Consider the following 54760-nt stretch of genomic DNA (forward strand, 5'->3'; position numbering starts at 1 on the left):
TGCCGGTGACCCCGCTCCGGCGCCGCCCGGGCGCCCGCCCGGGCGTCGGCGAGCGCAAGGGTGTTGCCCGCCCAGGCCAGCAGCGACGGCGATCCGACCCGGCGGGCGAGCGCCGTCGCCTCGGCCAGCCGCTGCCGGCCGCCCGCGTGGTCGCCGAGCAGGTCGGTGACGCTGCCGAGGCGCACCGAGAGGTGGCACTGGGCGTGCGGCCACCCGCCCTGCACGGCCAGGAGCAGCGCGTCGCCGTAGCGGCGCGCGGCCCGGGTGAGGTCGCCCGCGACCTCGTCGAGGTAGCCGAGGACCTCCAGGGCGCGCATCCGGCCGGCCGCGTCGGGCAGGGACTCGAACACCGCGAGGGCCGCCGCCGCCCGGGCCTGGGCCTCGTCCGGACGCCCGGCCGCCAGCCGGACCCGGGCGTGGACCAGGTCGTCGAGCGCGGTGCCCCACGGGTCGCCGACCGCCTCGACCGCGGGCCGGGCGGCGTCGAGCAGGGCGGTGGCCCGGTCGGGCTCGCCGCGCTCGGCGTGCCGGTCGGCCAGGACGAGCACGGCGAGCCCGTCGACCGAGCTCTCCACCCGTCCGCCGGCGCCGGCGAGCGCGTCGAGCAGGGTGCGGACCTCGGCGAGCGCGGCGGGCTCGTCCCGGTCGTGCGCGGCGAGCGCCGCGGCCCACAGCCGGGCGGTCAGCGAGCCGGGGCGGTCGTCGAGGAGGTCGAGCAGCAGCCGGCGGCCGCGGCCCCGGTCGCCGGCGAGCCACCAGCCCCAGGCACAGCGCACCGCGAGGTCGAGCGCGGCCCGGCGGTGCCCGTGCCGCGCCAGCCAGCGGATCATGTCCGGCGGCTGCAGCACCCCCGGCCCCGCCGCCTCCGGCCGGGTCGACGACCGCTCGTCGGCCAGGATCCGGGCCTGCACCGCCCGCAGCTCCGGCGAGGGCTCCAGCCCGGCGGCCTCGGCCAGGACCCGGCGGGCCTGCTCGTAGCTGGCCAGGGCCTCCGCCCGGCGGCCGTCCCGGTCGAGCGCCTCGACCAGGACCGCGCGGGCGTGCTGGCGCAGCGGGTCCTCGGCGACGAGGGCCGCGGCGAGGTCGGCGGCCCCGGGAGCGTCGCCCGCGTCGAGGACCGCGCGGGCGTGCAGCTCCCGGGCCGTGACCAGCAGCTCCGCCAGGCGGGCGGCGGCCGGGGCGACCACCGCGCAGTCGGCCGTCCCCTCGTACGGCGCGCCGCGGACGAGGGCGAGTCCTTCCTCCAGCGCGGCCGCCGCCTCCTTCGGCGCAGCGCCGGCGAGCAGGCCACGGGCCCGGTCGAGGGCCTCCCGGAGCAGGTCGTCGTCGCCCTCCCCGGGGCCGGTCCGGAGCAGGTAGTGCCCGCCCTCGCGCACGATCCGGTCCGGTCCCACGAGCCGGCGCAGGTGCGAGATCCGGGCCTGCAGGGCGTTCGGGGTCCACCCGCCCGAGGCTCCCCACCCGGCCTCGGCGAGCACCTCCACCGGCACCGTGCGGTTCCGGCAGGCCAGCAGGGCGGCCAGGATCGCCCGGTCGCGGCGCCCGGTGAGCGTGATCGCGCGGCCCTCCCCGTCGCGCACCGCGAGCGGGCCGAGGACGAGGAACCGCGGGGTCACCGGACGGCCGCCGGCGCCGGGACCCCCATCGCGTTCGGGTACGGGACCGCCCCCGCCTCGACGACGGCCGCGGCCAGGGGTGTGAGCGCCGCGAGCAGCTCCTCGAGGGCCGCGTCGTCGAGCGCTGCGAGCGCGGGGGCGGCCGCGTCGTCCGTGCAGTGCTCGATCATCGCCCGGGCGTCGCGCCCCCGTGGGGTGATCGCACCGCCGGCGTCGAGCCAGCCCCGGGCCCGCAAGGCCTCCCCGGCGCCGGCCCACTCCGCTGGGCTCCAGCCCCGGTATTCGCGCTGGTCGGGGACGAGCGTCCCGAGCGCGGCGAGCAGCACGTGGGCCGCCGCGCCGTCGACGCCCGCCGCCACCAGCGCCGCCACGTGCCCGTCCCCCCGGTACTCGCGCAGCACGGTCGCAGCGTGCCACAGCCGGGCCAGATCGTCGGCGGGTTCGGGGAGCGCCGCATGAGCGGCCGCGAGGGCCCGCCCGCCGAACGACGGGGGCAGGGCCGCGCCGAGCATCGCGAGGGCTGGCCCGGGGTCCCAGTCCGCCGGCCGGACCCGCCCGAGCGCCGCCGCGGCCCCGGCCGTCCGCGCGGCGACGACCGCGGAGGGTTCCGCGACCTCCCACACCTCGGGCACGGCCCGTGCCACCATCCCCGGCGCGAAGCCGTGGAAGAGCGCCGTGACGACCGCCGCCGGCACCGGCCCCAGCGCCGCGGCGCGGGAGGCGAAGTAGCGGCGCCAGAACCCGCGCAGGCCCAGTCCGCCGAGCCGGTCGGCCGGCTCCGGGGCGAAGTAGACGACGGCGTGCACCGCCTCGATCACCCGCCACAGCTCGCGCTCCCGCGCCGCCCGGTCCATGAGCCACAGGTAGATCGGCCGGCCCGCCGCGGCAAGGGGCGGCGCCCGCGGACGTCAGCGTCGCGTCAGCCTGACGCCGGCCTGACGGCGCCGCGGCCGACCGTTGCCGGTCCCGGGGTCGCGGCCCTGACATGACCGGGTCGGTTCCTCCCGTCCGAACGGAGTTCCCGCCGTGCCCGTCCGGCCTCCCGCCGATCGCCCGGCCCGTCCGGTTCCCGTCGCGCCGACCGCCCACCGGATCACCGCGGCCACCTGCCCGGACGTCGTGGCGGTCGTCGACGCCTGCGATGCCCCATCCCTGGCCGCACGCTTCCTCGTCGCCGTCCCGCCGCCGCGGGCCGAGGTGCCGGCGCGGCTCGCCCGTCGGCACCTCCTGCCGGACTGCGTGGAGTACGTCGTCCCGCCGCGGGATGCCCGGTGAGCACCACCCGGCTCGGCTTCCTCGGCCTCGGGGGGATGGGCCGGCCGATGGCGGTGCGGCTCGCGCGGGCCGGGCACGATCTCGTCGTCTGGAACCGGACGGCCGCCCGCGCGGAGGCCGTGGTGGCCGCGGGTGCACGCCTGGCCGCGACGCCGGCCGAGGTCCTCGCCGACGCGGAGGTCGTCCTGGTGATGCTGGCCGACGAGGCCGCCGTCGACGCGGTCCTGGAGCGGGGCACGCCCGTGTTCGCCCACCTCGTCACGGGCCGCACGATCGTCCACACCGGAACGGTGTCCGCGTCCTGGTCGCAGGGGCTGGAGGCCGACGTCCGGGCCGCCGGCGGGCGGTACGTCGAGGCACCGGTCTCGGGCTCCCGCACCCCGGCCGAGGAGGGCGCGCTCGTCGGGATGCTCGCGGGCGACCCCGACGACGTCGCGCGGGTCCGGCCGCTCCTGGCCCCGCTGTGCGCCCGCATCGTGGAGTGCGGTCCGGTGCCCTCGGCGCTGCGGATGAAGTTCGCCGTGAACACCGTGCTGATCACGCTGGTCACCGGGCTGGCGGAGGCCTGGCGGCTCGCCGCCGCGCACGGCTTGGACCCGCGGCTCTTCATCGAGGTGCTCGACGCGGGCCCGATGGCGTCCCCCGTCTCGCGGGTCAAGCTCGGCAAGCTCCTGGTCGGGGACTTCGCCGCCCAGGCCGCGATCGACGACGTCCTCAAGAACTGCCGGCTGGTCCGCGGGTCGGCCCGCGAGGCGGGTTCCCCGGCCCCGCTGATGGACGCCTGCCTGCAGCTCTTCACCACCGCCGCGGACCTCGGCCTCGGCGGCGAGGACATGATCGCCGTCCTGCACGCCCTGGACGGGCGGGGCGAAGTGACAGGGCCGAGATCGACAGGGCCGAGATCGACAGGGCCGAGATCGACAGGGCCGAGATCGACAGGGCCGAGATCGACAGGGCCGTCAGCGACAGGACCATGAGCGACAGGGCCGAATTGACAGGGCCGACCGCGGCGATCAACCTGTGCTCGGCTGATCGCCGCGGCCGGGCGCGTCGCCGGTCCCGGCCGGCAAGCATGGTGCCGACGACGCGGTGCGGGTCGGGGTGGTGGCCCGGTGGAGCCGTCCGGTCCGAGCGGTCGGACGGCCCACCGTCACCCCGGGATCATCACGCGGCCGTGGCCTCCTGCGCGGCGGTCGCCGCCGGCTTCGCCACGAGCTTCCCGGCCAGCACGCTGCTCACGTACCCGAAGGCGCCGCCGACCAGGAACGAGATCAGCATGACCGTGAACGGGCCGGTCGGCAGCGAGAAGTCCGTGCCGGAGGCCCCGGTGAGCAGGCCGAACATCACGGTCGTGGCGAAGCCGAACACCGAGCCCGGCACGAAACCCAGCGCCGGCACCAGCGCCCCCAGGATGAACACGGCGGTGAGCCCGCCGACGATCACGCCGACCACGATCGGGCTCGTGGCGAGCCCGAGCAGGATCAGGGTCACCGTGCCGCACACGATGCCCCACACGTTGGCCGGCACCGACTTCGTCAGCGCGGCCCTGTCCCCACCGGCGGCGAAGTAGCTCGCCGCGCCGATGAACGTCGCCGGGACCATCAGTCCCAGCCCTCCCAGCGGACCCACGTACAGGTACGTGATCACCGCACCGATCACACCGATCACCAGAGCAAGGGCGACGGGCAGCCTCATACTGGAATCTCCTCGTACAGCTCGACGAGCACGACGACACACCACCGGACGGCGGGCGACGGTCCGAACGGACGAGTGAAGAGTGATCGCGGGTCCGTGCCGCGGCAATGGAGCCGGTCGACGCGTGACCGCATGTTTTCCGGTGGCAACCGTTCCGAAATGTCCACACCGGATCGAGGGAGGCGGGCGGCCCGGTGCCGTAGCGCAGAGTTTTCCCGGTGGTTACCGGCGGCTGTCAGCCGCGGGCCTCGCGGAGGTCCCCCCGCTCCAGCAGCCACGTCACCCCGAACCCGGCGAGCAGCCCCCAGAAGGCGCCGCCGATGTTCAGCACGGTCACGTCGGAGACGGTCACGACGAACGTCACCAGCGCGCCGAACGTGCACCGCGACCCGAACGCCGTGACGAACGCGGACTGCAGCACGCGCAGCATCGCGAGTCCGCCGAGGGTGGCCACGAAGGCCGGCGGCGCGGCCAGCATGAGCCGGGTGAACAGTGGCGCGAACAGGCCGAACACCATCGCCAGCAGGCCGCACGAGATCCCGGCGACGTAGTGCCGGTGCCGCTCGCCGGATGCGGTGAGCAGGGCGTTCGTGGGTCCGGTGAGGCAGGTCGACACCGCTCCGACGCCGGCGGTCAGCAGCGACCAGGCGCCGCACGCGATCGTGACGACGTTGACGGGCGGCTCGTGCCCGGCCGTCCGCAGCACGGCCACGCCCTGGCCGTTCTGCACCACCAGCACCGTGATCGCGAGCGGCAGGACGAGCTCGACCATCGCCTGCCAGGACCACTGCGGGGCCACGAGGACCGGCGCGGCCAGCCAGCCCGAGGCGCCCCCGCGCGGGTGGAAGCGGCCGGACACCGCCACCGCGACGACGCCGACGGCGAGTGCCCCGAGGATCGGCGGCACCTTCCGGCCCGCCGCGCCCCAGGCAGTGAGCAGGAGGAACACCGCGACCATGGGCGCGGCGACGAGGACGTCACCGGCCACCGACCTCACCAGCCCGGTCCCGAAGCTCAGGAAGACCCCGGCCACCATCGCCATCACGATCGGCATCGGCACGGCGGCCATCGCCCGGCGCACCCATCCGGACAGCCCGAGCAGCAGCATCAGCAGCCCGGTCGCGAAGTACGCGCCCACCACCTGCGGGAAGGTCAGGTGCGCGAGCGCCGGCCCGACCAGCACGGTGCCGGGGATCGTCCAGAAGAACGCGAGCGGCTGCCGGTAGAGCCAGCACGCGAGCGCGGTGAGGATCCCGTTGAGGAAGAACACCCCGAACAGCCACGAGGCCAGCTCGCGCTCGGAGAGCCCGCCCTGCACGCCCACCGCGAGGATGACCGCGACGGGCCCGGTCGCGGCGAAGACCAGCCCGATCAGCCCGTTCGCCACGTACTGCGGCCCCAGGTCCGCGAGCAGCCGGCGCGGCCCGGTGAGCGGGCGCGGCGGCCGCTCGACGCGCGGCGGGACGGCTGCGGTCGCTGGGGCCTGGACGTCGGGCGTGGCCACGGGGGCGCCTCCGTGCGGGTCGTACGGGTCGTGCTCCCCGGCGGGGCCGGCACCGCGACGGTACGTGGCCGGCCCCGCCGGAGCAGGTCGGCAGTAGACGAACTTCAGCGAGCGGTACGCGGCCAGGCCCCTCCGGGCCGAGCTCGCGGCCGATGCCGCTGTCCTTGATGCCACCGAACGGGGCGGCGGGGTCTGGCAGGTAGCGGTTGATCCCGACGGTGCCGGTGCGCACCTGCCTCGCGAGTTGGCGCAGGTGATGTCGAGGACACCGGCGGCCCGCCGGGTCGCCGGGTCGACGATCGGCAGGCCGTAGCAGGCGAACCGGCGGAAGGCCTCGAGGTAGTGCTCGGGCCCGTGCACCGCGATCCCGCCGCGGACCTCGCAGGCCGTGGCGATGGAGTTCGTGCCGGTGGCGGCCTCGGTGAAGCTCCGCCCCTCGACGACGCCGATCTCCTCCAACCGCGGCCGCACGGCCGGCCGGCCGAACCGGATGTCGACCAGCCGCGCCTCGTGGTCGGCGAGGATCAAGGTGTAGGGCGACCCGTCGAGCGCGGCCGCGAGGTCGCCGAGGACGGGCCCGGCGGCCCGGCGCAGCCTGCTGGCCGGGTCCACCGGGGCCACGTCCTCGGGATCGACGCGGCTGTCCGGCGCCAGCCCGCTCTCCCGGGCCCGGAACCAGGACGAGGCGATCTCGGGTCGCACGGATTCAGCCCACCGCCGGGTCGGGCAGGGCGTCGGGGTTCGCGGGCGCCGGGGCCGGCGCCGCCTGCCGGGCCGCCTTCGGCACCACGAGGGTGAGCAGCGCGCCCACGACGGCCAGCACGGTGAGCACGTAGAAGATCGAGTTCAGCGCCAGGCCGGAGGCGATCAGCAGGCCGCCGATCAGCGGGCCGCCGATGCCGCCGAGGCGGCCGAACCCGGCGCACCACGCCACGCCGGCGCCGCGCACGGACGTCCGGTAGTAGGTGGCCACGAACCCGTAGATCAGGATCTGCGTGCCGCTCGTGCCCAGGCCGACGACCGCGATGAACGCCAGGAGCAGGCCCACCGGGAAGTTGACGGTCAGCAGCGCGATCGCCACGGCACCCAGCAGGAAGGACCCGGCGACGACCGGCTTCGGGCCCATGCGGTCGGCGACCCGCGACGCGATCACCGCGCCGACCACCGCGCCGCCGTTGAGCACGAGCAGGAAGGCCAGCGAGCCCTTCGTGGAGTAGCCGGCGCGCCCCATGAGCTCCGGCAGCCAGGTGTTGAGCGCGTAGACCAGGAGCAGGCCGACGGCGCTGAGCAGGCCCAGCAGGATCGTGGGCACCAGGTAGGAGCGGCTGAGCAGGCCGGCGAAGCCCGCCCGCTCGCGCTCGGCGGGCGCGTCCGGCGTCGCGGCGGGCTTCTCCTCGAGCACCACGCCGGTCCGCTCGGCCACCGCGCGAGCCTCGTCGACGCGCCCGCGGGCGAGCAGCCAGGCGGGCGACTCCGGCATCTTGACCAGCGCCAGCGGCAGCAGCGTGACCAGGGGCAGCGCGCCGATCAGGAACATCCCGCGCCAGCCCACGGACTCGAGCAGCAGGATCGCCAGCAGCGCGGCGAGCAGGCTGCCGAGCGGCACACCGGAGTAGGTGATGGCGTTGCAGAGGTTCTTGCGGCCCTTCGGTGCGAACTCCGCGACCAGGGCGCCGGTGGTGGCCACCAGGGCGCCCACGCCGATGCCGGTGCCGAACCGGAGCAGGCCGAACAGGGTGGTGGTCGTGGTGATCGCGGTCAGGCCCATGCCGACGGAGAACCAGGCGTAGGCGGTGAGCATGACCTTGCGGCGGCCGATGATGTCGCCGACCGAGCCGGCCAGCAGCGCGCCGACCAGCACGCCGATCAGCGCGTAGCTGCCGAGCGCGCCGCCCATGGCGGGCGTGACGGCGCCGATCTGGCTCGGGTCGCGCAGGAACTGCGGCAGCACCGTGCCGTAGACGACGAGGTCGTAGCCGTCGAAGACGAGGCCGACGGTCGCGAGCGCGACGATCCAGGTGACGGTCCTGCGGCGGAGCACGTCCCGGGGGACGTCCCGCTTCTCCCTGACCGAGGTCATCGTTGTCTCCCGAGGGAAGAGGGCGTGCGGGGGCACCGGCGCCGGTCGACGCCGGTGTCGTACGACGTGCTGAAGTGCAGAGCGCGATGTGCAGGAGTGCAGAGCGCGGCGTACCGGAGTGCAGAGCGCGGCGTGCCGGAGTGCAGAGCGCGGAGTGCAGGGCGCCGTGCAGGGCGCGCCGTGCAGGGCGCGAAGTGCGCGGCGATGGCGCGGCGCGGTTGCGCCGGGCGGCCGGGGGCCGGTCCCCGGGAGTCGTCACCGGGGCCGGCCGCCGTGAGCCGCCGTTCGACCGTTGCGGATGGTCAGCCGAGGTGGACGTCCGACGGGTGGCCGGCGAGCGGCGTGACCGTCATCGTCATGTAGGGGAAGAGCGGCAGGCCCCAGAGGATCTGGTGAAGCTGCTCGTTGTCCTCGACCTCGAAGATCGAGAGGTTGGCGTACTCCCCGACGCAACGCCAGATGTTGCGCCAGTGCCCGGACCGCTGCCACTCCTGCGAGTAGGCCTTCTCCCGGGCGAGGAGGTCGGCGCGTGCCGCCGGGTCCATGTCCGGCGGCAGCGCCACGTCCATGCGGACGGCGAAGAGCTGGCTCATGCCTGCGGGTCCAGGGCGAAGTCGTAGGTGACCTCGTTGCCCTCACCCGACGCGGCCGGGGTCGGACGCAGGATCAGCTCCGGCTTTACGGCCTGGGCGACGTCGTCGTCGACGTAGGCGCCGCCGTCGAAGTACAGCTGGGTGGTGACGAGCTGCTTACCCGGCGCCGACACCTTGAGGTGCAGGTGGGCCGGGCGCCACGGGTGCCAGCCGGCGGCCTCGATGAGCTTGCCGCAGGAGCCGTCGGTCGGGATCTGGTAGGGCGCGGGCTGGATGGTGTGGAAGGCGAAGTGCCCGTCGGCGCCGGTGCGGATCTGCCCGCGCAGGTTCCACTCCGGGATGCCCGGGGCGAACTGCGAGTAGTAGCCGGCGTCGTCGGCGTGCCAGAGCTCGACCAGCGCGCCGTCGATCGGCGCTCCGTCGAGGTCGGTCACCGTGCCCTGGAACAGCAGCGGGGTGCCCGCCTCGTCCTCGCGCATCGGCAGCGTGGCCTCGCTCGCGGACTCCGGCGCACCGGGGATGTAGTACGGGCCCTCGATGGTGCCCACGGCGCCCTTGCGGTCGGCGTTGGCGACCTCCTCGACGACGTGCTCGACCCAGACGTCGAGGAACAGCGGCCACTCGCCGTTCTCGCCCACGCTGATCAGCCACGCCTTCAGGGCGTCGTACTCGGCGTAGGTCACCTGGTGCTTGCGGACGACCTCGTGCAGCGCGGCGATGGCGTCGGTCGCGATCGCCGAGACCCGGGCGTGGTCAACCGGCCCGGAGGCGCGCTCCTTGGCGGCGAACGCGGCGGTGGCGTTGCGCCCCGACCCTGCAGCCGTCGGGTTGGGCTCGGTGGGGTTGGGCTCGGTGGTGGTCATGGGTGTGTCTCCTGACGCGTCGGTGCGGTTCGGAAGGGTCAGTCCGTGCGGTAGTGCGCGAGCTTGTCGGGGTCGATCTCGATCCCGAGGCCCGGTCCCGGACGCACGGCCAGCTCCCCGCCGCGGATCTCCAGCGGCTCGGTGAGCAGGTCGTCGCTCATGTCCAGGAAGTTCGACAGCTCGCCGGCGCGCCGGGAGCTGTGCCGGTGCGCGGCACCGAAGGCGACGGTGCACGCGGTCCCGACCTGGCCGTCGATCTGGTTGCCCATCACGACCTCGACGCCCATCCCCTCGCACTGGTGGAGGATGCGCTGCGAGGTGTGGAACCCGGTGCGGGCGGTCTTGATGCTGATCATCGTCGCGGAACCGCCGAGCAGCTCGCGGGTGACCTCGCCGGGGGTCGTGGCGCTCTCGTCGGCCACGGTCGGGATGGTCGTCTGCGCGGTGAGCCAGCGCCGGCCCATCACGTCGTCCGCCGGGCAGAGCTCCTCGGACAGCGTGAGGTCCAGGTCGTCCATGGCGCGCAGGGCGCGGGCGGCCTCCGACGGCGTCCAGCCGCGGTTGCCGTCGACGTAGAGCTCCACGTCCGGGCCGAGGGCCGCGCGCAGCGCCCGGCAGGCGCCGACGTCGAGGGAGACCGGCCGGCGGCCCACCTTCACCTTGAACACGGTGATGCCGTAGGTGTCCCGGACGCGCTCGGCGTCGGCGACCATCGCCTCGTCCGAGGCGAAGCCGACCATGTGCGACACCCGCATCCGGTCGGTGAACCCGCCCAGCATCTGGGTCACCGGCAGGTCGAGGGTCCTGCCCAGGGCGTCCCACACCGCCATGTCCAGGGCGGCCTTGGCGGTGGGGTTGCCGACGGTGCGGTCCAGCCGCGCGTGCATGACCTCGCGCTCGAGCAGCGAGAGCCCCACGACCTCCGGGGCGAAGATCCGGTCGATCACGGCGACGATCGACTGCTGCGTCTCCCCGTAGGTGAACGGGCGCGGGGGCGCCTCCGCCACGCCGACGACGCCGTCGTCCGTGTGCACGCGGACCAGCACGTGCTCGGCGGTGTGCACCTCGCCGGAGGCGAAGCGCAGCGGCTTGCGGTACGGGATCGCGAAGGGGATCGCCTCGATGTGCGCGATCTTCATCGGGCCTCTCCGGGGTGGGCGGGGACGCGGTCGGGGTACGGGACGGCCGGGGGCTCGGGCGGCACGAAGCCGTTGGCCTCCAGGACCTCCACCAGCCGCGCGAGGGCGGGATTCACCTCGTCCGCCCGCCAGGCGAGCGCGAGGTCGACATGGGGCGCTTCGGAAGCAGGGCCGTCGGCAGTGCGGTCAGCGCCGTCGGTGCCGGGGCCGCCGGGGGCGATCGGCACGTACCGCACGCCGTCGACGCGCAGGGCGAGCGCGGACTCGGGCAGCAGCGCGACGCCGAGCCCGGCAGCCACGAGGGTGAGCATGACCGAGGTCTCGGCGACCTCGTGGCTGCGCCGGGGCAGGAAGCCGGCGCCGAGGCAGGCCTGCGTCACGGCGGCGTCGACCACCGAGTCCCGGGCGCCGTAGACGACGAAGTCCTCGTCGCGCAGCTCGTGCAGCCGGACGGGCTCGTCGCCGGCCAGGCGGTGCCGGGCCGGCACCACGAGCGTCAGCCGCTCCCGGGCGACGGGCCGGGACGCCAGGCCCGGGCGGCGCAGCGGCGGGCGCAGCACGGCGAGGTCGATGCGGTCCTCCGCGAGCGCCTCCTCCTGCGCGGGCGTGAGCAGGTCGGGAACGTAACGGAGGATCAGGCCGGGCAGCTCCCGGGCGGCGATCCGGGCCAGCTGCGGCAGCTGCTTGTAGGCCGCGAGGCCGGTGCAGCCGACCCGGAGCAGGCCGCTGTGCCCGTCGCCGATGCGCTGCACGCGCTCCCGGGCCGCCTCGACCGAGTCGAGGATCCGCAGCGCGTCCCGCAGGAAGGCCTCGCCGGCGGGGGTGAGGTCGACGCGGCGGGTCGTGCGGTTGAACAGGGTGGCGCCGACCTGGGCCTCGAGCTGGCGGATGGCCTGCGAGAGCGGCGACTGCGCCATGTGCAGGCGCTCGGCGGCCTGGCCGAAGTGCCGCGTCTCGGCGACCGTGACGAAGTAGCGCAGCTGGCGGATCTCCATGCCGCTCTCCCTCCGTCGGGTCCCCACCGGGCTCTCCGGTGTCGGGCCTCCACGGTAGGACCGGCGACCAGCACACACAAAGACCTAGTACAGCTTCATTGAGACATCAGATGTCTGAAAAAGTGCTGGGTCAGAACTAGGCAGAGTGCTGACGCGAAGCGATCGGCCTCCCGGAGACAGTCGGTGCCGGTTCCGAACTCGACTCACCGCCGACTCGACCGGGAGGCCCTCCCATGACCGCCACCGCCGACGTGTCCCACTCCCGGGTGCGCACGGTCGTCGACAGCAGCGTCGTCGAAGACCCCGCCGCCGGGGTCTACCGCGCCAACCGCCGCATCTTCACCGACGAGGAGATCTTCGAGCTGGAGATGCGGCACATCTTCGAAGGCAACTGGGTCTACCTGGCCCACGAGAGCCAGGTCCCGAACCCCGGCGACTACTTCACGACCTACATCGGCCGCCAGCCCGTGGTCATCACCCGCGGCAAGAACGGCGAGCTGCACTGCCTGATCAACGCGTGCGCACACCGCGGCGCGATGCTGTGCCGCCGCAAGACCGACAACCGGATGACCCTGACCTGCCCGTTCCACGGCTGGACCTTCCGCAACGACGGCAAGCTCCTCAAGGTCAAGGACCCCGACGGCGCCGGCTACCCGGACACGTTCGACGTCGACGGCTCGCACGACCTCACCCGCGTCGCCCGCTTCGACTCCTACCGCGGCTTCCTGTTCGGCAGCCTCAACGCGGACGTCGTGCCGCTCGACGAGCACCTCGGCGACACCGTGAAGGTGATCGACATGCTCGTCGACCAGTCCCCCGAGGGGTGCGAGGTGCTGCGCGGCAGCTCCACGTACACCTTCGACGGCAACTGGAAGGTCCAGGCGGAGAACGGCGCCGACGGCTACCACGTCTCGGCCACCCACTGGAACTACGCCGCCACCACCTCGCGGCGCGGCACGGGCGAGTCGAAGAACTCCACCAAGGCGCTCGACGCCGGCGGCTGGGGCAAGTCCGGCGGCGGCTACTGGTCCTACCCCCACGGCCACCTCTGCCTGTGGACCTGGGCGGCGAACCCGCAGGACCGCCCGCTGTGGGACCGGATGGACGAGCTCAAGGAGCAGTTCGGCGACGCCAAGGGCGAGTTCATGGTCAAGGGCAGCCGCAACCTGTGTCTCTACCCGAACGTCTACCTGATGGACCAGTTCTCCACGCAGATCCGGCACTTCCGGCCGATCGCGCCGGACAAGACCGAGGTCACCATCTGGTGCATCGCGCCCAAGGGCGAGAGCGCCGAGGCCCGCGCGCACCGGATCCGCCAGTACGAGGACTTCTTCAACGCCTCGGGCATGGCCACCCCCGACGACCTGGAGGAGTTCCGCTCCTGCCAGCTCACCTTCCGGGCCACCGCCGCGCCGTGGAACGACATGAGCCGTGGTGCGGAGCACTGGCTCACCGGCCCGGACGAGGTCGCGAGGTCGCTGGGCATGGACGGCGTGATCTCCGCCGGCATGCGCAACGAGGACGAGGGCCTCTACCCGGTCCAGCACGGCTACTGGCGGCAGACCATGCTCGCCGCCCTCGCGAAGGAGGAGGAGCAGGCATGACCACGGTGGAGCCCCGCGTGATCACCCAGAACACGATCGAGCAGTTCCTCTACCGCGAGGCGCGCTACCTCGACGACCGCGAGTTCGAGAAGTGGCTCGAGTGCTACGCCGACGACGTCGTCTACTGGATGCCCTCCTGGGGCGACGACGACAGGCTCACCGAGGACCCGCAGCGCGACATCTCGCTCGTCTACTACGACAACAAGGGCGGCCTCGAGGACCGGGTCTTCCGGATCCGCACCGAGCGCTCCAGCGCCACCTCGCTGCCCGAGCCGCGGACCAGCCACAACATCAGCAACGTCGAGGTGATCGAGCGCCGCGGCGACCTGGTGGACGTGCGCTTCAACTGGCACACCATGTACTTCCGGTACAAGACCGTGGACCCGTACTACGGCACGTCGTTCTACACGATCGACTTCTCCGGCGAGTCCCCGCTCATCCGCCGCAAGACCGTGGTGCTGAAGAACGACTACATCCACCACGTGGTCGACGTCTACCACTTCTAGGAGGGGAGCCATGGCCGCCACCCACAGCGTGGCGCTCTCCTTCGAGGACGGCGTCACCAAGTTCATCACCTGCGCCGAGGACCAGACCGTCGCCGACGCGTCGTACCGGTCCCGGATCAACATCCCGATGGACTGCCGCGACGGCGTCTGCGGCACCTGCAAGGCGCTCTGCGAGTCCGGCGAGTTCGACGGCGGCAGCTACCTGCCCGACGCGCTCTCGCCCGACGAGGAGCGCGACGGCTACGTCCTTACCTGCCAGCTGAAGCCGCGGTCCGAGCTGGTCCTGCAGATCGCGTCGACCTCGGCCGTCGCGAAGACCGGCGCCGCGACCCACCGCGGCACGGTCACCGGGCTGGACCGGCTCTCGCCGACCACCGTCGCGCTGACGATCGGGATCACCGACCGGGAGAAGCTCGCCTTCCTGCCCGGCCAGTACGTCAACATCGCCGTGCCCGGGACGGACGAGTCCCGCTCGTACTCGTTCAGCAACGGACCGACCGAGGACGCCCTGACCTTCCTGGTCAAGCTCACCCCGGGCGGGGTCATGTCGACCTGGCTCGACGAGCGGGCGCAGGTCGGCGACGACATCTCCTTCACCGGCCCGCACGGCAGCTTCTTCCTCCGTGACTCCTCTCCCGGCAGCGAGTCGGCCGACCCACTGCTGCTGCTCGCCGGCGGGACCGGGCTGGCCCCGATCCTGTCGATCCTGCGCACGCTCGACGCGCTCGGCAGCGACCGGCCGGTGCACCTGCTCTACGGGGCGACGACCGACGCGGACGTCGTCGAGCTGGAGACGATCGAGCGGCTGGCCGGGTCGCTGCCCAACCTGACCTGGGATCACTGCGTCGCGGACAAGAACACCACGGCGAAGAACCAGGGCTACGTGACCTCGCTGATCGAGCCGGAGCACCTGCACGACGGCGCCACCGCCGTCTACCTGTGCGGGCCGCCGGCGATGGTCGACGCGGTGCGGGGCCACTTCTCGGACCGGGGCATCACGCCCGGCGGGTTCTACTACGAGAAGTTCGCGCTGGCCGCGGCGGCGAAGGACACTGCAGCCACGGACACCGAGGAGCAGGTTCCCGAGGCCGGCGAGGAGCACCCCGCGGCCGAGGAGGAGCCGGCGGTCGTCCCGGTCGCGGACGTGGAGGACCTGCTGGTCCTCGCCGGGGAGGGCCGTGCCGTCGTCGGGCAGGCCCTGCTGCCCGCGGGAGCCGGAGCCGAGCTCACGGCCCTCGCCGCCCGGCCGCAGGTGTCCGCCGACCACGGGCGGGGCCTCTGCGGGCAGGAGCTGTTCCCCGCCGCGCTGCCCGAGGGCGACGCCCGCCCGCTCGACCCCGACGAGGCGCTCGTCGTCGCCGGCGATCGCGGGACGACGGGGCAGGAGATCTTCCCGGCCACGGACCTCGCGCCGCTGCACGGGGCAGCCACGCCGGCCTCGACACCGACACCGACACCGACACCGACACCGGCCGCCCTGCCGCCCGCCGCGGTGAGCGACGACGGGTACGAGATCGGCGAGGAGCACCCGTCCGTCCACGAGTCCGACGCGATCTTCGACGCCCGCCGCGCCCTGGAGCTCGGCGCGCTCGAGCTCGTCGTCGGGCGGCTGACCTCGCAGCAGGTCACCGGGTACCGGGTACTGGCCGAGGCCACGCTCCCGTACGTCGAGGACGACCGGTTCGTCGACGCCGCCGGCTACACCGAGGCCAACGCGGCCTTCCACGACTACCTGTTCACGCTCACCGGCAACGAGCACCTCTCGCAGGCCTACACCGCGCTCGGGGTCAAGGGGCACATGGAGCAGTCGCTGCGCACCGCCACCTGGTGCCACCCGCGCTGCACCCAGGACCACCTGGACATCGTCGACGCGATCGAGGCCGGGGACCGCGAGCGCGCCCGCCGGCTGATCGGCGAGCACGCCGACCGGTCCAAGGAGACGACGCGGCGGGCCATGGCCGACAACGCCGCCGCCCGTCGTCCCCGCTTCGTGACGCCGGGCCGCTTCGACCGCAAGGTCGTCGTGGTCACCGGGGCCGCGCAGGGCATCGGCCGGGCCGTCGCCGAGCGCGCCGCGGCCGAGGGCGGGCAGCTTGTACTGCTCGACCGGTCCCCGCTGGTGCACGAGGTCGCCGAGGGCCTGCTCGCCGACGGCGCGAAGGCCCTCGCGCTCGAGGCCGACCTGGAGGACTACGCCTCCGCCGACGCTGCGCTGCGCGAGGCCGCGAGCTGGCAGGGCACGGTCGACGTGCTGGTGAACAACGTCGGCGGCGCGATCAACTTCAAGCCGTTCACCGAGTTCACCGAGGCCGAGATCGCCGCGGAGATCCGCCGGTCGCTCATGCCGACGCTGTACTGCTGCCGGGCGGTGCTGCCGTCCATGGTGGAGCGCGGCGGCGGCGTGATCGTCAACGTCTCGTCGGCGGCCACCCGGGGCGTCCACCGGATCCCCTACTCGGCGGCCAAGGGCGGGATCAACGCGCTCACGGCGTCGCTCGCGTTCGAGTACGCCGACCGGGGCGTGCGGGTCGTCGCGACCGCGCCGGGCGGCACGGAGGCGCCGCCGCGCCGGATCTCCCGGGGCACCCCGGAGGCCCGGTCGGAGCGGGAGAAGGCCTGGTTCCAGGCGCACATCGACCAGACGCTCGGGTCGTCGTTCCTGGGCCGGTACGGCACGCTCGACGAGCAGGCCGCGGCCATCCTGTTCCTGGCATCGGACGAGGCGTCGTACATCACCGGGTCGGTGCTGCCGGTCGCCGGCGGCGACCTGGGGTGAGCCGCCTTCTACGGTGACGGCATGAGCAGGCGGGTCGGCGACGGTGGCGGCGGGCACGGCGGGGAGCCGGCGCACGTCGTCGGGCAGGAGGCGGAGTCCGCCCGGCTCGAGGCGGCGCTGGCCGACGCCGCCGCCGGCACCCCGGCCGTCGTCGTGCTGGAGGGCGTGCCCGGGATCGGGAAGACGACGCTGCTGCGGCGCTTCCTCGCCCGCCGACCCGCCCTCGCGTCCGTGCAGGCCGAGGGCCTGGCGTGGGAGGCGGGGCGGCCGGGTGCGCTGGTCCGGCGGCTGGGTGGTGGGCTCCCGTCCGAGGGGCCCGTCGATCCCGGCGCCTGGGGCGAGGCCCTGGCCGCCTGCTGGCGGACCCGCGCCGCGGAGGACCCGTTCGCGGTGCTGATCGACGACGCGCACGCCGCCGACCCGGCCTCGCTGCAGGCGGTGGCGTCGGCCGTCGTCCGGGTGACCGAGGCCCGCCTGCTGGTCGTGCTCGCCGCCCGGACCGGCGCGGACACCCCGGCCCACCCGGACACCCGGGACGTCCTCGACCGGCTGCCCGGCCGGCGGATCCGGGTGGCACCCCTGACCCCCGAGCAGACCCGGCTGCTGGCCGCCCGCGCCGCGGGCATCGACCTGCCGGTCCCGGTGGCCCGCCGGCTGTGCGAGCACACCGGCGGAGTGGCCCGGTACCTGCTGGAGATCCTGCGCGACAGCCCGCCGATGCGGTGGTCGGACTGGCAGACGCGGCTGCCCGCGCCCACCTCCGTGCGGCAGCGCGTCGAGACCGCCCTCGACGCCGCGTCGCCGCCGACCCGCGCACTCGTCGAGGCCGCCGCCGTCCTCGGCAACACCCCGATCCTCGCCGAGGCGGCCGAGCTGGGTGGCGTCGCGGACCCCATCGCCGCACTCGACGAGGCCTTCGCCGCCGGCCTCCTCTCCCCCGCCGCGGGACACGGACTGGACACGCTGACCTTCCCCGGGCGCTTCGTGCGCGGCGCCGTGCACGCCACGCTCGCCCCCGCCCGCCGCCACGACCTGCACCAGAGCGCCGCCGCCGTCGTCCGGGACGAGACCGAGCGGCTCCGGCACCGGGTCGAGGCCACCCCGCTGCCCGACGCCGCCCTGGCCGACGAGCTGCTCGACCTGGCCCGCCGCAAGGCGGACGAGGGCGCGTGGGCGGTGGTCGCCGGGGCGCTCATCGACGCCAGCCGGATCAGCCCGAGCCGCGCCGACCGGGAGGACCGGCTGCTCCAGGCCGTCGACGCCCTCACCGGGGCCGGGCTGCTCGGGCAGGCGGTCGACGCGTTGTCCGACGTCGAGGCCCTGCCGCCGGGCGCCCGGCGCGACGCCGTCCTGGCCTACGTCGCCATCCAGCGCGGCCGCCGCGCCGAGGCCACCTCCTACCTCGACAGCGCCTGGCGCAGCCGCGGGACCGACCGGGCCACCGCGGCGCGGGTCTGTCAGCGGCACGTGCTCCACGCCCTCGCCGACTGGGACGGTGCGCAGCTGGTCCGCTGGGCCGGGCGGGCGATCGAGCACGCCGAACCGGGCTCGCCGGCGGCGGTGGAGACGCGCGCGATCGTCGGGCTCGGGTACGCCGCGCAGGGCGAGATCGAGGAGGCGTTCACGGCGTACCGGGCGGCGACCCGGGAGAGCCCGGCCGGCCCGCAGCACCAGCGGGCGCGGATGGGACTGGGCTGGCTGCTGCTGGCGCAGGACGAGCCCGAGGCCGCCCGGCGGGAGCTGGAGTACGCGGTCGCCGGCTTCCGGCAGGGCGGGTCGAACCGGATCCTGCTGTGGGCGCTGTGCTGGCTGGCCCGCACGCGGTTCGCGCTCGGCGACTGGTCCGGCGCGCTGCAGAACGTCGACCAGGCCCGGCTGCTGCTCGGCGCCACGGACCTGGAGCTCCTCCGGCCGCTGGTGCACTGGACGGGCGCGCAGGTCCACGCCCTGCGCGGCGACACCGAGGAGGCCGCCCGGCACGTCGAGCTGGGCACGGCCGCCGAGCACGACTACGTCGTCATGACGGTGCCGGCCCTGCTCGCCCGCGCGCACGTGGCCGAGGCCGCCTCGGACTACGACGCCGTCGTCCGGCACCTCGCCCCGCTCGCCACCCGGACCCCGCGCGGCGGGCTCGACGAACCCGGCTTCTGGGCCTGGCACGACCTGTACGCCAACGCCCTCGTCGTGACCGACCGGCTCGGCGAGGCGGACGAGTTCCTGCGCCCGCTCGAGGAGCTCGTCCGACGCCGCGGGCACCGGTCCGCAGCGGCCCGGCTCGGCTACGTCCGCGGCCGGCTGCTCGGCGTACGGGGCGACACGGCCGCCGCGGAGGAGGCGTTCGTGGACGCCCGGGCCCGGCTGGAGGGCCTGCCGCTGCCCTACGAGAAGGCGCGCGTCGACTTCGCGCACGGCATGATCCTGCGCCGGGCGGGCCGGCGGCGGGACGCGGCCGCGGTCCTCACCGCGGCACGGCAGCGGTTCGCCGCCCTCGGCGCGCGGGTCTACGTGGAGCGCTGCGACCGGGAGCTCAAGACCGGCCGGCCCGGCTCCCGCCTGCACGACAACGACCTCGACGCCCTCACCGAGCAGGAGCGGACGGTCGCGGGCCTGGTGGCGGGCGGCATGACCAACAAGGAGGTCGCCGCCGAGATGCTGTTGTCGGTCAAGACCGTCCAGTTCCACCTCACACGCACCTACGCGAAGCTCGGGGTGCGGTCGCGCTCGGAGCTCGCGGCGCACTTCCCGCGGAACATCGGCTGAGCCCGCGGAGCATCGGCTGAGCCCCGGTGCGGTGGACGGGGCCGAGCGCCGTTGCCGTGCCGCGCCGCGCGGTCCTACGGTGCGCCCATGGCAGCCCACGGGCACGGGCACGGCGTGGGGGTCGGCACCGACCGGCGGTGGCTCGGCCTGGCGCTGGCGCTGATCCTCGTGTTCATGGTCGGGGAGTTCGTCGTCGGCCTGCTCGCGGGCTCGCTGGCGCTGATCTCCGACTCGGCGCACATGCTCACCGACGCCGCGTCCCTCGTCCTCGCGCTCGTCGCGATCCGGCTCGCGGCCCGTCCCGCCCGGGGCGGCTACACCTACGGCCTGTTGCGCGCGGAGATCCTCTCGGCGCAGGCCAACGGGATCACGTTGCTGCTGCTCGCGGTGTGGTTCGTGTACGAGGGCATCGAGCGGCTGCTGTCGCCGCCGGAGGTGGCGGGCCTGCTCGTGCTGGTCACGGCGCTGGTGGGGATCGTCGTCAACCTGGCCGCGACGTGGTGCATCAGCCGCGCGGACCGGTCGAGCCTCAACGTCGAGGGCGCGTTCCAGCACATCCTCAACGATCTCTTCGCCTTCCTCGCGACGGCGGTGGCCGGGGTCGTCGTCGTGCTCACCGGGTTCGACCGGGCCGACGCGATCGCGGCCCTCGTCGTCGCCGCGCTGATGATCAAGGCGGGGTGGGGCCTGGTGCGCGCGTCCGGGCGGATCTTCCTCGAGGCCGCGCCACGGGACGTCGACCCCGACGCGCTCGGTGCCCGGCTCGCCGGGATGGCGGGCGTCGCCGAGGTCCACGACCTGCACGTCTGGGAGATCACCTCCGGGCAGGCCGCGCTCTCCGCGCACGTCCTCGTCCGGCCCGAGGCCGACTGCCACGACGTGCAGCGGGCGATCGAGGTCGTGCTGCGCGAGGAGCACGGCCTGTCGCACACGACGTTGCAGGTGGACCACTGCGAGGACGAGTCGCCGGACGTCCACTGCGCCGATCCGCACGGGCCGGTGCACCTCGGCGGACAGGTGGGGGACGCCACGCCCTGAGGTCCGCTCTTCCTCCACGCCCGGTCGGTCGTTTAACGTTCGTTCGTTCAGGCCGCGAGGAGGACCGCAATGCCGGTGGAGATCGACCGCCCGCGAGAGGGCGTCGTCCAGCTCACTCTCAACCGCCCCGACCAGCTCAACGCGCTCGACGCCGGCACGGTCGCGGAGCTCACGACCGTCTTCGCCGAGATCGGCACCGACCCGTCGTGCCGGGTGGTGATCCTGACGGGCGCGGGTCGCGGCTTCTGCGCCGGGCTCGACCTCGCCCACTACGACGACGAGCCCCACCCGCCGGCCCGGCAGCGGCACCCGATCGACGGGCTGACGCGGCAGCGCCAGATCGCCAACCTCGCCGTCTCGCTGCACCAGCTCCCCCAGCCGGTCATCGCCGCGATCAACGGCCCCGCCGCGGGTGGCGGCCTCGCCCTCGCCCTCGCCAGCGACATCCGCATGGCGTCGCCCTCGGCGCTGTTCGCCGTCGGGTTCATCCGGGCCGGCTTCTCCGCGTGCGACATCGGCCTGTCCTGGCTGCTCCCCCGGATCGTCGGGACCGGACGCGCCCACGAGCTGATGCTCACCGGCCGCCGCTGCTCCGCCGAGGAGGCCTACCGGATCGGCCTGGTCACCCAGCTCGTCGACCCCGCCGAGCTGCTCGAGGCCGCCTACGCCGAGGCCGCCGAGATCATGCTCAACCCGCCCTTCTCGGTGGAGATGACCAAGCAGGGCATGTGGGCCTCCGTCGAGAACCCCAGCTTCGTCGGGGCGGTGGAGTTCGAGAACCGCCAGCAGATCCTCACCGCCCTCACCGAGGACCGGGACGAGGCCACCCGCGCATTCCTGGAGAAGCGACCGCCGGTGTACCAGCGGTTCTGAGGGGTGGCGGTGGGTCGGTCGAGGAGTTCTTGCGCGAGTCGGCAGTGTCGGGACACCGAGTCGGCGATGCCGGTAGGTCGGCGCCGCCGGGTTGGCCGTGGCCGGGCGTAGCCGACGGCGGCGAGCTGGTCGTGGCGAATGCGCGATCCGTGCGACGGCTGCCTTGCGCTGTTCCAGGGACTCACGCTGGGTCAAGATGCCCGGCGACGCGTTCACCGAACGGTCCGGCTCGGTCGCGAATGTCGCCGATGGACGCAGCAGGTGCTTGTGGACAGACGTTGCGGGCGCCCGAAACTGTCGGTCCTCGCATGTATGTTCGGTCCGTGCCGTCGACCGGGGGTCTTCCGGCCGGGCTGGCGGAGCTGCCGCCGGGCCCGGGGTTGGCGGCTGTGTTGGAGCGGATCGTTTTGGCCGCGGTCCCGGCGCGGGACCGGGTGACCGTGTTGGAGGCCTGGCACCGTCAGGACAGTCATACCCGGGCCCGGTTCGTGCGGGCGATGGTCGCGGTCGGCTACGCCGACCCGGACCAGCCCGATTCGGTGGCCGAGTTGCCGGATCCGCACCTGGCTGGGCCGATGAGATCCGCGCGGCGTCGGCCTGGACGCGGCGGGCCGCGGACGGGTAGGCCGACGATGCGGTGGCGTTGGCGGTGGAGTTGCCGGCGGTGTGGGCGGCGTTGGAGCGCGGGCACATCGACTGGCCGAAGGCGGCGGTGTTCCTGCGGCATCTGGTCGGGTTGCCGGCGGCGCAGGTCGCGCACCTGTGCGGGCTGGTGTTGCCGCGGGCGCGGCGCTGGACCACCAGTGAGATCTCCCGGCGGCTGCGCCGGTTGATCCTGGAGATCGACCTGGCGCACTACGAACGCCGGTTCCGGGTCGCGCATGCGCGCCGGGGCGTGTCGGCGTGGGTGACCGAGGACGGTACCGCCACGATCACCGCGCACGGGGTGGCCCCGGAGGACGCCGACGCCGCGGTGGCCCGGGTCGACCGGCCGGCCCATCAGGTCCGCCGGGCCGCGCACCCGGGGCGGCTGGATCAGATCCGGGTGGATTTGTTCGTCGGGTTCCTCGACGGGCGGCTGCACACCCTGACCGACGAGCAGATCACCGCGCTGCTGCGCGACGCCGCCCGGACCGACCCGCCCACGCAGCCCCCGGCGGAGCGAAGACGCGACAGCCCGGCCCCCCGCCCCACCCCCGACCCGCGCCCCCGCGGCACCGCCCCCGGCGGCCTCGGCCCACACCGGAGGCGACGGTGCCGACGCGCCCTCGCCGGGGACCACGCAGCCCCCGAAGTCGAACGCCGGGACGGGCGCGGACTCGGGCGACCATGCCCGACCGGTGCGCCTGGCCGCGACAGCCAAGCAGGCCGGGGCGAAGCAGGCCGAGCCAGGGCAGGCCGGGGCGGAGCAGGCCGAGCCAGGGCAGGCCGAGCCGGAGCAGACCGGGGCGGAGCAGACCGGGGCGGAGCAGACCCAGCCGCAGCAGGCCGGGGCGGAGCAGGCCGAGCCCCAGCGGATCGAAGCCGAGAAGGCCGACGCGGAGCAGGCGGCGGAGCTCGTCGAGGCCGAGCGGGCCGGGGCTGCGGCGGCGGGGGCGCCGGTGCGGGCGCGGCGTGCCGGCACGACCACGGCCTCACACATCGCGGCTGGACCCTGACCCAACCCGAACCCGGCGTGTTCGTCTGGCGCAGCCCGCTGGGCCGGGTCTACCGCACCCGCTCCGAACCGCTCCTGCCGCCGCCCCCACCACCGCAGCGACCCCCGCCAGGAGGACCGCCCCGACCCACCCCTGCTCGTCTGGCGCTCGCCCACGCCGGTCGAGGAGCCTCGGCCTCCACCGCCCCGGCCACCGACCTCGACGAACCGCCGCCGTTCTGACGACGAGCGCTGCCGACCTTCGGGGCATGCACGACGCCCCGCGGGCGGTCGGCGCGCGAGCCGCACCGGCCGTGCGGCTGATCGACGGGAGCGGTCCGTGGACCAGGTTGACCGGCCCCCGGCGAGGGATCGGGGCGCCCACGTGCGGCGAGGCTCACCGACCCGACCAGCGTCGTCGCGTTCGTGGTTCCGCGCCCCGCTCGGCGGGTGCGCCGGTCGCGGCGCTCGGGCACGGGCCTTCGCGGTCGTCCGTTCCAGCGGTCCGACCGGCTCGTCGCATTCGTGGTTCCGCGACCCGTTCGGCGGGTGCGCGGGTCGCGCGCTCGGGGGCCGCGAGGAGGGGCATGCACGCGGACCTCGGGCAGCGGAGCGGAGACCGATCATGCCTCGCTACCACTCCGCCGGCACGCACGAGCCGTCGAGCAGTTCGAGGGGGCTACCGGCTCACGAGTGTGCCGGTGGAGATGGGCGGCCGGACGGCGTCGCGAAGGACTCCGTTGACCGGAGCCGACGTTGCACCTCGCATCCGCGACGACCGCGGCGGAAGGTCCACTCCCTCGGGCCCAGGCGGGACCGCACTCGGAGATCCGCTCCCTCGCCCACGCGGCAACCCTGCCCGAAGGTCCCCCACCCGGAGACCGCGCCCGAGGGCCCGCGCATCCAGCCCCCGACCGGCACCACCGCGTCGAAGCTGTGACGGTTCGAGCCGGCCGCGTAGGGTCCCGGGGCAGCACGTGGTTGCGCCTAGGGTTCCGCCTGCCATCCGCCTCCCGACCCACAATCAGGGTGGCCAGGGTCTGGACCGAGCGGCGCCACGGCCACCCGACCGCCGTGTCGGGCAGGTCGACACCTGACGGGACAAAAACCCCGAGGGCTCCGTGTTCGACGTGCCCATCTCCGGGTGGGACCGACGCCAAGGAGCCTCCTCGGTGGCTGCTTTCCCCGCTGTCCTCGCTGACCCCGCACTCCCGACCCTCGCCCTCGTCGGCGGGTCCGGGCTGTCCGCCGGGGTCGTCGCGCTCACGCTGTTCGCCGCGGTGCTGCACGCGGTGTGGAACGCCGTCGCGCACGGCGTGCCCGACCGTCTCGTGGGGTTCGCCCTGATCGGGACCGCGTACGTCGTCGTCGGCGGGGTCGCCGCGCTGGTGCTGGGGCTGCCGCCCGTGGCGGCGTGGCCGTTCGTCCTGGGCTCGGCGGGTCTCCACGTCGTCTACACGCTGCTGCTGTGGGCGAGCTACCAGCTGGGCGAGTTCGGCCAGGTCTACCCGGTGGCGCGAGGGACCGCGCCGTGGGTGGTCGCGGTGATCGAGGTGGCCTCGGGCCACGCGGTGCCCGTGGTCCAGCTGGTCGGGATCGCGGTGATCTCGGTGGGCCTGATCAGCCTGGCGCTCGACGGGGGACGGCTGTCGCGCGCGGCGATGCCCGCGCTGGGTGCCGCGGTGGCCACGGGGGTCTGCATCGCCGGCTACACGGTGGTCGACGCCGCGGCGGTCGGCACGACGCCGGTGCCGGTGTACGCGGCGTGGATGTTCCTGCTGCAGGGCCCGGTGATGCCGGTGGTCGCGCTGGTCCGCCGGAGGCGGGGCCTCGTCCGTCAGCCGCGGTCGATGCTGGTCGCGGGGCTCGCCGGCGGGGTGGTGTCGCTCGCGGCCTACGGCCTGGTGCTCGTCGCCCAGACCAGCGGGGCGACCGCGGCCGTCGCGGCGCTGCGGGAGACCGGCATCGTCGTCGGGGCGATCCTGGGCACGGTCTTCCTCGGCGAGCGCTTCGGGATCGGCCGGATCGCCGCGGCCGCGGTGGTCGCGGCCGGCATCGTCCTGGTCGACCTGTGAGCCCGGGTTCATCCAGCGCAGGCGGCGCGGGGCCTGGTGGGTGCGCGGAGGATGCCTTCATGAGCGTCCTGCAGCACCGGTCCCTGTTCGCGGCGCTCGACGAGACCCGCCACGAGCCCGTGGCGAAGCGCATCCGGGCCCAGCTGGGCGGGGAGACGGTGGTGGACTCCACGCGCGCGGTGCTGCTGTGGGAGCCGCGGCGCGTCGTGCCGAGCTACGCCGTGCCGGAGGAGGACATCGCCGCGCACCTCACGCCGAACGACATGCCGAAGAGCGACACCCCGCGGGGCGTTCCCCTGGCCTCGGTCTCCGACCGCCCGGTGCTGGACCCCTCCGTGCCGTTCGTCGTGCACACCGCCGAGGGCCGGCCGGTCGACGTCGTCACGGGCTCCGGCACCCGGCCGGCCATGGGGCTCCGGCTCGCCGATCCCGACCTGGCGGGGTACGTGGTCCTCGACTTCGACGCGTTCGACGCCTGGTTCGAGGAGGACGAGCCGAACGTCTCGCACCCCCGTGACCCGTTCCACCGCGTGGACGTCCTGGGCTCCTCGCGACACGTCCGCCTCGAGCTCGACGGCGTGCTGCTCGCCGAGTCGCGACGGCCGGTGCTGCTGTTCGAGACCATGCTCCCCACCCGGTACTACCTGCGCCGCGAGGACGTCGTCGCGCCGTTGGAGCCGACCGCCACCCGCACGCGCTGCGCGTACAAGGGCGAGGCCTCCTACTGGACCGTGACCGTCGGCGACCGCCGCGTGCCCGACCTGGCCTGGACCTACCCCGACCCGCTGCACGAGGCCGCGCACGTGCGCGACCTCGTGTGCTTCTTCACCGAGCGGACCGACGTCGTGGTCGACGGGCGACGCCAGGAGCGTCCCGTCACACCGTGGTCGTGATCAGGCCGGAGCGCGCAGGTCCGGACCGGTGGAGGGGTTGACCATGCGGCCGATCTCCTCGGCCGCCCAGCCCGACCCCAGGACGCCCGCCCAGAGCAGCTCGGGAAGCTGGCGCTCGCGGTCGACCCGCCCGGCGACCCACGACCTGGTGGCGGCCAGGCGCTCGGCCTGCACGCACAGCTCCCAGGCGCGCGACCCGCGGTCCGTCACGTCCTGCGAGAACGGGGCACCGCACGTGCGGTTGCGGTAGCGGCGCTCGGGGCTGTCGATCGTGTGGACGAGCGTGAGCGCGAGGCCGGCGAGGCCGGTGCCCACCACGACGCCGACGGCGAACCACAGCAGCGTGAGGAGCCAACCGTCGCCCAGCAGCAGCCCGGACACGGCCCCGACCGCGAGGACGGCGAGGGCCGTCGAGCCCGCGGGCAGGCGCGTCCAGACGAGGGTGCCGGTGTCGTCGATCTGGTAGTGCGTCCCGGCGATCAGCGCCGGATCGAAGACGCGATAACCCGATCGGGTGCGGACGAGGGTGGGCAGGCGGTCGGTCGGGGCCTGCTTGACGAAGTCGACGGACGCGTCGCCGGGGAACGTGCTCATTGCCTCTTGCTCTTGCTGGTCGCACCGGGGAGGAGGGCGGCGTTCGCGCCGGGGTAGAGCGCCGCCACGCCATCCATCGAAACTGATGAGCGGCCTGTTACGACGCCGAAACGTGACGGACTCCTCACCGGAACGTGAGAGTGCTCGATCACAGCGAAACATCCGATTGGTCCGTTAAGGTCACCCGACCCTTCACGACCTCGAGGAGTTGCGGGTGCGCCGCCTCATGTCCGTCCTGGCCGGGACCGTCCTGGCCTGCTCGCTCGCAGCGTGCGGTTCGTCCGCCGACGCCCCCGCCGGCTCCGCCGGCGCGTCCGGCACCCGGACCGTCACCCACGCCATGGGCACCACCGAGGTGCCCACGGCCCCGCAGCGCGTCGTCGTGCTCGACACCGGCGAGCTGGACAGCGTTCTCGCTCTCGGCGTCACGCCGGTGGGGGCGACCTCGCCCGTCGCGAACGGCCCGCTGCCGAGCTACCTCGCCGACCGCACCGCCGGCGTCACGAACATCGGCACCCAGTCCGACCTGAACCTCGAGACCATCGCGGGCCTGAAGCCGGACCTCATCCTGTCGAACAAGGTCCGGCACGAGGACCTCTACCCGCAGCTCAGCGGCATCGCGCCGACGGTGTTCGCCGAGCGCGTCGGCGTGGCGTGGCGGGAGAACCTGCAGGTCGCGGGGCAGGCGCTGGGCCGGGAGGCCGAGGCGGAGCGGATCCTGGCCGACTACCGGGCCAAGGCGAAGGAGGTCGGCGCCACCTTCGCGCCCGGCACCACGATCAGCATGGTCCGCTTCACCGGCGGCTCGGTCCGGCTCTACGGCGAGGACTCCTTCATCGGCACGATCCTCGCCGACGCCGGCCTGGCCCGGCCCGCGAGCCAGCGCGTCCCGGGGACGTTCGCCGAGGTCTCGGCGGAGCAGATCGGGCAGGCCGACGGCGATCGCCTCTTCTTCGCCTCCTACGGCGAGGCCGGCGGGAAGGACAAGGCGAGCGTGCTCGGCGGGCCGCTGTGGCCCGGCATCCCGGCGGTCGCCCAGGGCCGGGCGCACGAGGTGTCCGACGACCTCTGGTACTCCGGCATCGGCCCGATCGCGGCGGACAAGGTGCTCGACGAGCTGGGCACGCACGCCACCGCCTGAACTCAGATCGTGCGGAGCGGGGCGGGCTCGCGGTCGGCCAGCGCGAGCCCCGCCCGCAGGGCGCTGGCGGCGTCGAACGTGGCGTCGTGGGCGGCCCGGCTGATCGCGGTGAAGCTGGCGTAGCCGTGGATGAGCCCGGGGAACCGCCGCGCGACCACCGGGACACCGGCCTCGCGCAGCCGTTCGGCCAGCTCCTCCCCCTCGTCGCGCAGCGGGTCGAAGCCGGCGGTCGCGAGGTAGACCGGCGGCATGCCGGACAGGTCGTCGGCGCGCAGGATGGCGCCGCGGTCGTCGTCGGGGGGCACGCCGTCCGGCAGGTACATCTGCTCCATCGCGGCGAGCACCTCGGCGCTGATCCCGAACCCGGAGCCGAACGCGACGCGCGAGCCGCCGCTCCGGTCGGCGTCCGTCGCCGGGTAGAGGGCCACGACGAAGGCGGGCACGGGCTCGCCCCGCACCGCCTGCTCGTGCGCCACGACCAGCGCCAGGTTCGCGCCGGCGCTGTCGCCGCCCACCGCGACCAGCGTCTTCTCCGCGTCGAGGTCCTCGGCGTGGGCGAGGGTGTGCCGGTAGGCGGCGAGGGCGTCGTCGAGCGCGGCGGGGTACGGGTGCTCGGGCGCGAGCCGGTACTCCACCGACAGCACCCGGACGCCGGCCTGCGCGGCGAGCAGCCGGCAGAGCGGGTCGGCGGAGGCGATGCTGCCCAGCACGAACCCGCCGCCGTGGAAGTAGACGAGCAGGCCGGAGCGGCCGGCCGGACCGTGCGGGCCCGGCGGCGTGTAGAGCCGGGCCGGGATCGGGCCCTCGGCCCCCGCGACCTCCAGGTCCCGGGTCACGACGTCGTCGAACGGGCCCTCGGCGGCCAGCTCGGCGGCGTCGTCCGCCTGGCGGCGCTGCTCGGCCAGGGCCGCCGCGCCCAGCTGCCCGCTCGCCGCGGTGAGCCGCGCGAGCCACTCCCCGGCGCGGTTGAGCAGCTGCAGGTCGAGGTCGAGGAGCTGCCCCTCGAGGCACACCTCGGGCCCCGCGAGCAGCCGCTTCAGCGGCCGCGGGAGTCCGAAGAGGAACCGGAACGCGAGTCGCAGACCGAGGACCCGCAGGGAGCGCGCGATCACACACCGATGTTACGCCCGGGTAGCCTTCCGCCGCGGGGACCGCGCGCGGCTCACGCCCCGAACGTGTACCGCAGGACCGGGAGCATGGCGTCGGCGTCGGTGCGGGACGAGCCGTCCGCCACGCAGGCCGCCAGCTCGGCCTCGACGGCGGCGGTGTCGATCCCCGCGCCGATCAGCACCAGGCTCGTGCGCCGGGGCTCGCCGGGCTCCCAGCGGGCCCGGCGGAACCGGACGTACCGGCCGACCGTGTGCAGCACGTACTTCTGCCGGTGCCCGGGCACGCCGAACGCCACGAACCCCTTGATCCGGTAGACGCCGGCCGGGCGGCGGTCGAGCAGGTCCCGCAGCCGCTGCGGGTCCATCGGGGCGTCGGAGGTGAAGGAGACGCTGTCGTAGGCGGCATGAATGTGGTCCGCGTGGTCACCGACCTGCTCCCCGAGCAGCAGCTGCCGGCCGGGCACGACCTCGATGTCGAACAGCAGCCGCGGATCGACGACGCCGTGCTCGGCCGGGACGATCGGCGCCAGCCCGTTGGCCTCGCGGAGCAGCCGCCGGACCCGCCACACCTTGCCCGGGTCCACCCGGTCGACCTTGTTGAGCACCAGCAGGTCCGCCAGCCCGACGTGCGTGTCGACCTGCGGGTGCCGGCGGCGCGTGGCCTCGAACTCGACGGCGTCGATCACCTCGATCAGCCCGCCGAAGACCAGGTGCGGGTTGGCCGCCTCGAGGATCAGCTGCACGAGCGTGCCGGGCTCGGCGATCCCGCTGGCCTCGATCACGATCACGTCGATCTCGTCCCGCCGGCGGGTCAGCCGGTCGAGCAGCGGCCCGACGCCGTCCTCCCCCACCGCGCAGCACAGGCAGCCGTTGCCGAGCGAGACCATCGCGTCCGTCCCGCCGACCAGCATGGCGTCGATCCCGATGGCGCCGAAGTCGTTGACCACCACGCCGATCCGGGCGTCGAGCGAGTGCGCGAGGAGGTGGTTGAGCAGGGTGGTCTTGCCCGCGCCGAGGAAACCGGCGACGACCACGACCGGGATCCTCCGCATCCCGGAAGAGTTACCAGGCGCCCCTGCGGCCGCGCCCCGCGGGTCCGGGGGCAGGATGGACAACATGGCACAGGTGACCGCGACCGCCGAGCGAACCGTCCCCGCCCCCGTCGAGGCCGTTCGCGCCGCCGTCGCCGACTACGCGCAGACCCGACCGGAGATCCTGACCGAGCAGTTCACCGACTACGCGGTGCTGACCGGCGGCCAGGGCGAGGGCACCTCGGCCACCTGGAAGCTGCACGCGACGAAGAAGCGCGTGCGCCACGTGAAGGCCGACGTCACCCAGCCGACGCCGGACACCGTGGTGGAGAAGGACGCGAACTCCTCGCTGGTCACCACCTGGCGGGTCGCGCCGGCCGGTGAGGGCGCCAGCCTGGTCACGATCACCACGACGTGGAACGGCGCGGGCGGCATCGGCGGGTTCTTCGAGCGGACCTTCGCGCCGAAGGGCCTGACCCGGATCTACGACGGCGTGCTGGCCAACCTGGCCTCCCGCGTCGGGAGCTGAGAACCGGGAGCTGAGATCGGGGCCCGACCTCTGGCACGCTGTCGGCGTGGCTGACAACGGTGTGATCGCGGTCGCGGGCGAGGCGCTGGTCGACGTCGTCCCCGCCCCCGCCGAGGGGTACTTCGAGTTCGCTCCCGGCGGCAGCCCGGCCAACGTCGCGGTCGGCCTGGCGCGCCTCGGCGTGCCCGCGCGGATGCTCGCCCGGCTCGGGTCGGACTTCCTGGGCCGCCGGCTGCGCGCGCACCTGGAGGGCAACGGCGTCGACCTGTCCCACGTCGTCGACGCGCCCGAGCAGTCCTCGCTGGCGCTGGTCGAGGTCGGGCCGGACGGGGTCGCGGACTACGACTTCCGCATCGCCGGCACCTCGGACTGGCAGTGGACGCCCGACGAGCTGTCCGGCGCGCTCGACGGGATCGTCGCCCTGCACTCCGGGTCGCTGGCCCTGACCGTCGAGCCCGGTGCCGCGGTGCTGCGCGAGCTCCTGGCGAAGGCCGCGGGCTCGGCGACCGTGAGCTACGACCCGAACTGCCGGCCGCGGCTGATGGGTGATCCCGCCGAGGTGCTGCGCGGCGTACACGAGATGCTCGCGATCGCCGACGTCGTCAAGGTCAGCGACGAGGACCTGCGCTGGCTGCTGCCCGACGTCCCGCCGGGCGAGGTGCTCGACGACTGGGCGGGCCGTGGGCCGGCGCTGGTCGCCGTGACCCTGGGCGGCGACGGCGTGCTCGCGGCGACCGCGGAGGGGATCCGGACGTCGATGCCGGGCCGGGCCGTCGAGGTCGTCGACACCGTGGGCGCCGGGGACAGCTTCTCCGCCGCCCTCCTGGCCGCCCTGCACGCGCGGGACCTGCTCGGACCCGCCCGGCGCGAGGCCCTGCGCACCGTGCCCGCGCTCATCCTCGACGAGGTGCTCGAGGAATGCGTGACCGCGGCCTCGATCACCTGCTCCCGGCGGGGCGCCCAGCCGCCGACGACGGGCGAGCTGCGGTCGGCCCTCGCGGGCGGATACCAAGGCTGAACCAGCGTGGACGGCGGCGAGGGCTCCCCAGCACCGCCGCCGTCCACGAGGCCGTAGGTGGCGGGACGGCCCCAGTACCTTTCGCCCCGCCACCCACGAGTCCAGGGGGTCAGCCGCCCTGCTGCGGCTGGTTCGTCGCCGGCCGGTTCGCGCCCGGCTGTGGCGACGCAGGCAGCTCGGACACGGGCTTGGGGGTGCGCTCGGGGTGCAGGTCGGGCTGGCCGGTGGCGGGCGCGCCGGGCGCCAGCGACAGCTCGGCCGGCTCGCTCTCCGGCAGCGACCACTGCTTCGCCCAGTCCAGGTGCATCGCCGTGCTGCCGCCGGCGGGCGGGAACAGGTCCAGCTGCACCGTCATGTTCATCGCGCCGGGCGGGAAGTGGCTGGTCTCCGTGGTGGAGTACCACTCCTTGCCGTTGAGGTAGGCGGTCATCTTCTCCGGCGCCCATTCCAGCGCGTAGGCCGTCCACTCGGTGGCGTCGTGCCGGACCGAGCCGCTCTCCTGGGAGTTGTCGGCGCCGTAGTGCAGGAAGAAGTCCGTGCTCTGCCGGTCGTCGGCGCTGATCTCCATCCAGTCGATCTCGCCGCCCACCGGCCAGTCCTCCTTCACCGGCCACAACAGCAGCACCGGGTGGTAGCCGCCGGGGCCCGGGTCGGACTTCACGCACACCTCCCAGCGGCCGTACCGCTGCCCGGGGTGCCAGCTCATCGCGCCGGTGTTGCCCTGCTCGTTGCCGCTGACCGTGACCTGGCCGTTCGCGACGGTGATCGCCGCGGGCGTCCGGGTGCCCTTCTCGTCGTGGCCCGGCTCGGGGCCGTAGGGGTGCCAGTCCGGCGGCAGCGCGGTGCCCTCGAAGTCCGCCTGCCGGGTCGGCGTGCCCCAGCCCAGCGCGTCCGCGGCGGTCTGCGGGCACTGCGACGCCGCGGCCTGGGCCGCCGAGCTCGACGGAGCCGACGGGACCGCCGGACCGGCCTGCGAGGCGTCGGCGGGACACGCGGTGAGCGTCAGCAGCGCCGCACCACTCACCGCGACGGCCAGGGTGCGCACCAGACCGGACGACCGCATCGCCAGCACCTCTCGTCACTCGTGCATCAGGAATGCGCTCATTTCACCGCAGATCGTGAGCAACGCGAGTCCTGCCACCCGGTCGGGTACCGCCCGTTCGTGCACGCACCGCAGCCACGGCCCGACATCCGTCACGTCTGGTGACGGATCATGATCACCGGACGTGACAGGACCGGGGCGGACCGCGAGACTCGACCCGTGTCGCCGCCCGCCCTCGCCACCGCCCTCGACCTGGCTCCCCATCCGGAGGGAGGCTGGTACCGCCGCACCTGGACCTCGCCGGTGACCGTCGAGACCGACCACGGTCCGCGACCGACCGCCACGGCGATCCTGTACCTGCTCGACGGGGAGTCACGGTGGCACCGGGTGCGCTCGAGCGAGCTCTGGCTGTGGCACTCGGGCTCCGCCGTCGACCTCCGGATCGGGCACGCGCCCGACGCCGGGGCCTCCTGGACGCTGCAGGCGCACGCCCCGCAGCAGCTCGTCCCGGCGGGCGCGTGGCAGTCCGCGCGGCTGCTCGGGACCGAGCCGGCGCTCGTCTCCTGCGTGGTCTCCCCCGGCTTCGACTTCGCCGACTTCGAGCTGGCCGACCCCTGCTGAGCCGAGGGCCGGGTCAGGCGCGCGCCGCGAGCAGGTCCTGCAGCTCCCAGGTGTTGCGGATCTTCTCGGCCGGCACCCCGCACTGCACCGCCCGGGTGCAGCCGTAGTCGAGCCAGTCGAGCTGGCCGGGGGCGTGCGCGTCCGTGTCGACGGTGAACTCGCAGCCCGCCTCGACCGCGAGCCGCAGCAGCCGCTTCGGCGGGTCCAGCCGCTCCGGGCGGGAGTTGATCTCCACGGCCACGTCGTGCTCGGCGCAGGAGGCGAACACCGCGTCGGCGTCGAACTCGGACTCGGGCCGCTTGCGGTTCCCGGTGACCATCCGGCCGGTGCAATGGCCCAGGACGTCGACGTGCGGGTTCGCGATGGCGGTCAGCATCCGCTCGGTCATCTCGTCCCGCGGCATCCGCAGCTTGGAGTGCACGCTCGCGACCACGACGTCGAGCTCGGCGAGCAGGTCCTCCTCCTGGTCGAGCGCACCGTCGTCGAGGATGTCGACCTCGATCCCGGTGAGGACCCGGAACCCGGAGAGCCCGGCGTTGAGCTCGGCGATCTGCTCCAGCTGGCGCCGCAGCCGCTCCGGGGACAGCCCGTTGGCCACCGTGAGCCGTGGCGAGTGATCGGTGACGACGAGGTAGTCGTGCCCGAGGGTGATCGCGGTCTCGACCATCTCCCACAGCGGGGAGCCGCCGTCGGACTGGTCGGTGTGGCTGTGGCAGTCGCCGCGCAACGCCTCCCGCAGGTCGGCGGCCGCTGTGTCCAGCTCGACGCCCTCGGTGGCCTCCAGCCGCCGCAGGTAGACCGGTACCTCGCCGCGCAGGGACTCGGTGACGCACCGGGCGGTGACGTCGCCGACCCCCTTGAGCGTGCGCAGCTCCCCCGACCGCTCGAGCGAAGCGAGCTGCTCGACGTCCTTGCCGCGCAGTGCCGCGGCGGCGGTGCGGAAGGCGCGGACCCGGTAGGTCGACTCGTGCGCGCGCTCCAGCAGGAACGCGATCCGCCGGAGGTCGCCCACCGGGTCCCGTGCGTCGCTCACGGCCGCGATTCTGGCAGCTCCGTCACCCGCGCGCCGTCTCCTCCGCGTCGTCGACCGCTCGCCGTCACCTCCGGCGCAGCTCCGGCAGCTGCGCCTCGATCCGCTCGGCGTCCGCCTGCGCGCGGCCGTAGAGGATGCCGAAGGTGAAGCCGTTCTCGCCCTCGGCGGACGCCTGGGCGCCCAGCTCGCGCAGCAGCTGCCGCTCGACCACGACGTCCTGGTGCTCGCCCAGCGCCTTGGTGATCGCCTTGAGCTTCTTGGCCTGCTCGGGGGTGCCGGCCAGCTCGGTGGCGTAGCGCAGCCGCTTGCCGGCCTTCCGGGCGTCGTGGATCGCGGTGTCCGAGTCCGCCCCCGCGGACAGGGCGTCGAGCGCGGCGACGACCCGCTTGTCGAACCGCTTGTCCGCCTTCTTCAGCGCCGCCGACAGCACCTTCTTGCCCGCCTTCTTCGACCCGGCCGCCGACGCCAGTGGCGGGTCCTGCAGGAAGCGCTCGATCGCGCCACGCAGGGCCGCGTAGCGCTCGCTGTCGAGAGCCGCGACCGCGGCGGCCTTGGCCTCCGCGCCCGAGCGTGCGAAGTGCCGGGTGACCTGCGCCTTCACCGGCCCGAGCACCAGCTCCGGCGGCAGCGCCTGTAGCGACCCGATGATCAGCTCCTCCTGGACCTCCAGGTCCCGGGCGGGTGCGAGGGCCCGGCCGAGCCACCGCAGCTCCTCGATCAGCGCCTCCGCGCGGGGGCCGTCGAAGACCGGGGCGAAGGCCTGCAGGGCGCTGCGCATCCGGCGGGCGGCGACCCGCAGCTGGTGGACGGCGTCCTCCTCGTCCCGGCGGGCTCGCAGGTCCTCGGCGGCGAGCCGGTCCGCGTGCTCGGCGAGGTAGTCGAGCACGCCGGTGCCGGCGGCGCCCTTCTTCCCCTTCCACCGGGCCGGGGGCGGCGGGGCGGCCTCGCGCAGCAGCCGGTCGAGCTCGGCCTCGGCGGTCGCCTCCGCGGGAGCGGCGCCGGTCTCGGCCAGCCGCGCGGCCAGCGCGTCGAGCAGCCCGGCCGGGCCGCCCGAGACCGTCACCACGACCTCCGTCCAGTTCTCCAGCGTGGTGGCGTCGCCGAAGGTGGCGAGCTGCACCTCGTCCCGCCGGATCTCGGCGATCTCGCGGCGCCGGCCGTCCCGCAGCGAGTCGACGGTGCGGACGCGGCGGATCCGGCCGACGGGCGCGATGTCCGCGCCGCGGAGCACGCCCTGCACCAGCTCGCGCAGCTCGGCGGGCACGTCCGGCTCGAGGCCCTCGACGTCCGGCGGCGCGACCGGGATGCGCAGCTGCTCGCCCTCGACCGCGTCGGGCAGGTCGAGGCGCCAGTACGCCTCGGGGCGCGCCGGGTCGTCCGTGCGATGGATCGCGAGGACGATGCCGGAGGTCGCCAGGCGAAGGTCCGGCGAGTCGTACCGCTCGAACTCCAGCACGACCGGCCGGCCGGTCTCGGTCGAGCTCACCCCTTCGACACCGGCCAGGTTCGGCGCGCCCGCCGCGGCGGGCCCGCGGTAGCTGGCCGTCGGCCGGTCGGTGTCGGTCGTCGTCCTGAGGGTCCTGGTCGTCGGGGTGCCGGAAGTCATACGAGAAGGATGCCCGATCCGGGTGATCGACAACCATGATCGCGAGCCCGGAGGTCACGTCCCGTTCACAGCAGCTTCTTCTGCACCTTCCCCATCGCGTTGCGCGGCAGTGACCCCACGAACCGGACCTCGCGCGGCCGCTTGTGCGGGGACAGCAGGGCGGCGACGTGGTCGATGAGCTCCCGCGCCTCGGGCGCCTCCCCCGCCGGCACGACGTGCGCGACGATCTTCTCCCCCAGGTCCGGGTCCGGCACCCCGACGACGGCGACCTCGGCCACCGCCGGGTGCTCGAGCAGCGCGTTCTCGATCTCCCCGGCGCCGATCTTGTAGCCGCCGGACTTGATGAGGTCCGTGGCCTGCCGGCCGACCAGGGCGAGCAGCCCCGACTCGGTCCAGCGGCCGATGTCGCCGGTGCGGAACCAGCCGTCGTCCGTGCGGGAGGCGGCGGTGGCCTCGGGGAGGTCGAGGTAGCCGGAGAACAGCTGGGGCCCGCGGACCTCGACCGCGCCCAGGCCATTGTCGGCACCGTCGGGCTGCTCGCCCTCGACCGCGGGCAGGGGCGCGAGCCGCACCTCGGTGTTCGCCAGCGGCCGCCCGACCGTGCCGACCTCGGGCTCCTCGTCCGCCCGCGCGGCGGTGAGGATCAGCGTCTCGGTGAGCCCGTAGCGCTCCCGGACCGCGAGCCCCGTCGCCTTCTCGATCCGGGCGTGGTCGACGGCCGTGAGCGCGGCCGAGCCGGAGATGAGCAGCCGCGCGCCGCCGACCGTCCGCCCGGCGTCCGGGTCGGCCTCGAAGTCCGCGGCCAGCCGGTGGTAGTGCGTGGGGACGCCGAACACCATGGTGGCGCCGTCGGCGACGGCGGCGGCGAGCTTCTGCCCGTCGATCGCGCCGAGGTGGTGCAGCGAGCCACCCCGGCGCAGCGGGCCGAGCGTGCCCAGCACCAGCCCGTGCACGTGGAAGATCGGCAGCGCGTGCGCCAGCCGGTCGGCGTCGGTCCAGGCCCAGGCGTCGGCCAGGGCGTCGAGGTCGGCGGCGACGGCCCCGCGGGAGAGCACCGCTCCCTTGGGCGGGCCGGTGGTGCCCGAGGTGTAGACGATCAGCGCCGGGGCGTCCGCGGGCGGCTCGTCGGGCGACGGCAGCGGATCGGGCCGCGCGGCGACGTCGACGTCGATCCGCGGCAGCGCGGCGATCGCCGCGGGCAGCTCGACGCCGGGCGCGGTCAGCACCACCTCGGGGGCGGAGTTCGCGACGATGTGCGCGAGCTCCCGCTCCCCCGCCTTCGGGTTCACCGGCACCACCGGGACGCCGGCCAGCAACCCGGCCGTGATGCCGGTGGCCGCGGCGAGGGTCGGGGTGGCCCAGACGGCGACGCGGGAACGACCGGCGACCCGGGCGCCCAGGTCCGAGGCCAGGGCGGCGAGCTCGCGATAGGTGACGGCGCCGTCGGGGAAGCGCAGGGCGGGCCCGTCCGTGGGGTCGGCGAGCGCGGGCAACAACCGGTTCATGATCTACAGCACCTTGCCGGGGTTGAGGATCCCGTCCGGATCCAACGCCTTCTTGATCGCCTCCTGCATCGCGAGCGAGCCCGGGTCGAGCTCGCGGCGCATGCCGGCCCGCTTGAGCAGGCCCACCCCGTGCTCGCCGGTCACGGTGCCGCCCAGCGCGATCGCGGCGTCGACGATCTCGTCGAACGCCCGCTGGGCCCGCGCCTTCGCCTCGGGGTCGCCCGGCGGCACCATGATCAGCGGGTGCAGGTTGCCGTCGCCGGCGTGCGCGACCGTGCCGATGAAGGTGTCGTGCCGGGCGGAGATCTCCTCGATCCGCTCCAGCATCTCGGCGAGCCGGTTGCGGGGCAGGCAGACGTCCTCGGTGAGCTGGGCGTCGCCGCGCTGCTCGAAGGCGGGGTAGGCGAGCCGGCGGGCGGCGAACAACGCGTCGGCCTCGACGGGGTCGGTCGAGACGAGGGCGTCGCGGGCGCCGTTCGCCTCGAACGCGGCGAGGATGCCGTCGGCCTCGGCCGTGGCGGCGGGCTCGGGCAGGTCCGTCTGGGCCAGCAGGAGCGCGGCGGCGTCCTCGGGCAGGCCCATGTGCTTCCAGTCGTTGACGGCCTTGAGGCAGTGCCGGTCGACCAGCTCGAAGATCGCGGGCTGCAGGCCGGCGGCGGTCACCGCGGCCACGGCGGCGCCGCAGTCGGCGAGGGTGTCGAAGAAACCGACGACGGTGCGCGGCGGCGCGGTCCGGGCCGGCCGGAGCCGCACGGTCACCTCGGTGATCACGCCGAGGGTGCCCTCCGATCCCACCAGCAGCCCGGCGAGGTCGTAGCCGGCCACGCCCTTCGCGGTCCGCCGGCCGACGCGCACGATCTCGCCCGCCGCCGTGACGATCTCCAGCGCGAGCACGTAGTCACGGGTCACGCCGTACTTCACGCAGCACAGCCCGCCCGCGTTGGTCGCGACGTTGCCGCCGATCGTCGACCAGGGCGCGCTCGCCGGGTCCGGCGGGTACCAGAGCCCCTCCTTCGCGGCGGCCGCGCGCAGGTCGTCGTTCACCACCCCGGGCTGGACGACGGCGAGCCGCTCGCCCGCGTCGATCTCCACGATGTCCCGCATCCGTTCCAGCGACAGGACCAGCCCGCCGTCGACGGCGTTGGCCCCGCCGGACAGGCCCGTGCCCGCACCGCGCGGCACGACCGGGACGCGGTGGCGCGCCGCGGCCCGAACGACCTCGGCGACCTCCGCGGTCGACCGCGGCCGGACGACGGCGAGCGGGGCGCCGTACTCCGCCCACTCCGCCTCGTCGTGCACGTAGGGGCGGGCGGTGTCGGCGTCGGTGAGCACCCGGTCCGCGGGCAGGGCCGCGGCCAGCTCCGCGAGGACCGCGCGGCCCGCCTCGCCCGGCTCCGCCATCCGGGCCGCCGCCGTGCCGCGGTCCCAGCCGAAGGGGCGCTCCGGGGTGGGGGTCTGCGGGGTGGCGGTCCGGGTCTCGCTCATTCCCCAGACGCTACGTCCTGCCGCGCGGCGATCGCCAACGAGAGCCGGTCAGCGCTGCAGGCGTTTCACGATCTCCCGGCCGAGCAGGGTGCCGGAGCGCCAGGCCGTCTCGATCCGCGAGCTCCCCCAGCCGTCGCCGGCGAGCCCGATGCCGTCGTCGCCGAGGTGGAAGGGCTCGGCGCGGTCCAGCTCCGGGGCGGCGAACCGCCAGCGGTGCGCGTCCGTCCACACCGGTTCCTCGGACAGCCCGAGCAGCTCGCGCACGGCCTCGATCACCACCGGGATCGCCCCGGCCGGGTTCGCGTCGTAGGTCCGCGCGACGGCGGAGGTGCTGTGCGCCACCAGGACCGGGACGCCGTCGCCGCGCCGGGCGCCGTCGTCCGCGACGAGGGTGAGCACGGGGTGGTCGTTGACGAAGGCGGCGGAGAGCTCCGGCCACTCGCGGGTGGGAAAGCCGGCGGCGACCGTGAGCACCGGGCGCCACGGCCGGTCCGAGGTGAGGGCGACGGCGCCGAGGCCGGGCGCCAGCACGCGCAACGCCTGCGGGTCCGGCATGGCGAGGACGACGACGTCGGCGGTCTCGCCGTCGACCCGCGGCCCTGCCTCGACCCGTGTGACCTCGTGGTCCAGCTCGACGTCGAGGCCCTCGGCCAGCGCGGCGACGAGGCTGCGCAGCCCCTTCGGCGCCGCCCACCGCATCGGTCCGGCCGACCGCGAGCGGTCCCCGTGCTCGAGCACCGCCATCTCGGCGGTCCACGGCCGCGCGAGCCCGGCGCTGCGCCAGCCCGCCACGACCTCCGCGAACTCCGGGTCCCGCACCGTGAAGTAGGCCGCGCCCATGTCGACCGGCCGTCCGTCGTGGGGCGAGCTCGCCATCCGGCCGCCGACGGTGTGGGCGCGATCGAGGACCTTCACCGGCAGGCCCGCCCGTGCGACCTCGCGGGCGCACGCCACCCCCGACAGCCCGGCCCCGACCACGACGACGCTCATGACGCGGTCAGCCTAGAGCGGTGGGACCCCGGCCGCCGCACACCGGTGCCGACACGTCCGGGTGTGCCGGGCCGGGCGGGGACGACCGTCCTCACAAGAGGGACACCCGCTCGGCGCGGGCCCGCCACCACGCCGCCCGCTCCGGGTCGGCCGCGACCTCGGCGCGACGCACCGGCTCGGGTGCCGTGCGCAGCACGGGGAGCACGCCGTTGCGCGGGATCAGCCGGTCGGCCTCGGCCACGACGTCGGTCGTGAAGAGCCGGCCCGTGCCGAGCCCGCAGGCGAACTCGAGCTCCGGGAGCGCCGCGGCCAGCGCGATCTCCGCCGCCAGCCCGACGCTCGACTCCAGCGCCGACGACACCACGCACGGCAGCCCGCACGCCTCGGCGACCCGCAGCGCCCGGCGCACCCCGCCGAGCGGCAGACACTTGAGGATCGCGACGTCCGCCGCCCCGGCCACCGCCACCCGCAGCGGGTCCTCGGCGCGCCGGATCGACTCGTCGGCGGCGATCCGGACGTCGACGCGCCGGCGCACCGCGGCCAGCTCCTCGACCGACGGGCAGGGCTGCTCCACGTACTGCAACCCGCCCGCGGCCGCGTCGAGCGCGCGGATCTCGCGGACGGCGGTGTCGACGTCCCAGCGGGCGTTGGCGTCGACCCGGACGTGCCCGGCCGGCCCCAGCGCGTCCCGCACCGCGGCGACCCGCTCGAGGTCCTCCCGCGCGGAGTCCGGGTGGTCGGCCACCTTCACCTTGGCCGTGGCGCAGCCGGAGGCGCGCACCATCTCCGCCGCCCGCTCCGGCCCCACGGCGGGGACGATGCAGTTCACGGGCACGGTGTCGCGCACCGGCTCCGGCCAGCCCTCCTCCGCCGCCTCGCGCGCCGCGGCGAACCAGGTCGCGGCCTCGGCGTCGCCGTACTCGGGGAAGGCGCAGAACTCGCCCCAGCCCGCGGGCCCCTGCAGGAGCATCCCCTCCCGCACCGTGATCCCGCGGAACCGGGTGGTCATCGGGATCGCGTAGACCGCGGCGGGCTGCATACCCCGGGAGGGTACTCAGGCCACGAGTTCGTGATTGCCGGGGTCGAGCTTCCGCGTCCGGCGGCGGAAGTCGAAGGTGTAGCCGGGCCACAGCGTGCGGTTGCGGCCGTGCTCGTCGAGGTACCAGCTCGCACAGCCGCCCTTCGCCCACACGGCCCTGCCGAGCCTCCGCTGGATCTCGTCGTTGAACTCGGCCTGCGACTCGCTGCGGGTGTCGATCGCGACGGCGCGGTGCCGGTCGACGGTCCGCATGGCGTCGAGCACGTAGTTCAGCTGCGACTCGACCATGAACACCATCGAGCTGTGCCCCAGCCCGGTGTTGGGCCCGACGATCGTGAACAGGTTCGGGAAGCCCGCCACCGTGGTGCCGAGCAGGGCCTCCGGACCTTCCGCCCAGGCGTCGGCCAGCTTGACGCCGTCCCGACCGGTGACGTTCATCCGGGCCAGGCCGTCGGCGACCTTGAAGCCCGTGCCGAAGATGATCGTGTCGACCTCGTGCTCGGTCTCCCGGCCCGCGACGTCGACCGTGACCACACCGGTCTCCGTCACGCGGGCGATCCGGTCGGTCTCCACGGCGACGTTGTCCCGGCGCAGGGCCGGGTAGTAGTCGTTGCTCATCAGGATCCGCTTGCAGCCCATGGTGAAGGTCGGGGTGACCTTCGTGCGCAGCTCGGCGTCGCCCGCGAACACCGTGTGCAGGTAGGCGAGGCCGAGGCGCTGCACCACCTTCATCACCGTGGGGTGCAGGAAGCCGAGCACCAGCGCCTCGTGCCGCCAGTACAGCGAGAGCCGCTGGAGCCGTTGCAGCAGCGGGAACCGGCGGAACGCCCGGCGGGTGCGCTCCGGGATGGGGCGGTCCGGCTTGGGCAGCACCCAGGGGGCGGTGCGCTGGAAGAGGGTGAGCCGCCCGACCTCCGGCGCGATCGCCGGCACGAACTGGATCGCGCTGGCCCCCGTGCCGATCACCGCGACGCGCTTGCCCGCCAGGTCGTGCCCGTGGTCCCACTGCGCGGAGTGGAACGCGGTGCCGCGGAAGCGGTCGAGGCCCTCGATCTCGGGGATCGCGGGGTCGTGCAGCGCGCCGGTGCCGAAGAGCACGTACCGGGCGCGCAGGGTCTCGCCGTCGCTGGTGCGGACGTCCCAGGCGCTGCCGTCCCATTCCGCGCCGGTGACGTGCACGCCGAACCGGATGCGGTCGCGCAGCCGGTAGCGGTCGGCCGTGGCCTCCAGGTACGCGCGGATCTCGGGCTGGCGCGCGAAGGTGCGAGTCCACTCGGGGTTCGGGAAGAACGAGAAGGAGTAGAGGTGCGACTCCACGTCGCAGGCGCAGCCCGGGTAGACGTTGTCCCGCCAGGTGCCGCCGAGGGTGTCGCCCTTCTCCAGGATCAGGAAGTCCCGGCGACCCGCCTCGTCCAGCTTCACCGCCGCGCCCAGGCCGGCGAACCCGCTGCCGACGATCAGGGTGTCCAGCATCTCCGCTCCCCTCCGGTGGGTGTTACCGCCGGTAACTTACCACGGGTAACTTAGCTCCGGGTAGGGTCTGCGCCATGGAGACGAGCCCGCCCGCCCCGTCTCCGCGGCGCCGGGTCTCCCGGGCCGAGCGGGAGCGCCAGATCCTCGACGCCGCCGTGGCGGTCTTCGCCGAACGGGGCTACGCCACCGCGTCGATGGACGCCGTGGCCGAGCGCGTCGGCGTCACGAAACCGGTGCTGTACACGCACTTCGGGTCCAAGGAGGGCCTGCTGCTGGCGTGCGTCGCGCGGGCGCGCACCGAGCTGCTCGACGTCACCTCCGAGGCCGCCTTCGCCGCCGAGGGCCCCGAGGACATGCTGCGCCGCGGCACCCTCGCCTTCTTCCGGTTCCTCGACGACCGCGCCCCGGCCTTCACGCTGCTCTACTCGGAGGCGAGCATCGCGGCGGAGGCGGTCGAGGCGATCCGCGCGCAGCAGACGGACTTCATCGCCGGCCTGCTCGGCGTCGCGGCACCCGACGCCGACCCGCTGCAGCTGCAGGGCTGGGCGCAGGTGATCGTCGGGGCGTGCGAGCGGCTCGCGGTGTGGCGCAAGCGGGACCCGCGGGTCACCGCCGAGCAGGCCACGGAGTACCTGATGGACCTGGCGTGGAGCGGGTTGGCGGGGCGCACCGACCGGCCCGGACGGGCAGTGGTTCCATAGTTCGCCGTGACCACGACCGCCCCCCGGCTGCTGCAGGTCAGCCGCAGCACCCGGGTGACCCCGAAGATGATCCGCGTGACCCTGACCGGCGAGGAGCTGGCCGGGTTCCCGGGCGAGGGGCCGGACCGGCGGATCAAGATGTTCTTCCCGGTCGAGGGGCAGGACCGGCCGGCCGTGCCGCGCGCGAGCACCGGCGGCCCCGTCTGGCCCGCGGGCGAGCCGCGGCCCACGATCCGGACCTACACCGTCCGCCGCTTCGACCCGGCCGCCGGGGAGCTCGACGTCGACTTCGTGCTCCACGACGGCTACGGCCCGGCCGCGGCGTGGGCGCAGGGCGCCGGGCCGGGCTCCTGGGTCGGGGTCTCCGAGCCGGGCGGGCGCTGGGTGCCCGACCCGTCGTCGGCCTTCCACGTGGTGATCGGCGACGAGTCCGCGCTGCCCGCCGTCGCGACGGTGCTGGAGGCCCTCCCCGCCGACGTGCCCGCGCTCGCGATCCTCGAGGTCGCCGACGCCGCCGAGGAGCAGGAGCTGCCGGGCCACGCCGCCGTCACCTGGGTGCACCGCGGTGCCTCCCCGGCCGGCGAGCCGCTGGTGGCGGCCGTGCGGGCCGCCGCCTTCCCGGGGGGCGAGGGGCAGGCCTGGCTCGCCGGCGAGTCCGCCGCGGTGAAGGAGATCCGCGCGCACCTGCTCGCCGACCGGAAGCTGAGCCGCCGGGCCGTCTACGCCACCGGGTACTGGCGGGCGCGGTAGCCGGCGCCGATCGGGCGGGGTCGATCAGGCCGGGTCCACCTGGATCCGGCCCCCCACCGGCCGCACCCGCACCTCGCGCCCGACGACCGCCTCGCCCGCCGGGTGCGCCGGTCCCTCCGGGAACACCGTGAGCTCCCGGGCGCTGGCCGCGTCGCCCTCGGCCGTGCAGCCCGCGAGGCGGCGGCCGTCGGCGGTGCGGGCGACCAGGAACCCCTGTGCCGGGTGGCCGTCGCGGTCGTACTCGACCGTCGCGGCCTCGACCCGCACCGGCTCCTCCGGGACCTCCGCGAGCGGGCACGGCGCCGGCCCGGGCTCGGCGGTGTCGTGCGGCTCCGGATCGCCGATGTACCCGTCGACGTGGGCCTCCCGGCCGAGGACGACGGCGTGCTGGCGGGTCAGGTAGCCGCCGTTGGCGTGCACGAGGGCGGTGCCCGCCCCGCTGCGGATGCGCTCGGCGCAGGCCGCGAGCGAGTGCAGGGTGTAGGTCGAGAGCGGGCCGCCGAAGGACGAGTGGCCGCCGGTGGCGCCCGCGAGCGCCTTGGTGGGCAGCCCGAGGTAGCGGCTCGCGAGCCGGGGCACCACGGGGAAGCAGGAGTAGACGTCGACGACGTCGACCGCCTCGGCGGCCAGCCCCGCGGAGGCGAGCGCCCGGTCGAGCACCGAGCAGAGCGCCGGCGAGCCGGACAGCGCGGGCCGGGCGAGGACGTCGGCGGCGTCGGCGGCCCCGGCCCCGCCCCACACGTGCACCAGCCGCTCCTCGGGCACGCCGTGCTCGAGGGCCACGGCCCGCGAGGTCAGCAGCAGTGCCGCGGCCTGGTCGACCAGCGGGAACGCGTTGACCGCGAGCGGGTACGGCTCGCAGATCATCCGGTTGTCCGGTCCGACGCGCAGGATCTCCGCCGGGTCCCGCGCCGCCGGGTTCCAGGCGATCGGGTTGGTGGCGGCGACCTCGCTCAGCGCCGCGAACACCGCCGCACCGGAGGCCATGATCTCGGCCGGCGTCTCGCCGACGGAGTGCCCGAAGGCGGTGTCCACCATCGGGTAGACCCGGGTCGGCAGCACCATGCCGGCGGCCTGCATGGCGGGGCTGCCCAGGTCGTCGGCGCCGATCGGCGCCGGGCCGCCGGGCTCGGCCGTCCAGCCGAGGTCGGTGCCCGGATCGACGCCGGCCCGCTGCAGCACGCCGAGCGACGCCGAGGCCTCGCCACCGGCGACCAGCTCGATGCGGGACTCCCCGGCCGCGATCCGCGCCGCGGCCGCGTCGACGAGTGCGGCCGGCCACTGCCCGCCGACCGGGGCCGAGAAGGTGCGCGCCGGGCTCGCCGCGAGCCGCTCGGCGAGCAGGGCGGGCAGGTCGGCGTAGGCCCAGCTGGCGACGTGCGGGACGGTGATCGCGTCGACGTCCCGGAGCAGCCGGGTGCCGGTGCCGCAGGCGTCGGCGGCGGCCGCGTGCACGGCGTCGGCGATCAGCCGCAGCGGCTCGCGGGCCGCCGCGACGGTCCGGTCCCGGTTGGCCAGGACCTGCCCGACGCCGATGACGACCGGCGATCTCTCCGCGTGCACCGGCGAAAACTAGTACAGGGCGGCCCGGCCGGCCGGGCCGGGACCGCCCCGTGATCGAACCGTGCCCGTCAGCCGGTGGTCGCTGCGCCGCCGGGGGCCGGGGCGAGGTCGGCGCAGGCCTCCATCGCCGTCTGCCAGGTGGTCGAGTCGACGCCGGGAGGGAGTCCGCCACCGGCGCCCACCGTGCTGACAGAACCTGTCCCCGCGCTGTGGGGCGGGCCACCGGGCCGTGCGCGGGCGGGCGCCGCGGCTCCCGCACAGGGAACGCACAGGGAGCGCCCACCGGCGACACAGCCGCGCGGGCGAGGCTTCCCTACCATGACCGAGGTGAGCGAGCAGTCCGCACCACTCCGCCGCGCCGACGGCAGCCCCGTCCGCGTCCTGGTGGTCGACGACGAGGCCACCCTGTCGGACCTGCTCTCGATGGCGCTGCGCTACGAGGGCTGGGAGGTGCGCAGCGCGGGCGACGGGCTCACCGCGGTCCGGACGGCGCGGGACTTCAAGCCCGACGCCGTCGTCCTCGACATCATGCTGCCGGACCTCGACGGGCTCGAGGTGCTGCGCCGGCTGCGCGCGGACAGCCCCGAGGTCCCCGTCCTGTTCCTCACCGCGAAGGACGCCGTCGAGGACCGGGTCGCCGGCCTGACCGCGGGCGGCGACGACTACGTCACCAAGCCGTTCAGCCTGGAGGAGCTGGTCGCGCGGCTGCGCGGGCTGCTGCGCCGGGCCGGGATGACGGCGGCGCGGCAGGGCTCCGAGCTCGTCGTCGGCGACCTGGTGCTCGACGAGGACAGCCACGAGGTCCGCCGCGGCGACACCGACGTCGAGCTGACCGCCACCGAGTTCGAGCTGCTGCGCTTCCTGATGCGCAACCCCAAGCGGGTGCTGTCCAAGGCGCAGATCCTGGACCGGGTGTGGCACTACGACTTCGGCGGCCAGTCCAACGTGGTCGAGCTGTACGTCTCCTACCTGCGCAAGAAGATCGACGCCGGCCGCGCGCCGATGATCCACACCGTCCGCGGGGCCGGGTACGTGCTCAAGCCCGCCGCGGGGTGATGAGGGGCGCATGGCCGCACGGGTGACCGACCGGGTCGTGGCGCGGAGCCGGACGCTGCGCGCCCGGCTCGTCGTCACCGTGCTGCTGCTGATCGCGCTGGCCTGCGCCGTCATCGGGGTCGCGACGGCGATCGCGTTGCGCAGCTTCCTCTACCACCGCCTCGACGAGGACGTGCTCGGCGCCGCGGCGCGCTTCCAGTTCTCCCGGTACGAACTCGCCCCGCCCGGCCTCAGCCGGGCCGACTCCTTCCTCGGTCCTGCCCAGAAGCCCGGCACGCTCGGCGCGGTGGTGCGCGCGGGCGTCGTCGACGAGGCGGCGGTCACCGACCGCCGCGGGTCCTCCCGGACGGTGCCCGAGGCCGACGTCGCCCAGCTCGCGACGTTGCGGCCCGGCGACCACCCGCAGACCGTGTCGCTCTCGCTCGGCGAGTACCGCGCCGTGGCCGTGCCCGCGCCCGACGGCGCCGTCCTCGTGCTCGGCCAGCCCGCGCAGGAGGTCGCGGACGTCGTCAACGGGCTCGTCGTGATCGAGCTGATCGTGATCGGGGCCGCCCTCGGCGGCGCGGCGGTCGCCGCGACGGTGCTGGTCCGGCGCGAGCTGCGGCCCCTGGAGGAGGTCGCGGGCATCGCCGCGAAGGTCTCCGCGATGCCGCTCGACCGCGGCGAGGTCGAGCTGGCCACCCGCGTGCCCGAGCCCGACGAGCGCACCGAGGTCGGGCAGGTCGGGTCCGCGCTGAACCGCATGCTGGACAACGTCGAGGGCGCCCTCGAGGCCCGCCAGGACAGCGAGACCCGGCTGCGCCAGTTCGTCGCCGACGCCAGCCACGAGCTGCGCACCCCGCTCGCGGCGATCCGCGGCTACGCCGAGCTCACCCGCCGGGACGGCGCCGCGCTGCCCGAGGGCACCGCGCACGCGCTGACCCGCATCTCGTCGCAGGCCGAGCGGATGAGCACGCTGGTCGAGGACCTGCTGCTGCTCGCCCGCCTCGACGCCGGCCGCCCCCTCGAACGCGCGCCCGTCGACCTCACCCGTCTCGTGCTCGACGCCGTCTCCGACGCCCACGCCGCCGGCCCCGGCCACCGCTGGCAGCTCGACCTGCCCGAGGAGCCGGTCACCGTCCCCGGCGACGCCTCGCGGCTCACCCAGGTCCTCACCAACCTGCTGGCCAACGCCCGTACCCACACCCCCGAGGGCACCGAGGTGACCGTAGGCCTCGGGGTGTCCGACGGCTCCGCGGTGCTCAGCGTGGTCGACACCGGCCCGGGCATCCCCGCCGAGCTGCAGCCGCACGTCTTCGAGCGCTTCGCCCGCGGTTCCGCCGGCCGCGCCCGCGCGGTCAACGACACCGCCAGCACCGGGCTGGGCCTGGCGATCGTCGACGCCGTCGTCGCCGCCCACGGCGGGCGGGTCGGGCTGGAGAGCCGCCCGGGCCGCACCGAGTTCCGGGTGACCCTCCCCCTCACCCCCGCGCCCGTCCCCGCGGAGGTCCCGGCGCGGCTGTGAGGGCCGCTCACAGGCGGCGCACAGGTGCGGCACCGGGTCGGCACAGCGGGGCCCACCAGCCTCGGGCAGCGTGACGAGCACCCTGACCGCGCGCCCCGCCGATCCTCCCGTGGCCGGGGGCCCGCCCCCGCCACGGCGGCGGAGGCTGCCGGAGCGCGCGTCGCTCGCGGTCCTGCTGGTCGGGACCGGGTTCCTCTACCTGTGGAACCTCTCGGCCTCCGGCTGGGCCAACGCCTTCTACTCGGCTGCCGCGCAGGCCGGCGGGGAGAGCTGGGAGGCCTGGTTCTTCGGCTCGTCCGACGCCGCCAACGCGATCACCGTGGACAAGACGCCCGCCGCGCTGTGGGTGACCGGGCTGTCGGTGCGGCTCTTCGGGCTGAGCAGCTGGAGCATCCTCGTCCCGCAGGCGCTGACGGGGATCGCGGCCGTCGGGCTGCTGTACGCGACGGTGCGACGCACCTCCGGGCACGCGGCGGGCCTGCTGGCGGGTGCGGTGCTCGCGCTCACCCCCGTCGCCACGCTGATGTTCCGCTTCAACAACCCCGACGCTCTGCTGGTGCTGCTGCTGGTCGCCGCGGTGTGGGCGACCCTGCGCGGGCTCGAGCGCGGGCACGGGCGCTGGCTCGTGCTCGCCGGCGTGTTCCTCGGCCTCGGCTTCCTCACCAAGATGCTGCAGGCCTTCCTGATCGTCCCGGCGGTCGCGGCGGTGTGGCTGGTCGCCGCGCCCACCGGGATCGGACGACGGATCCGGGACCTGCTGCTCGCGGGCGTCGCCCTCGTCGCCGCCGGCGGCTGGTGGGTGCTGGTGGTCGAGCTGTGGCCGGCCGCGTCACGGCCCTACATCGGCGGCTCGCAGAACAACTCGGTGATGGAGCTGGTGCTGGGCTACAACGGCGTCGGCCGGCTGACCGGCGACGAGACCGGCAGCGTCGGCGGCGGCGCGGGCGGCGGCTGGGGCGAGACGGGCATCGGCCGGCTCTTCGGGTCCGAGATGGGTTCGGAGGCGTCCTGGCTGCTCCCGGCGGCGCTGATCCTGCTGGTGGGGCTGCTGTGGCTGACCGCCCGGCGTCCGCGCACCGACCGGGTGCGGGCCGCGGCGATCGCCTGGGGCGGCTGGCTGCTGATCACCGGGCTGGTGTTCAGCTTCATGGCCGGGATCATCCACCCCTACTACACGGTGGCCCTGGCCCCGGCGATCGGCGCGCTCGCCGGCATGGGCGCGGCCGAGCTGTGGCGCCTCCGCTCCACCGCGACGGCGCGGGTCTACCTCGGCCTCGCGGTCGTGGCGAGCGCGGTCTGGGCCTTCGTCCTGCTCGACTCGTGGCTGCCCTGGCTGCGCTGGACGGTCCTCGCGCTCGGCGTGGTCGCGGCCGGGGCACTGCTCGGGGTGCACCGGTTCCCGCGGCTGCTCTCCGCCGGCGTCGTGACGGCGGCGGTGCTGGCCTCGCTGGGTGGCACGGCCGCATGGTCGGTGGCGACCGCCGCCCAGCCGCACAGCGGCGCGATCCCGAGCTCCGGGCCGTCGGGCGTCGGCCGGGGGCCGGGCGGCACGAGCGGGCCGGCCGGCTTCGGCCGCACAGGCATGCGGGGCGGGTTCCGCGCCGGGCAGACGCCGGGCGGGCAGGCCGGCGTCCCCGGCGCTCCCGGGGGCACGACCGGCCGCGCCGGGACCACGGCCCCGGGCATCTCCACGGGAACGACCGGAACCGGCGGCACCGGTTTCGGCGGCATGCGCGGGGGCACGGGTGGCGGCTTCGGCTCCCTGCTCGGCACCACCACCCCGCCCGCCGCGGTGACCACGCTCCTGCAGGACGACGCGTCCGACTACACCTGGGTCGCGGCGGCCGTCGGCTCCAACGCCGCCGCCGGCTACCAGCTCGCGTCCGAGGCCCCGGTCATGGCGGTCGGCGGCTTCAACGGCACCGACCCCGCCCCCACCCTGGCGCAGTTCCAGCAGTACGTGGCGGAGGGGAAGATCCACTGGTTCGTCGGCGGCGCGGGGTCGGACGCCCGCGGCTCGGACACCGGCGGCAGCGACGCGGCCGCCGAGATCGCGGGGTGGGTGCAGCAGAACTTCACCGCGCAGACCGTCGACGGCGTCACGCTCTACGACCTCACCGGCGGCACCACGGCCTGATCCGGGCGGCCCAGGGCGGGGATCCCTTGCGGGACCCGCTCTCCCCCCGCAGACTGAACGCGCGTTCAGTGCGGGGACACCGCCGTCACCGGGAGGCCGCATGCAGGAGGTCGTGTTCCGCGACCTGATCGACCACTGGGCGGCGGAGACGCCGGACCGCGTCGTCGCCGTGTTCGACACCGGCGAGCCCGCGTGGACCTTCGCGGACCTGCGGCGCCAGGTCCGGGTGACCGCCCGCGCCCTGCAGCGGGCGGGCGTGCGGCAGGGCGACCACGTCGCGTCCTGGCAGGAGAACGGGCCGCTGGCCGTGCGGGTGTGGCTCGCCGTGGCCTACCTGGGCGCGGTACACGTCCCGTTCAACACCGCGTACAAGGGCGGGCTGCTCGAGCACGCGGTGGAGCTCTCCGAGGTCCGGACCATGGTCACGCACGCCGGGCTCGCCGAGCGGCTCGCCGCCGTCGACACGGCCCGGCTGACCACGGTGTTCAGCGAGGCGACCCGGAGACGCCCTACAGCTGCGGCGTGCCGCGGGAGGGCGTCGAGGCCCGGCTCGTCGACGAGCACGACATGCCGGTCCCGCCCGGCGCGGTGGGCGAGCTCGTGCTGCGCTGCGCCGATCCCTGGGTGACGACCACGGGCTACTTCCGCAACCCGGAGGCGACGGCGGAGGCCTGGCGCAACGCCTGGTTCCACACCGGCGACGCCCTGCGGCAGGAGCCGTCCGGCGAGTACTTCTACGTCGACCGGGTCAAGGACTCGATCCGCCGGCGCGGCGAGAACATCTCCTCCTACGAGGTCGAGGTGGAGGTCCAGGCGCACCCCGCCGTCGACGAGGCCGCCGCGATCGCGGTGCCGAGCGAGCTGGGCGAGGACGACGTCCTGGTCGTCGTGGTCCCCCGCGAGGGCGCCGAGATCGACCCGGCCGAGCTGCTGGGCTTCCTCCTCGACCGGATGCCGCACTACATGGTGCCGCGGTACGTCCGGGTCGCCGACGCCCTGCCGCGCACGCCCACGATGAAGGTGCAGAAGGCGCGGCTGCGGGCCGAGGGCTCGGCGGCCGCCTGGGACCGCGAGGCGGCCGGCATCCGGGTGCGGCGCGAGGCCGTCCGCTAGCGCCCACAGCTCCCACACAGGTCCGGCACACGATCACGACAGCCGGCGGCGGGATCGTCGGGGCCCATGAGGCCTGCTCCCCGCCCCGACCGCGCCCGCGTGACGGGCGCGACACCGGATCGGGGACGCTCCACAGCGGAGCCACAGGTCGACCACAAACCCGCGACAGGCCCGGCCCCGATCGTCGTCGGCATGAGCCCCGTAGCCGCCGACAACTGGACCGACGACGCGCCCGGGAACGCCGCACGCGGCGGCCGGCGCGACCGCACCGTGCTGGACATCGTCGTCCCCGTCCACAACGAGGAGAACGACCTCGAGCCGTCGGTCCGGCGGCTGCGCGAGCACCTCCTGCGCAGCTTCCCCTACTCCTTCCGCATCACGATCGCCGACAACGCCAGCGTCGACTCGACCCCGCTGATCGGCGCGCGCCTTCAGGCCGAGCTCGCCGAGGTCCGGCTGGTCCGGCTCGAGCAGAAGGGCCGCGGGCGGGCCCTGCACACCGTGTGGTCGGCGTCCGACGCGTACGTCCTCGCCTACTGCGACGTCGACCTGTCCACCGACCTCAACGCCGTCCTCCCGCTCGTCGCCCCGCTGATCTCGGGGCACTCCGACCTCGCCATCGGCACCCGGCTCGGCCGCGGCTCCCGGGTGGTGCGCGGGGCCAAGCGCGAGTTCATCTCCCGCTGCTACAACCTGATCCTCCGCAGCACCCTGCAGGCCGGGTTCTCCGACGCGCAGTGCGGGTTCAAGGCCATCCGCGGCGACGTCGCGCGGCGGCTCCTCCCGCTCGTCCAGGACACCGGCTGGTTCTTCGACACCGAGCTGCTGGTCCTGGCCGAGCGCGCGGGCCTGCGGATCCACGAGGTGCCGGTCGACTGGGTCGACGACCCGAACTCCACCGTGGACATCGTCGCCACGGCCACCGCGGACCTCAAGGGAGTCTGGCGGGTCGGCCGCGCACTGGCCACCGGCGCCCTCCCGATCGTCGAGCTGCGGGCCCAGCTGGGTCGCGCACCCCTGCAGACGTCCGTGGCGGGCGTGCCGCGGGGGCTGCCGACCCAGCTGGTGCGGTTCGCGGCGATCGGCGTGGCCAGCACGCTCGCGAACCTGCTGCTCTTCCTGCTCTTCCGGACGTTCATGGGCCCGATCTGGGCGAACGTCGCGGCGCTGCTGCTCACCACGATCGCCAACACCGCCGCGAACCGGCGGCTGACCTTCGGCGTCCGGGGGCGGCAGGACGCGGCCAAGCACCAGTTCCAGGGCCTCGTCGTGTTCGGCCTCGGGCTGGGTCTCACCACGGGTGCGCTCGCCCTGCTCGGCGCGCTGGTGCCCGGCGCCCACCAGAGCCTGGAGGTGGTGACGATCGTCGTCGCCAACCTGGTCGCGACCGTCCTGCGGTTCGTGCTCTTCCGCGCCTGGGTGTTCCGCAGCCGCACGCGCACCGCGGCCGCCGGACCGGCCGAGGTGCCCTCCGAGATCGCCGCCTGACACTCCCCGCCGTACCGAGAGGCAGCCGTGACCACCACGCTCCACACCGACACCGGAGCCGCCCGACCCTCCGCGGGCGGCTCCGGGCCCCGGCACACCGCCGTCGCTCCCCGGCGGCGGTGGCACCGCCCGGCGTACGTGCTGCTGCTGGCCGGCACCGCGGTGCTGTACCTGCAGAACATCGCGATCTCGGGCTGGGGGAACTCCTTCTACGCCGCGGCCGTGCAGGCCGGGACGCAGAGCTGGACCGCCCTGTTCTTCGGCTCCCTGGACAGCGGCAACGCGATCACGGTGGACAAGCCGCCGGGGTCGCTCTGGATCATGGCGCTGTCCGGGCGGATCTTCGGGTTCAGCTCGTGGAGCATGCTGGCGCCGCAGGCGCTGATGGCGGTCGCGTCGGTCGCGGTGCTGTACGCGACGGTGAAGCGGGTCGCCGGTCCCGGCGCCGGGCTGCTCGCCGGGCTGGTCCTGGCGCTGACGCCCGTCGCGGTGATGATGTTCCGCTTCAACAACCCCGACGCGTTCCTCGTCCTGCTGCTCGTCGTCACGGCGTACTGCACGGTGCGGGCGCTGGAGAAGGCGTCGTGGAAGTGGCTGCTGCTCACCGGGCTCGTCCTCGGCTTCGCGTTCCTGGCGAAGATGCTGCAGGCCTTCCTGGTGGTGCCCGGCTTCGCGGTGGCGTACCTGTGGGCGGCCCCGACGACCGTCGGCAGGCGGATCCGCGACGTCCTGGGTGCGGGCGTCGGCATCGTCGTCGGCGCGGGCTGGTGGCTGCTCGCGGTGGCGCTCTGGCCGGTCGACGCGCGGCCCTACATCGGCGGGTCCACGGACAACACCCCGCTCGAGCTGGCGTTCGGCTACAACGGCCTCGGCCGGATCTTCGGCGGCGAGGGCAACGGCGGGGGCGGAGGTGGCGGCCGCGGGTTCGAGGCGGGCGCCGGCGGGTTCCCCGGGGGCGCCGAGGCGGCAGGCGGCTTCCCCGGGGCACCCGGCGGGGACATGCCTGGCGGTGGCGGTCCCGGCGGCGGCATGTTCGGCGGCGAGGCGGGTCTCGGCCGGCTCTTCGGAACGTCGTTCGGCACGCAGATCTCCTGGCTGCTCCCCGCGGCACTGATCCTGCTGGTCGCGGCGCTGTGGTTCACCCGGCGGGCGCCGCGGACCGACCGGACGCGCGGCTCGCTGCTGGTGTGGGGCGGCTGGACCGTCGTGACCGGATTGGTGTTCAGCTTCATGAGCGGCACCATCCACCCCTACTACTCGGTGGCGCTGGCGCCGGGCATCGCGGCGCTGGTGGCACTCGGCGGGCGCGAGGCCTGGCGGGCCCGCGACACCTGGACCGGTCGGGCGACCCTGGCCGTGACCTCGGCGGTCACCGCGGCGTGGGCGTTCGTGATGCTGGGCTGGTCGCCGACCTTCCTGCCGTGGCTGCGGTGGGTGGTCCTGGTCGTCGGGCTGCTCGCGACGGCGGCGCTCCTGATCCCGGCCGGACGGCGGCGCTGGGGGGTCGCGGTGGCGGGGGCCGCCGTGCTCGCCGGCATCGCCGCCCCGACCGCCTCGGCGGCGGTCACCGCCGGGACCGCGCACACCGGCTCGATCCCGAGCGCGGGTCCCGCGGTCGAGGGCGCCGAGGGCTTCGGTGGGATGCGGGGCGCGGGCGCCCGGTTCGGCGGCCGCACCGACGCGCGGTCAGCGGAGGGCGTCCAGGGAGCCGTGCCCGACGGGACGCGGGGCGGCGCCCTGCCCGACGGGACGGCACAGGGTGGCGCGCCGGGTGGCGCCGCAAGCGGTACTTCGCCCGAGGCCACGGTGGGTCCGGGCGGCTTCGGTGGCGGTTTCGGTGGCGGGGGCCCCGGTGAGGAGTCGGTCGACCCCTCGCTCGTCACGCTGTTGCAGAACGCCGGCACCCGCTGGGCCGCGGCGACCACCGGCTCCCAGGGCGCGGCGTCGATGGAGCTGGCGTCGGGCGCGTCGGTGATGGCCATGGGCGGCTTCACCGGCTCCGACCCCTACCCCACGCTGCAGCAGTTCCAGCAGTACGTGGCGAACGGCGAGATCCGGTACCTCGTCACCGGCGGCGGCATGGGCGGCGGCCCCGGCGGCCGCGGCCGTGCGACCTCGGAGATCACGACCTGGGTCGAGCAGCACTACACCCCGACGACCGTCGGCGGCCGCACCGTCTACGACCTGGCGACTCCGGCGAGCTGACCTGCGGCTTCGCCGCCCGTGCGCGGTAAGTGGTGCTCCAGCACCACTTACCGCGCCCGGCGGCTCCGCGGCCGGCCCGGGTGAATGTCGCCCTGAGCGTCCAGTA

The 54760-nt window shown here is 74.9% G+C and carries 45 protein-coding genes and 1 pseudogene; 24 read left to right on the forward strand and 22 right to left on the reverse strand.

Annotation, left to right across the window (positions count from 1 at the left end; genetic code table 11):
* Both AB0B41_RS21330 and AB0B41_RS21335 read right to left on the reverse strand, forming a co-directional pair.
* Positions 1 to 1616, reverse strand: a 1616-nt coding sequence (locus tag AB0B41_RS21330) for a BTAD domain-containing putative transcriptional regulator (RefSeq protein WP_358205848.1), incomplete at its 3' end; no start/stop codon positions are given.
* Positions 1613 to 2470 (reverse strand): hypothetical protein, encoded by an 858-nt coding sequence (locus tag AB0B41_RS21335; RefSeq protein ID WP_358205850.1) that lies wholly within the window; start codon positions 2468 to 2470, stop codon positions 1613 to 1615. The genes AB0B41_RS21335 and AB0B41_RS21330, both read right to left, overlap by 4 nt.
* Positions 2471 to 2642: 172 nt before the next feature.
* Between AB0B41_RS21335 and AB0B41_RS21340 the strand changes: the two genes are divergently transcribed.
* Positions 2643 to 2891: a hypothetical protein gene (locus AB0B41_RS21340; RefSeq protein ID WP_358205852.1), complete on the forward strand. Its 249-nt coding sequence runs from the start codon at positions 2643 to 2645 to the stop codon at positions 2889 to 2891.
* The gene (locus tag AB0B41_RS21345; RefSeq protein ID WP_358205854.1) at positions 2888 to 3868 is read left to right on the forward strand and encodes an NAD(P)-binding domain-containing protein; all 981 of its coding nucleotides are present in this window, start codon (positions 2888 to 2890) and stop codon (positions 3866 to 3868) included. Before AB0B41_RS21340 ends, AB0B41_RS21345 begins: the two co-directional genes overlap by 4 nt.
* Positions 3869 to 4055: 187 nt before the next feature.
* Here AB0B41_RS21345 and AB0B41_RS21350 read toward each other — a convergent pair whose 3' ends face one another.
* The 8 genes and pseudogenes from AB0B41_RS21350 to AB0B41_RS21385 all read right to left on the reverse strand — a co-directional run bounded on the left by AB0B41_RS21350 (position 4056) and on the right by AB0B41_RS21385 (position 11760).
* A complete protein-coding gene (locus AB0B41_RS21350) occupies positions 4056 to 4586 on the reverse strand; it encodes a DUF1097 domain-containing protein (protein ID WP_358205857.1) in 531 nt (176 codons plus the stop codon).
* 235 nt (positions 4587 to 4821) lie between these two features.
* Positions 4822 to 6264, reverse strand: coding sequence for a benzoate/H(+) symporter BenE family transporter (locus tag AB0B41_RS21355; protein WP_358205937.1), 1443 nt, complete (start codon positions 6262 to 6264; stop codon positions 4822 to 4824).
* Positions 6265 to 6277: 13 nt separating this feature from the next.
* Positions 6278 to 6322: pseudogene (locus AB0B41_RS21360) on the reverse strand (hypothetical protein); the annotation flags it as partial.
* Between the two features lie 474 nt (positions 6323 to 6796).
* The gene (locus AB0B41_RS21365) at positions 6797 to 8170 is read right to left on the reverse strand and encodes an MFS transporter (protein ID WP_358205859.1); all 1374 of its coding nucleotides are present in this window, start codon (positions 8168 to 8170) and stop codon (positions 6797 to 6799) included.
* Between the two features lie 302 nt (positions 8171 to 8472).
* Positions 8473 to 8763 carry a muconolactone Delta-isomerase gene (gene catC / locus AB0B41_RS21370; protein ID WP_358205862.1) on the reverse strand — a complete coding sequence of 97 codons (291 nt, stop codon included), beginning with the start codon at positions 8761 to 8763 and terminating at the stop codon, positions 8473 to 8475.
* Positions 8760 to 9626: a catechol 1,2-dioxygenase gene (catA, locus tag AB0B41_RS21375; RefSeq protein WP_358205864.1), complete on the reverse strand. Its 867-nt coding sequence runs from the start codon at positions 9624 to 9626 to the stop codon at positions 8760 to 8762. Before catA ends, catC begins: the two co-directional genes overlap by 4 nt.
* A 38-nt stretch (positions 9627 to 9664) precedes the next feature.
* Positions 9665 to 10765: an enolase C-terminal domain-like protein gene (locus AB0B41_RS21380; RefSeq protein WP_358205866.1), complete on the reverse strand. Its 1101-nt coding sequence runs from the start codon at positions 10763 to 10765 to the stop codon at positions 9665 to 9667.
* Positions 10762 to 11760: a LysR substrate-binding domain-containing protein gene (locus AB0B41_RS21385; protein ID WP_358205868.1), complete on the reverse strand. Its 999-nt coding sequence runs from the start codon at positions 11758 to 11760 to the stop codon at positions 10762 to 10764. The genes AB0B41_RS21380 and AB0B41_RS21385 overlap by 4 nt, the downstream gene beginning before the upstream one ends.
* 233 nt (positions 11761 to 11993) lie before the next feature.
* On the opposite strand from AB0B41_RS21385, the gene benA reads away from it, so the two are divergent.
* From benA to AB0B41_RS21430, 9 genes are all read left to right on the forward strand, one after another.
* Positions 11994 to 13364: a benzoate 1,2-dioxygenase large subunit gene (benA, locus tag AB0B41_RS21390; RefSeq protein ID WP_358205871.1), complete on the forward strand. Its 1371-nt coding sequence runs from the start codon at positions 11994 to 11996 to the stop codon at positions 13362 to 13364.
* Positions 13361 to 13870: a benzoate 1,2-dioxygenase small subunit gene (gene benB / locus AB0B41_RS21395; RefSeq protein WP_358205872.1), complete on the forward strand. Its 510-nt coding sequence runs from the start codon at positions 13361 to 13363 to the stop codon at positions 13868 to 13870. Before benA ends, benB begins: the two co-directional genes overlap by 4 nt.
* Positions 13871 to 13880: 10 nt before the next feature.
* Positions 13881 to 16646, forward strand: a complete 2766-nt coding sequence (gene benC, locus AB0B41_RS21400) for a benzoate 1,2-dioxygenase electron transfer component BenC (RefSeq protein WP_358205874.1) — start codon at positions 13881 to 13883, stop codon at positions 16644 to 16646.
* Positions 16647 to 16667: 21 nt separating this feature from the next.
* A complete protein-coding gene (locus AB0B41_RS21405; RefSeq protein ID WP_358205876.1) occupies positions 16668 to 19406 on the forward strand; it encodes a LuxR C-terminal-related transcriptional regulator in 2739 nt (912 codons plus the stop codon).
* A gap of 87 nt (positions 19407 to 19493) precedes the next feature.
* Positions 19494 to 20444, forward strand: coding sequence for a cation diffusion facilitator family transporter (locus AB0B41_RS21410; RefSeq protein ID WP_358205879.1), 951 nt, complete (start codon positions 19494 to 19496; stop codon positions 20442 to 20444).
* Positions 20445 to 20513: 69 nt separating this feature from the next.
* On the forward strand, positions 20514 to 21317 hold the full coding sequence (locus AB0B41_RS21415) for an enoyl-CoA hydratase/isomerase family protein (RefSeq protein WP_358205881.1): 804 nt from the start codon (positions 20514 to 20516) through the stop codon (positions 21315 to 21317).
* Positions 21318 to 22657: 1340 nt separating this feature from the next.
* Positions 22658 to 22975, forward strand: a complete 318-nt coding sequence (locus AB0B41_RS21420) for a hypothetical protein (RefSeq protein ID WP_358205883.1) — start codon at positions 22658 to 22660, stop codon at positions 22973 to 22975.
* 1150 nt (positions 22976 to 24125) lie between these two features.
* Positions 24126 to 25028: an EamA family transporter gene (locus AB0B41_RS21425; protein WP_358205885.1), complete on the forward strand. Its 903-nt coding sequence runs from the start codon at positions 24126 to 24128 to the stop codon at positions 25026 to 25028.
* 59 nt (positions 25029 to 25087) lie between these two features.
* Complete coding sequence (locus tag AB0B41_RS21430) at positions 25088 to 25921, forward strand: DUF427 domain-containing protein (RefSeq protein ID WP_358205887.1); 834 nt, start codon at positions 25088 to 25090, stop codon at positions 25919 to 25921.
* Here AB0B41_RS21430 and AB0B41_RS21435 read toward each other — a convergent pair whose 3' ends face one another.
* The gene (locus AB0B41_RS21435) at positions 25922 to 26515 is read right to left on the reverse strand and encodes a hypothetical protein (RefSeq protein ID WP_358205889.1); all 594 of its coding nucleotides are present in this window, start codon (positions 26513 to 26515) and stop codon (positions 25922 to 25924) included. It lies immediately after the preceding gene.
* 214 nt (positions 26516 to 26729) lie between these two features.
* Here AB0B41_RS21435 and AB0B41_RS21440 point away from each other — a divergent pair, with 214 nt between their 5' ends.
* On the forward strand, positions 26730 to 27656 hold the full coding sequence (locus AB0B41_RS21440; RefSeq protein WP_358205891.1) for an iron-siderophore ABC transporter substrate-binding protein: 927 nt from the start codon (positions 26730 to 26732) through the stop codon (positions 27654 to 27656).
* Positions 27657 to 27658: 2 nt separating this feature from the next.
* Here the strand turns inward: AB0B41_RS21440 and AB0B41_RS21445 are convergent, their stop codons facing one another.
* Together AB0B41_RS21445 and AB0B41_RS21450 are read right to left on the reverse strand one after the other, a co-directional pair.
* On the reverse strand, positions 27659 to 28768 hold the full coding sequence (locus AB0B41_RS21445) for an alpha/beta hydrolase (RefSeq protein WP_358205893.1): 1110 nt from the start codon (positions 28766 to 28768) through the stop codon (positions 27659 to 27661).
* A 50-nt stretch (positions 28769 to 28818) separates the two neighbouring features.
* The gene (locus AB0B41_RS21450) at positions 28819 to 29817 is read right to left on the reverse strand and encodes a GTP-binding protein (protein WP_358205895.1); all 999 of its coding nucleotides are present in this window, start codon (positions 29815 to 29817) and stop codon (positions 28819 to 28821) included.
* Positions 29818 to 29881: 64 nt separating this feature from the next.
* On the opposite strand from AB0B41_RS21450, the gene AB0B41_RS21455 reads away from it, so the two are divergent.
* Together AB0B41_RS21455 and AB0B41_RS21460 are read left to right on the forward strand one after the other, a co-directional pair.
* Positions 29882 to 30325: an SRPBCC family protein gene (locus tag AB0B41_RS21455; RefSeq protein ID WP_358205897.1), complete on the forward strand. Its 444-nt coding sequence runs from the start codon at positions 29882 to 29884 to the stop codon at positions 30323 to 30325.
* 46 nt (positions 30326 to 30371) lie between these two features.
* Entirely contained in the window at positions 30372 to 31343 is a 972-nt protein-coding gene (locus AB0B41_RS21460; protein ID WP_358205899.1) for a carbohydrate kinase, read from the forward strand.
* Between the two features lie 109 nt (positions 31344 to 31452).
* Here the strand turns inward: AB0B41_RS21460 and AB0B41_RS21465 are convergent, their stop codons facing one another.
* A complete protein-coding gene (locus AB0B41_RS21465; protein ID WP_358205901.1) occupies positions 31453 to 32406 on the reverse strand; it encodes a glycoside hydrolase family 16 protein in 954 nt (317 codons plus the stop codon).
* A 198-nt stretch (positions 32407 to 32604) separates the two neighbouring features.
* Here AB0B41_RS21465 and AB0B41_RS21470 point away from each other — a divergent pair, with 198 nt between their 5' ends.
* Positions 32605 to 33006, forward strand: coding sequence for a cupin domain-containing protein (locus tag AB0B41_RS21470; RefSeq protein ID WP_358205903.1), 402 nt, complete (start codon positions 32605 to 32607; stop codon positions 33004 to 33006).
* Positions 33007 to 33019: 13 nt separating this feature from the next.
* On the opposite strand, the gene AB0B41_RS21475 is transcribed toward AB0B41_RS21470, so the two are convergent.
* The 7 genes from AB0B41_RS21475 to AB0B41_RS21505 form a co-directional block, all read right to left on the reverse strand.
* On the reverse strand, positions 33020 to 34039 hold the full coding sequence (locus AB0B41_RS21475; RefSeq protein ID WP_358205905.1) for a PHP domain-containing protein: 1020 nt from the start codon (positions 34037 to 34039) through the stop codon (positions 33020 to 33022).
* 64 nt (positions 34040 to 34103) lie between these two features.
* Complete coding sequence (locus AB0B41_RS21480) at positions 34104 to 35645, reverse strand: CHAD domain-containing protein (protein ID WP_358205907.1); 1542 nt, start codon at positions 35643 to 35645, stop codon at positions 34104 to 34106.
* A gap of 65 nt (positions 35646 to 35710) precedes the next feature.
* On the reverse strand, positions 35711 to 37153 hold the full coding sequence (locus AB0B41_RS21485; RefSeq protein WP_358205939.1) for an AMP-binding protein: 1443 nt from the start codon (positions 37151 to 37153) through the stop codon (positions 35711 to 35713).
* Positions 37154 to 38551 (reverse strand): FAD-linked oxidase C-terminal domain-containing protein, encoded by a 1398-nt coding sequence (locus tag AB0B41_RS21490; RefSeq protein ID WP_358205941.1) that lies wholly within the window; start codon positions 38549 to 38551, stop codon positions 37154 to 37156.
* Between the two features lie 132 nt (positions 38552 to 38683).
* Positions 38684 to 39625 (reverse strand): FAD-dependent oxidoreductase, encoded by a 942-nt coding sequence (locus AB0B41_RS21495; RefSeq protein WP_358205909.1) that lies wholly within the window; start codon positions 39623 to 39625, stop codon positions 38684 to 38686.
* A 91-nt stretch (positions 39626 to 39716) separates the two neighbouring features.
* Positions 39717 to 40664 (reverse strand): o-succinylbenzoate synthase, encoded by a 948-nt coding sequence (locus tag AB0B41_RS21500; protein WP_358205912.1) that lies wholly within the window; start codon positions 40662 to 40664, stop codon positions 39717 to 39719.
* Positions 40665 to 40679: 15 nt separating this feature from the next.
* Positions 40680 to 42137, reverse strand: coding sequence for an NAD(P)/FAD-dependent oxidoreductase (locus tag AB0B41_RS21505; protein WP_358205914.1), 1458 nt, complete (start codon positions 42135 to 42137; stop codon positions 40680 to 40682).
* Between the two features lie 74 nt (positions 42138 to 42211).
* Between AB0B41_RS21505 and AB0B41_RS21510 the strand changes: the two genes are divergently transcribed.
* Together AB0B41_RS21510 and AB0B41_RS21515 are read left to right on the forward strand one after the other, a co-directional pair.
* On the forward strand, positions 42212 to 42838 hold the full coding sequence (locus AB0B41_RS21510; RefSeq protein ID WP_358205918.1) for a helix-turn-helix domain-containing protein: 627 nt from the start codon (positions 42212 to 42214) through the stop codon (positions 42836 to 42838).
* 6 nt (positions 42839 to 42844) lie between these two features.
* Positions 42845 to 43588, forward strand: coding sequence for a siderophore-interacting protein (locus AB0B41_RS21515; protein WP_358205920.1), 744 nt, complete (start codon positions 42845 to 42847; stop codon positions 43586 to 43588).
* Positions 43589 to 43612: 24 nt separating this feature from the next.
* Here AB0B41_RS21515 and AB0B41_RS21520 read toward each other — a convergent pair whose 3' ends face one another.
* Entirely contained in the window at positions 43613 to 45151 is a 1539-nt protein-coding gene (locus AB0B41_RS21520) for an acetyl-CoA acetyltransferase (protein WP_358205923.1), read from the reverse strand.
* A 318-nt stretch (positions 45152 to 45469) separates the two neighbouring features.
* Here AB0B41_RS21520 and AB0B41_RS21525 point away from each other — a divergent pair, with 318 nt between their 5' ends.
* The 7 genes from AB0B41_RS21525 (at position 45470) to AB0B41_RS21555 (ending at position 54654) form a co-directional block, all read left to right on the forward strand.
* A complete protein-coding gene (locus AB0B41_RS21525; RefSeq protein ID WP_358205925.1) occupies positions 45470 to 46207 on the forward strand; it encodes a response regulator transcription factor in 738 nt (245 codons plus the stop codon).
* Between the two features lie 10 nt (positions 46208 to 46217).
* Positions 46218 to 47711, forward strand: a complete 1494-nt coding sequence (locus AB0B41_RS21530; RefSeq protein ID WP_358205928.1) for a HAMP domain-containing sensor histidine kinase — start codon at positions 46218 to 46220, stop codon at positions 47709 to 47711.
* A 145-nt stretch (positions 47712 to 47856) separates the two neighbouring features.
* On the forward strand, positions 47857 to 49848 hold the full coding sequence (locus AB0B41_RS21535) for a glycosyltransferase family 39 protein (RefSeq protein ID WP_358205943.1): 1992 nt from the start codon (positions 47857 to 47859) through the stop codon (positions 49846 to 49848).
* A gap of 100 nt (positions 49849 to 49948) precedes the next feature.
* Positions 49949 to 50476 (forward strand): class I adenylate-forming enzyme family protein, encoded by a 528-nt coding sequence (locus AB0B41_RS21540; RefSeq protein ID WP_358205930.1) that lies wholly within the window; start codon positions 49949 to 49951, stop codon positions 50474 to 50476.
* Entirely contained in the window at positions 50371 to 50961 is a 591-nt protein-coding gene (locus AB0B41_RS21545; protein WP_358205932.1) for a hypothetical protein, read from the forward strand. Before AB0B41_RS21540 ends, AB0B41_RS21545 begins: the two co-directional genes overlap by 106 nt.
* A 192-nt stretch (positions 50962 to 51153) precedes the next feature.
* Positions 51154 to 52449: a bifunctional glycosyltransferase family 2/GtrA family protein gene (locus AB0B41_RS21550; RefSeq protein ID WP_358205935.1), complete on the forward strand. Its 1296-nt coding sequence runs from the start codon at positions 51154 to 51156 to the stop codon at positions 52447 to 52449.
* A 138-nt stretch (positions 52450 to 52587) separates the two neighbouring features.
* Complete coding sequence (locus AB0B41_RS21555; protein ID WP_358205945.1) at positions 52588 to 54654, forward strand: glycosyltransferase family 39 protein; 2067 nt, start codon at positions 52588 to 52590, stop codon at positions 54652 to 54654.
* The last annotated feature ends 106 nt before the right edge of the window (positions 54655 to 54760 follow it).

The sequence above is a fragment of the Pseudonocardia sp. NPDC049154 genome (genome assembly GCF_040648315.1).
In the GTDB taxonomy this organism is placed as follows: domain Bacteria; phylum Actinomycetota; class Actinomycetes; order Mycobacteriales; family Pseudonocardiaceae; genus Pseudonocardia.

Coding starts and splice junctions, on each gene's coding strand:
- AB0B41_RS21415 (WP_358205881.1), top strand. CDS start 20,514: ATGCCGGTGGAGATCGACCGCCCGCGAGAGGGCGTCGTCCAGCTCACT.
- catC (WP_358205862.1), bottom strand. CDS start 8,763: ATGAGCCAGCTCTTCGCCGTCCGCATGGACGTGGCGCTGCCGCCGGAC.
- AB0B41_RS21380 (WP_358205866.1), bottom strand. CDS start 10,765: ATGAAGATCGCGCACATCGAGGCGATCCCCTTCGCGATCCCGTACCGC.
- AB0B41_RS21410 (WP_358205879.1), top strand. CDS start 19,494: ATGGCAGCCCACGGGCACGGGCACGGCGTGGGGGTCGGCACCGACCGG.
- AB0B41_RS21505 (WP_358205914.1), bottom strand. CDS start 42,137: ATGCTGGACACCCTGATCGTCGGCAGCGGGTTCGCCGGCCTGGGCGCG.
- AB0B41_RS21350 (WP_358205857.1), bottom strand. CDS start 4,586: ATGAGGCTGCCCGTCGCCCTTGCTCTGGTGATCGGTGTGATCGGTGCG.
- AB0B41_RS21335 (WP_358205850.1), bottom strand. CDS start 2,470: ATGGACCGGGCGGCGCGGGAGCGCGAGCTGTGGCGGGTGATCGAGGCG.
- AB0B41_RS21465 (WP_358205901.1), bottom strand. CDS start 32,406: ATGCGGTCGTCCGGTCTGGTGCGCACCCTGGCCGTCGCGGTGAGTGGT.
- AB0B41_RS21530 (WP_358205928.1), top strand. CDS start 46,218: ATGGCCGCACGGGTGACCGACCGGGTCGTGGCGCGGAGCCGGACGCTG.
- AB0B41_RS21365 (WP_358205859.1), bottom strand. CDS start 8,170: ATGACCTCGGTCAGGGAGAAGCGGGACGTCCCCCGGGACGTGCTCCGC.
- catA (WP_358205864.1), bottom strand. CDS start 9,626: ATGACCACCACCGAGCCCAACCCCACCGAGCCCAACCCGACGGCTGCA.
- benB (WP_358205872.1), top strand. CDS start 13,361: ATGACCACGGTGGAGCCCCGCGTGATCACCCAGAACACGATCGAGCAG.
- AB0B41_RS21510 (WP_358205918.1), top strand. CDS start 42,212: ATGGAGACGAGCCCGCCCGCCCCGTCTCCGCGGCGCCGGGTCTCCCGG.
- AB0B41_RS21450 (WP_358205895.1), bottom strand. CDS start 29,817: ATGCGGAGGATCCCGGTCGTGGTCGTCGCCGGTTTCCTCGGCGCGGGC.
- benC (WP_358205874.1), top strand. CDS start 13,881: ATGGCCGCCACCCACAGCGTGGCGCTCTCCTTCGAGGACGGCGTCACC.
- AB0B41_RS21455 (WP_358205897.1), top strand. CDS start 29,882: ATGGCACAGGTGACCGCGACCGCCGAGCGAACCGTCCCCGCCCCCGTC.
- AB0B41_RS21525 (WP_358205925.1), top strand. CDS start 45,470: ATGACCGAGGTGAGCGAGCAGTCCGCACCACTCCGCCGCGCCGACGGC.
- AB0B41_RS21405 (WP_358205876.1), top strand. CDS start 16,668: ATGAGCAGGCGGGTCGGCGACGGTGGCGGCGGGCACGGCGGGGAGCCG.
- AB0B41_RS21490 (WP_358205941.1), bottom strand. CDS start 38,551: ATGGCGGAGCCGGGCGAGGCGGGCCGCGCGGTCCTCGCGGAGCTGGCC.
- AB0B41_RS21435 (WP_358205889.1), bottom strand. CDS start 26,515: ATGAGCACGTTCCCCGGCGACGCGTCCGTCGACTTCGTCAAGCAGGCC.
- AB0B41_RS21385 (WP_358205868.1), bottom strand. CDS start 11,760: ATGGAGATCCGCCAGCTGCGCTACTTCGTCACGGTCGCCGAGACGCGG.
- AB0B41_RS21540 (WP_358205930.1), top strand. CDS start 49,949: ATGCAGGAGGTCGTGTTCCGCGACCTGATCGACCACTGGGCGGCGGAG.
- benA (WP_358205871.1), top strand. CDS start 11,994: ATGACCGCCACCGCCGACGTGTCCCACTCCCGGGTGCGCACGGTCGTC.
- AB0B41_RS21480 (WP_358205907.1), bottom strand. CDS start 35,645: ATGACTTCCGGCACCCCGACGACCAGGACCCTCAGGACGACGACCGAC.
- AB0B41_RS21430 (WP_358205887.1), top strand. CDS start 25,088: ATGAGCGTCCTGCAGCACCGGTCCCTGTTCGCGGCGCTCGACGAGACC.
- AB0B41_RS21495 (WP_358205909.1), bottom strand. CDS start 39,625: ATGAGCGTCGTCGTGGTCGGGGCCGGGCTGTCGGGGGTGGCGTGCGCC.
- AB0B41_RS21500 (WP_358205912.1), bottom strand. CDS start 40,664: ATGCAGCCCGCCGCGGTCTACGCGATCCCGATGACCACCCGGTTCCGC.
- AB0B41_RS21550 (WP_358205935.1), top strand. CDS start 51,154: ATGAGCCCCGTAGCCGCCGACAACTGGACCGACGACGCGCCCGGGAAC.